Consider the following 56504-nt stretch of genomic DNA (forward strand, 5'->3'; position numbering starts at 1 on the left):
GTCCAGCAGGCCGAAGCGATGGCCGTTTGAGCATGCCACTGCGTTGTTGGTGGGCGGAAAGTTGGCCATCAACACGCACTTGGCAGGATCGATCTGATTGCCTATCAGTTGGATTTGGCCGCCTTGCGGATGGGGCAGATCCAGCACGGCACCGGGCGGCAGCGTGTAGACGCCGTCGGCTACGTTGATGCGCACTAGGGTGCCGGCGCCTATCTGTTTGCCGCGTAGGAAGTCCATTGCCTCCCAGGGAGTGGGAAAGTCTTGGGGTACGCGAGATGGCCATCGCCGTCGCTGTCTGCGCCGCTGAGGATTTCTCGCAGCTTGCCTTCGATCCCGCGTTTGCGCGCGCCGGGAGTTTGAGGCAAGTAGGGCGGCAAATTGACGATGCCGGCGTCGCCGCTTACGCCGATGGTGACGGTTACTTCGGACATGGTGCGGCCTTTCTTCTGGCGTGTTGATCCGGCGCCAGTATCGCGGCCGCGCGCGTCTGGGTTTCAGATGGCGCGGTTCAGTGGCGGCGTCTCAGTCGGCTTCCGCCGCGATCGCTGCCAGCAACGTCTCCGCCAGCGCCTGCCGGCAGATCAACAGGTCCGGCATCTTCACATCCGCCTGGTTGAACACGCAGGGCGAGCCGTCTATCCGCGACGCGTAGAGGCCGGCGGCCAGCGCCACGCCCACCGGCGCGCAGGTGTCCCATTCGTTCATGCCTCCGGCGTGCAGATAGGCGTGGGCCTCGCCGCGCAGCACCGCCATCGCCTTGGCGCCGGCCGAGCCCATCGGCGCCAGCTCGGCGTTCAGCCTGGCGGCGACGCGTTCGGCCAGCGCCGGCGGGCGGCTGCGGCTGGCCAGGATTTTCAGCCGGCCTTCCGGCGCGGCGGCAAGCTGGGGCGCGGGGGTGGAGAACAGCTCGCCGCGGGCAGGCAGGGCCACGGCGGCGGCGGTGGGGGCGCCGTCCACCGCCAGCGCGATGTGCACCGCCCAGTCGTCGCGGTCTGGCTCGCAATATTCGCGGGTGCCGTCCAGCGGGTCGACGATCCAGACCCTGCGCTCGCCCAGGCGGGCGGGATCCGGCGCGGATTCTTCGGACAAAATGCCGTCGTCCGGGCGCGCCGCGCGCAGCAGCTCAAGGATCAAGGCGTTGGATTCGGCGTCGCCGCGCGCGCCCAGCGCCTTGCCGCCCTCCGGGTGGCGGCGGCGCAGGTCCAGCAGCAATCGGGCGGCGGCGGCGGCGGCGTGGGCGGCGAGTTGATGGTCGTCCGGCATGAGTGGCTCCTGGCGTTGATGCCGGAGTGATACACCGTATCGGCGGACGCGGCAATGGCCGGTGTCAGAAGTATTCCACGCCGGGCTGGGGCTTGGCGTCGGCCTGGCGCAGGATGAAGTCCTCCACCTCTGCGGCCGGCAGCGGTTTGCACAGCAGGTAGCCCTGCACCACGTCGACATGGATGCTGGTCAGGAAAGTCAGCTGCTGCTGGGTTTCCACGCCTTCGGCCACCACCTGCAGGCCCATGCGGTGGGCGAGGTAGGCGATGGTGTCGCACAGCGCGCTGCCTTTTTCGTCATTGTTGATGTTGCGGATGAAGGACTGGTCTATCTTCAGCGTGTCCACCGGGAAGCGGGTCAGGTAGGCCAGGGCGGAATGGCCGGTGCCGAAGTCGTCTATCGAGCTGTGTATGCCCATCGCGCGGAATTGCTCCATCATGGTGATGGACTGCTGCGGCGACAGCATGGTGCAGGATTCGGTGATTTCCAGCTCCAGGTGGCGGGCCGCCACGCCGGTTTCCTTCAGCACGTCGGCGACGAATTCCGGCAATTCGTGGTCAGTGAATTGCGCGACGCTCAGGTTCACCGCCATCCGCAGCTCGGCGCCGCCCTTGTCCTGCCACACTTTCAGCTGGCGGCAGGCTTCGCGCAGCACCCAGCGCCCCAGCGGCAGGATCAGGCCCGACTGTTCTGCGATGGGGATGAACTGCATCGGCGAGATCATGCCTTTCTTCGGATGCTGCCAGCGCACCAGCGCCTCGACGCCCACCGCGCGGCCGGTGGACAGCTCGACCTGCGGCTGGTAGTGCAGCACCAGCTCGCCATGGTCTATCGCATGGCGCAGCGATTTTTCCAGTTCGACGCGCTCCCGCATCTGGCGGCCCAGTTCTTCTTCATAGACCTGGATCCTGCGGGTGCCGCGCTGCTTGGCCTGGTACAGGGCCATGTCGGCGCGGGTCAGCAGCTCCTGTCCGTCGGCGCCGTGCGCCGGACCCAGGCTGACGCCTACGCTGGCGGTCAGGCTGAGCATCATTTCGTCCACCGGGAATGGTTCGCTGATCGCATCCAGCACCCGTCCGGCGATGGATTCCGCCTCGGCGGCGTCCGCCACGCTGGCGAGGATGGCCGCGAATTCTATGCCGCCCAGCCGGGCGGCGTGGCCTCGCGTTCCCAGCACTTTTTGCAAGCGCTGCGCGACATGGCGCAGCAGCAGATCGCCGATGCGGTGGCCGTACACGTCGTTGATGAATTTGAAGTCGCCCAGATCCACCAGCAGCACGGCGAAAGGCAGGCGCTCCTCGGCCGTGGAGAACAGCACATTCAACTGTTCCCTAAGGCCGCTTTCATTGTGCAGGCCGGTCAGGGTATCGAAATAGGCGAGGCGGTTGATTTTTTCCTGGGCGGCCACGCGCAAGGAAATGTCGATATAGCTGACGCGGAGCAGGTGGCCGGTTTCGCTGGGCAGCTTGCTCAGTCGGACTTCGCAGGGAATGGTGCTGCCGTCGGGGCGCTGCAGGATGCGCTCGAACGGCGCGATCTCGCCTTGCTGCGCCCGCTCGGCGTGAATGTTGACGCTTTCCGCGACGGGCAGGCCGTCGGGCTGTTCCGCCGCGTACAGCGAGGTTGGACTGGTGCCGACCAGCTCCTGCAGCGTGCGTCCGGTCAATTTCTCCGCTTGCCGGTTGGCGTCGACGAAGCGGCCGCTGTCCAGGTTGTACACCAGGATGGCTTCCGGCGCCTGTTCGATCAGCGCGCGGAAGCGCTGTTCGCTCAGCCGCAACGACTCGGTCTTTTCTTCCACCAGCTTGCTCAGCCGCTTCTTCAGCCGGGCCAGATCGAGGTGGGTGTTGACGCGCGCCAACAGCTCGCTGCGCTCGAAGGGCTTGATGATGAAGTCGACCGCGCCGGCGGCGAAGCCGTCGACCTTGGTCTGCGAGTCGCTGACCGAACTGAGGAACAGAATGGGAATGTCGCGGGTGCGCGGACTCTGCTTGAGCTCGCGGCACACGGCTAAGCCGTCCATGTCCGGCATGCTGAAGTCCAGCAGGATCAGGTCCGGCGGATGTTTTTGCGCCAGATCCAGCGCCTCGGCCCCGCTCTGGGCGGAACTGACCTGATAACCCTGAGTGGACAGCAGGGCCACCAGCATCATCAGCGCGGTCATGGTGTCGTCGACAACCAGAATGTCACCGGGCACCGGCATTCGGTTTCTCCCGCAAATAATTCCACCTCATCCAGTCTAGTCGTTTTCAAATCCATTAGTAGTATTGCTGATTGTCTACACTGCAACATCAGAAGGGCGGCTATCGGGAGAGCGGAGTGAAGCTTACTGTCGGCAAGAACATGGCATTGCTGGTGTTGGCGGCGCTGTTGGGCCTGGCGCTGTTGACCGGTCTGGAGCAATACCTGATGGAGAGGGTTTATGACGGCGCCAACTTCGGCAACGTCAACGCGGTGCCCAGCCTCAAGGTGTTGGGCGGCCTGCGCCGCGCGTTCCAGGAGAGCAGCACGCAGGCGGGGCGGCTTGACTACGACGCGGACAAGGGCGAGCGGCTCAAGATAGAAAAGAAGGTTCAGGAAGCGCGCGACGCGGTCAGCAATGCCATCCGGGCCTATGAGATCGACGGCTGCGCCGGCGGCAACTGCTTCGCCGACGAAACAGACAAGTCGTGGCTGGAGAGGGAAAAGCCGGTCTGGCAGCGCTATCAGGCCAGTCTGGACAAGGTGCTGCAGGCTGGCGGCAACGGCGAGCAGGGCGCGGCCAAGGCTCACCAGCTGCTGCTGGCGCTGGATCCGATCTCCGACCAGATGCTGGAATTGATCGATAAGCATATCGATTACAATATGCAGATCGCCAAGAAATTTTCCGATGAGGCGGTCGTCATCAAGCGCAACGCCATCGCGCTGACGCTGGTGATCTGCGCGGTGATGCTGGTGGCCATCGCGCTGATCGGTTACTGGACCAGCCGCTCCATCCTGGGGCAACTGGGCGGCGAGCCGTCCGAGGCGGCAGGCATCGCGGCGAGGCTGGCGGAGGGCGACCTGGCGAGCGACATCCTCTTGCGGCCCGGCGACGACAGCAGCCTGATGGCCCGGCTGCAAAGCCTGATCGCGTCGCTGGAAGGGCTGGCCAGCCGGGCTTACGCCATCGGCCAGGGCGATCTTAGCCAGGAAGTGAAGCTGGCGTCGGACAAGGACAGGTTGGGCATCGCCATCAACGAGATGATACGGATGCTGCGCGGCGCCCGCGCCGAGGACGAGCGGCGCAACTGGCTGAAGGACGGCTATAGCCAGATCTCCGCCGCGCTGACCGGGGACCTGGCCACCGAGCAGCTGGCGGACGCCGCCATCGGCCTGATCGGCCGCTATCTCGATGCCGGGCGCGGCGTGTTCTACCTGTACCGCGAGGACGAGCTGCGGCTGGACCTGGTCGGCAGCTATATGTACACCGAGCGCAACAACCTGGGCGCCAGCTTCGCGCTGGGCGAGGGCGCGGTGGGCCAGGTGGCGCGCGAGCGCAAGCCCATCATCCTGGAAGTGAGCGGCGATGCCGCCGCCGCGCCCATCGTCACCGGCACCATGCTGGCCTTGCCGCGCTACACCTACACCTATCCCTTGCTGCACGAAAAAGAGCTGGTCGGCGTGATCGAGCTATCCAGCTTCGAGCATTTCGACGAGCGCAAGCTGGAGTTCCTGTCCAACGTCGGCGGCATGCTGGCGTCTTTCCTGTTTGTCGCCGAGCAGCGGGTCCACATCCGCAAGCTGCTGGCCGCCAGCGAGGCGGCGGAAAAGGAAATGCGGGAGCAGAGCGAGCAGTTGCGCGAAAGCAATGCGCGGATGGAAGAGCAGCAGCAGCAACTGCAGCAGCAGTCGGAAGAGCTGCAGCAGAGCAACGCGCAGATGGAAGAGGCGCAGCAGCAACTGCGGCAGCAGACCGAAGAGCTGCAGCAGACCAATGCGCAGATGGAGGAGTCGCAGCAGCAGCTGGAACAGCAGAACCGCGAGCTGGAGGAGTCGAGGCTGTTGCAGGAGGCCAGGGCGAAGCAGCTGGACCTGGCCAGCAAGTACAAGTCGGAGTTTCTCGCCAATATGTCGCACGAGCTGCGCACGCCGCTGAACTCCATCATCCTGCTGTCCAAGATGATGGTGAACAACGAGGACGGGACGGTGAAGGACCAGGCGCTGAAGTGGGCGCAGGTGATCCATCGTTCCGGCGAGGATTTGCTGCGGCTGATCAACGACGTGCTGGACCTGTCCAAGGTGGAGGCCGGCCGGATGGACGTGCACCTGGCCACGTTGAGCAGCCGGGACGTATGCGGCGAGCTGCAAGGCATGTTCGAGCATCTGGCGCGCGACAAGGGGCTGGACTTCGTCGTCGACGACAGCCTGGACAGCGATTTCGTATCCGATCCGGACAAGCTGTCGCAAATCCTGCGCAATCTGCTGACCAATGCGATCAAGTTCACCCGCAGCGGCGGCGTCACGCTCTCCATGAGCCGCCATCCGGACGCGGCGCTGCCGATACGCATCAGCGTGCGCGACAGCGGCATCGGCATTCCGGCGGAAAAGCGAAGCGTGATCTTCGAGGCCTTCCAGCAGGCCGACGGCTCCACCTCGCGCGAATTCGGCGGCACCGGCCTGGGCCTCACCATCAGCCTGCGCTTCGCGCAGATGCTGGGCGGCACCATCGAGCTGCAGAGCGAGCCGGGCGAGGGTAGCGAGTTCATCGTCTGGCTGCCTGAGAGCGGCAGGCCGGAAGCGGCGTCGGCCGGCTCGGTTTCGTTGGAGGTGGCGGACGACAGGGCGGCGCTGCGGCGCGGCGACAAGGCGATACTGCTGATAGACGACGATCCGGTGTTCGGCCAGATGCTGGTGGCGATGAACCGGCGGCTGGGCTACAAAACGCTGCTGGCGCCGACCGGAGCGGAAGGCCTGGAGCTGGCCTCCGAGCACGGGCCGGCGGGCATCCTGCTGGACTTGGGCCTGCCCGACATGGATGGCACCCAGGTGCTGCACGAGATCAAGACGAGGCCGGCGCTGGCGGACATCCCGGTCTACATCGTGTCGGCGCGCGACCGCGACGAAGCGCTGTTGCAGCAGGGCGCCATCGGCTTTCTGCGCAAGCCCGCCAGCGACAAGCTGCTGGCCGCGGCCGAGGCCGAGCTGGTCAAGGCGGTGGGCGGCAAGGGCGGGGGCATCCTGGTGGTGGAGCGCGGCGGCATCAGCCGCGACGAGGTGTCCAAGCTGGTCGGCGATATCGGCGGCGACATCGTGGCGGCGGCGCCGGACGCCGACTGGAAGGCGCTGCTGGAACGGCACCGCAGCCAGCTGGCGGTGCTGGACCTGGGCGAGGCGGAGATCGCGGACAGCGTGGCCGTCGCCGAGGCGCTGCGCGGCGTGGATCCCGACATCTCGCTGGTGTTCTACGCCAGCGGCAAGCCCAGCGAGGAGGACGAGGCGGCGTTGCGGGCCTATTCCGACTGCGTGATCGTCAAGACGCCGCAGGCCGGCCAGCGGCTGCTGGAAAACGTGGAGCGCTTCCTGCAGGACGTGCCCAGGCAGCGGGCCGAGCTGAAGGCCCCGATCGCGCCCGCCGGCAGCAAGCTGCTGGCCGACCGGCACGTGCTGGTGGTGGATGACGATCCGCGCAATCTGTTCGTGATCACCGCGGCGCTGGAGCGGCACGGCGCCAAGCTCAACAGCGCGGTCAACGGCCGGCGGGCGCTGGAATTCCTGCAGCACCAGAGCGTGGATCTGGTGCTGATGGACATCATGATGCCGGAAATGGACGGCTACCAGGCCATCGCCGCCATCCGCGCCAATCCGGCCTGGAAGGACATCCCGGTGGTGGCGATCACGGCGAAGGCGCTGCCGGCCGAGCGCGAGAAGATCCTGGCCACCGGCGCCGACGACTACCTGTCCAAGCCGGTGGATTACGACGTGCTGGTGGCCAAGGTGGCGCAATGGTGCGAGGGACGGGCTAAGTGAGCGTGACGGTGCAGCAGCGCTCCGGCCAGTGCAAGGTCGCCATTCTGGGGCGGCTGGACCGGCAGGAGGACCGCAATGTGGTGTTGGACCTGCTGCGCGCCAATCCGGAGCAGGCGCTGGAGCTGAGCTTTTACGACGCCGATCTGTTGTGCGTGGAGCTGCTGTGCGCGATGGCGGACCGGCTGAACGGGGGCGGCAAGCTGAAGATTGTCGCTTACCATGCCTTGCTGGCGCATGGGCTGACGCGGCTGAATCTGCCGGCGCGGCTGGTCTCCGGCCGGACCGCGCCGGCCGACGCGCGGCCGAATCCGCGGGCGCTGGCGCTGGCCGGGTCCGCGCAAAGCCTGGAGTGCATCCTGCACATCGTCGAGCGGCTGCCGGTGTCCGAGATGGCGGTCTTCGTCGCCCAGCACGTGCAGGAAAACCAGGTGAACCTGCTCGATCAGCTGCTGAAATCGCGCACCGGCTACAGCGTGGAAATGCCGCAGCACATGGCGCCGGTGAAGCCGGGAACGATCTACGTGGCCCCGCCCGGCCATCACATGCGGGTGGGCCATGGCTATGTCTACCTGACCCGCGATCGGCAGATCCAGTTCGCGCGGCCGTCGATCGACGCGCTGTTCGAGTCGCTGGCCGGCGAGTACGGCGCGGAAGCGATGGCCGTGCTGCTGTGCGGCTTCGGCCAGGATGGCACCGACGGCTGCGCCGCGCTGCGCGCCGCCGGCGCCTGCGTGATCATCCAGGACGGCGGCGAATGCGCGCCGGCGCGCGTGATGCCGGACGCGGCGCGCAACGCCGGCCATTACGATTACCTGATGAAGCTGCCGGCGATCGCCAGCGTGGTCGCGGCCGCGGCGGCCGGCGCCGACGCCCAGCCGGAAGGCGAGCTGCTGGAGCTGTTCCTGGCCGCGCTGGTCAGCCATTACGGCTACGACTTCCGCAATTACCAGCGCGACAGCCTGAAGCGCCGCATCCGCAACCTGATGGGGCAGTTCCATATGGGCGGCTTCGCCGACTTCCAGCGCGCGGTGCTGTCCGACGTCGCGCTGTTCGAGCGCCTGTGCGCGGAGCTGCCGGTGGGGGTGACCAGCTTCTTCCGCCATCCTGAGCAGCTGAAGCTGCTGCGCGAGGAGATCCTGCCCTATCTGTCCAGCTTTCCGCTGATCAAGCTGTGGTCGGCCGGATGCTCCAGCGGCGAGGAAGCCTATTCGCTGGCCATCGTGCTGGACGAGCTGGGCCTGCTGGACCGCAGCCACCTGTTCGCCACCGACTTCAATCCATACCTGCTGGCCCAGGGCAGCAGCGCGCTGTTCCCCGCCCAGGCGCTGGACGCCAACCGCGCCAACTACCTGGGCAGCGGCGGCAAGCGGCTGTTCGACGCCTACCTGTCCCGGAACGGCCGCTTCCTGCAGGCCGACGACCATCTGCGCCAGCGCATCCTGTTCTACCGCCATTCGCTGACCGACGAGGGCATCTTCAATGAATTCCAGCTGGTGGTCTGCCGCAATGTGCTGATCTATTTCGACACCGAACTGCAGCGCCAGGTGCTGCGGCGCTTCGCGCAGTCGCTGCATGCCGAGGGCTTCCTGGTGCTGGGGCCGCAGGACGGCCTGAACCGCCTGGCGCTGGACATGGGCTTCGAGCTCTATCGCAGCGGCAGCCATATCTATCGCGTGGGACGGAGCGCCGCGTCATGAGCCGGAAATTCGTGATACTGGTGGTGGACGACAACGGCAACAACCGCGTCACCCTGCAGGCCCTGCTGGGCCGGCTGGACGACTGCGAGGTGCTGGAGGCGGGCTCCGGCGAGGAGGCCCTGCTGATCACGCTGGAGCGGGAGGTCAACCTGATCCTGCTAGACGTGCAGATGCCGGGCATGGACGGCTTCGAAACCGCCAGCCATCTGCAGATGACCGAGCGCACGCGCGGCATTCCCATCGTCTTCGTCACCGCCATTTTCAAGGCCGACGAATTCATCGGCCGCGGCTACGGCCTGGGCGCGGTGGATTACCTGATGAAGCCGCTGGACGACAACCTGCTGCTCAACCGCGTCCGGCTGTACCAGAAGCTGCACGAGCGCGAGACGGCGCTGGAGGTCCGCAGCCAGGCCTTGCTGGATGCCAACGCCCAGCTGACCGAGGCGCGCGACGCGGCGGAGGCGGCCAATCGCGCCAAGAGCGAATTCCTGGCGGTGATGAGCCATGAAATCCGCACGCCGCTCAACGGCGTGATCGGCATGACCGACCTGCTGAGGCGAACCCGGCTGGACGAGCGGCAGCGCCACTACGTCAGCGTGGTGCATCGCTCCGGCGAGAGCCTGCTGGCCATCATCAGCGACATTCTGGACTTTTCCAAGATAGAGGCCGGCAAGTTCGAATTGGACAACCGGCCGTTCTCTCTCAACTTGCTGGTCGAGGAAATCGTCGAACGGCTGGCGCCTGTCGCCTACGGCAAGGGGCTGGAGCTGATGTGCGCGCTGCCGCTGATGCCGGTGGACGTGGTCGGCGACGGCAAGCGCCTGGGCCAGGTGCTGACCAATCTGCTGGGCAACGCGATCAAGTTCACCGAGTCCGGCCAGGTGTTGGCGCGGGTGGACAGCGTGGCGGAGACGGGGATGGCGTTGACGTGCCGGATCAGCGTCCGGGATACCGGCATCGGCATCTCGCCGGAACAGCAGAAGCGGCTGTTCCAGCCTTTTTCCCAGGCCGACAGCTCCACTACCCGGCGCTTTGGCGGCACCGGGCTGGGCCTGGTGATCTCCCAGCGGCTGGTGGGCATGATGGGCGGGAGCATCGAATTGGCGAGCGAACCCGGCGCCGGCGCCGAGTTCCACTTCACGCTGAGCCTGCCGCGAGCCTCGAGCAGCCTGTCGCCGCCGCCTCCGGCCGACGGCGTGGCGCGGATGAGGGTGCTGGTGCTGGACGACAACGTCACCAATCTGGAGATTCTGGAGCAGCAGCTGGCGTCCTGGAAGTGCCACATCCACGCCTTCCATGAGCCCGGGAAGGCGCTGGACTGGCTGGCTGCGGGGCATGAGGCGGATCTGATCGTATCCGACATGATGATGCCGGAGATGGACGGACAGATGTTCCTGAGCCTGGTGCGGGAGAGGCTGGGGACGTCGGCGCCGCCGGCCATCATCCTCAGCTCCGCCGCCGACGACCTCCAGCAGCTGAACGGCGCCGCGCAGCTGGCGCGCCAGGTGCTGACCAAGCCGGTGCGCCGGTCCGAGCTGTACAACGCCTTGCTGCAGCTGGGATCGTCCGTCGCCAGGGCGGCGCAGGCGGAAGGGGGCGGAGACGACCGGCAGCCGAAGTTGAAGGGACGGGTGCTGCTGGTGGAGGACAATCTGGTCAATCAGGAACTGGCGACGGCGATGCTGGGAAATCTGGGTTGCGAGATGGCGCTGGCGCGCAACGGCGAAGAGGCGCTGCGCTTGTGGCAGGACGGCGCGTTCGATCTGGCGCTGATGGACTGCGAGATGCCGGTGATGGACGGCTGGCAGGCCACCGGCGCGATCCGGGAGCGGGAGAGGGAGCGCGGCAGGGACGCGCGCCTGGTCATCGTCGCGCTGACCGCCAACGCCGGCCTGGGCGAGCGGGAGCGCTGCCTGGAGGCCGGCATGGATGATTATCTGGCCAAGCCCTTTACCCAGCAGGAGCTAGGGGCGGCGTTGGCCCGCTGGCTGCCTTTGGGAGACGAGGCGCAAGCCGGACCGGAAGGGGCGGCGGGCGATGCGGAGAGCCCCGATGGAGAATGGCTCGACGCCGGCACGCTGGATGCGATCCGGGGGATCAAGGCGGATTTGCTGCCGCGCATGCTGAGCGCCTGGATGGACGAGGGGCCGCGGTTGCTGATGGACATTCGGCAGGCGGTGGACGCCGGCGATGGCGCCGGCCTGTTCCGCGCGGCCCATGCGCTGAAGAACTGCGCCGGCAGCGTGGGCGCCCAGCCGCTGGCTTCGCTGTGCCTGGCGCTGGAGCAGCAGGGCAAGGGAGAGGATCTGGCGTCGGCCGTGGATCTGCTGCCGGAGCTGGAGCGGACGTTTGGCTGTTCCATAGAGGCGCTGCGCGCGCTGGACGAGGGGAAGGGGCTGGATTGATCCAACGTGAGGAGCGCTGTAGAGAGGTACCGTTAGTGAAAACCCCATTCCTTGCCGAATAAGGCTTTTTCATTTTTGTGCGCTTGCAACAAAGCGGAACTGGCGCAGAGTTCCTGAAAAAATCTGGTTTTTCTGCAAAGTTTTTGAAAAAACTGCCGCAGTGACAGCCGCTGGCAAGCCTGTGCATTGCCTGGGCAGTTGCAGGTGCTTTTCTTCCCTTCTGCCGTTTTGGCGCATAGGCAGTGTGGCAGACATCTCGAGTCGAAGGCCTGCCCGTCAGCCTGCAGGATGGTCGGGAGTTCTGCCAAAGCGGTCGATGATCCACGCCAGGAAAAATGGCCGGTGCTGGCGGCAGGCCCGCCATTGGCGCTTCCTGGATCAGACCGATGGTTTCTCAACTAATCGCATCTGGGGCGATTCAGACATCCCAAGCTGTTTGTAGCTTACCCCAGCGTCACTGGTGCGCAGAGCGATGTCTGATATCGATCTATTGGTAATGTTCGCATTAGTACCTATAACGGTACCAAAACAGCCCCTTGAAGGGCGGATTCCCACGATTGAGCGCGAGGTGGGCGGGGTATGAGACTAAGCATCAAATCTTTGCTGGCGGCAAGCGCGGGGCTGACGATCCTGCTGCTGTCGCTGGTCCTGCTATGCACTTTCCAACTGCAGCAGGCGTTGGGTACGCAGGCGCGGGCGGAGTCGCAGCGCTATCAGAGCTACCTGCTGGCCAATGAGCTGAGGCAAAGCTCAGACGACTTGACCCGGCTGGTCCGCACCTATGCCGAAACCGGCAATCCCATGTACGAGCGGCAATACTGGGCAGTGCTGGCCATCCGCAATGGCCAGCTGCCGCGTCCAGAGCATTACAACCGCATTTACTGGGATTTCATGGCCGTGGATGGCCGCAAGCCGCAGCCTGATAGCGTCGCGGTGCCTCTGCAGACGCTGATGGGCCAGGCCGGCTTCACCGACGACGAGTTTGCCAAGCTCAAGGAAGCGCAGGCTAATTCAGACCGACTGGTGAATACCGAAACGGTGGCGATGAACGCGATGAAGGGGCGCTTTGCCGATGGCAGGGGCGGTTTTGCCCGGCAGGGAGAACCTGATCCGGCGATGGCCAGACGCATCCTGCATGACAGCCAGTACCATCAGGATAAGGCTTCTATCATGCGCCCGGTGGACGCGTTCTACCAGATGATGGAGCAGCGTACTAACCGCGCAGTGAGCCAGGCCCAGTCGCAGGCTGGCTTGTGGCTGGCCATCCTGATTGGCTTGTTGTTCGCCAGTTGCGTGTTGAGTGTGCTGATGTTCCGCACCATTTACCGAAAATTGCACAGGATGCTGGGGGACGAGCCGTTGCATGTGTCAGGCATGATGCGGGCGGTGGCCGAAGGGGATTTGACGGTGAACGCGCGCGAGGGCGGCTACCCAGCCGACAGCATGGCCGGCGCCATTGTCCAGACCATCGCGGGGCTGAATGCCTCCATCGCCAGCAGCCAGAGCAGCGCCGGCCGCCTGTCCACCTTGGCGGCGGAGATCAATAGCACTTCCCAGAGCCTCTCCAGCAATACCGGGGAACAGGCAGCCAACCTGTCGGAAGCGGCGGCCTCGCTGGAGGAAATCTCCTCATCCATCAGTCAGACCAGTGACAACGCGACCTTGACGGAAGACATGGCGGCTAAGGCGGCCGTCGACGCGCAGCAGGGCGGAGATATCGTCCAGCAGACTGTGCAAAGCATGAAGCGGATCGCCGAATGCACCATGGTTATCGACGACATCGCCTATCAGACCAATCTGCTGGCGCTCAATGCCGCTATTGAAGCCGCCCGCGCCGGCGAGCAAGGCAGGGGTTTCGCGGTGGTGGCGCAGGAGGTGCGCAAATTGGCGGAGCGCAGCCAGATGGCCGCGCGCGAAATTTCCAGCGTGGCCAATCTGGGAGTGAACATGGCCGGCCGGGCCGGACAACAGCTTGAAGCCAGCGTGGACTCTAGCCGCCGCACCGCCTATCTGATCCAGGAAATCGCCAGCGCCGCCAAGGAACAAGCCTGCGCGGTCGGGCAGATCAACGCCACGATCCAGCAACTGAGCGCCGCCACGCAGCAGAATGCATGCCTCGTCGAAGAACTGGCAGTCATCTCCGAAAAAGGCAATGACTGCGCGGACGAGATGCAAAGGCTGATGCAGCGTTTCCAGACACGCGCCGATGTCGGCGCGATCATCCAAAGTCCGGCTGCCGCCCATTCGCGTGCTGTCGTTATCGGGACCGGTCCCGCATCCCGTATCTGATTCCGTCGCCGGGATCGGCGGCGGACCCGGATCGCAAGGAGCTTCCTCCATGAACAATTTTCGCGGCAATGTCGTGATCAACGGTCTGCTGGTGCTGATCGTGCTGACCTTCATCGGCGTGGTGTATACCTTCATATCCATGCGGCAGGCGGTTGACTCGATGAGCGCCGCCAGCGACAACCGCTACCATTCCTACTTGCTCGCCTCCGAGCTGCGGCAGAGCTCGGATGATCTTACTCGCCTGGGCCGCACCTACGTCGTCACCGGCGATCCATCCTATGAGCAGCAGTACAACCGGGTACTGGACATCCGCAACGGCAAGGCGCCGCGGCCGCAGGAGTACAACCGCATTTACTGGGACTTTGTCGCCGCGGGCCAGGACAAGCCCAGGCCGGATGGCGAAACCGTGCCGCTGCAAAACCTGATGAAGCAAGCCGGATTCACCGACGACGAGTTTGCCAAGCTCAAGGAAGCGCAGGCCAACTCCGACGGCCTGGTCAACCTTGAAGTGCGAGCGATGAATGCGGTGAAGGGCAAGTTCGCCGACGCGCAGGGCAATTACACCGTCAACGGGCAGCCCGACATGGAACTGGCGCGCAAGCTGGTGCACAGCAAGGAGTACCACCAGTACAAGGCCAAGATCATGAAGCCTATCGACGACTTCTTCGTTCTGCTGGATCAGCGCACCAATACCGCACTGCAACAGGCGCGCGATAGGCTGTCCAATGCGCAGCTGATGTTTCTGGTGACCATCATCCTGCTGGTGGGCGAAATCCTGTTCCTGATTCTGCTGGGCCGGCGCCAATTGAATGCCCAGTTGGGCGGCTCGGTAAGCGAGATCGAGCAGGTGCTGCAGGAAATCGCCTCCGGCAATCTGACGGTGGCGGTGCCCAATGCGCCGGAACACAGCGCGCTGGGCCAGATCGGGGTGATGAACCAGCGGCTGCGCCGATTGATCGGCGAGGTCAACAACAACGCCGGCGAGCTGGTGAGCGCGGTGGGGTCATTGCATCAGACCACCAACCGCATCAGTTCGGACGCCGATCAGGTGAACCAGGCGATCAGCTCCAATGCCGCGACCATCGAGCAGATCACCGTCAGCGTGACCCATGTCGCCGATACCACCTCAGACGCCAACGCCATCATTTCCCAGGCCAATGACAGCGCTGAGCGCGGCCGCCACGCGATGCAGCAGGTATCGGCGGAGGTGGGCAAACTGTCCCAGGCAATGGCGACATTGGGCGATACCCTGCACTCCCTCGGCAAGCATTCCGAGGAGATCAGTTCTATCGTCGGCGTGATCAAGGATATTGCAGACCAAACCAATCTGCTGGCGCTGAACGCGGCCATCGAGGCCGCCCGCGCCGGGGAACAGGGCCGGGGTTTCGCTGTGGTGGCGGACGAGGTGCGCAAGTTGGCCGAGCGCACAGCACAGGCGACGACTGAAATCACCACCATGACCCAGGGCATGCAGCAGCAGACCGCCGGCACCGTCAGCAGTATGCAGCAGGCGCGCAGCACCGTGGATCAGAGCGTGGACCTGGCTCAGAGCGCTGCCAACGAAATCGAGAACATAGGCGGGTTGATGGGGCAGGTGGTAGAAACCTTCGCACAGATCACCCATGCTACCCGAGAGCAGTCCACCGCTGTCGGCAATATCGCCCACACCACAGAGCACATCAACGGCATGACCCGTTCCACGTCGGAAGTGGCGCAGAGCGCTAGCTCCACCCTGGACGAATTGAACCAGCGCGCTAGCAAGCTCAAGAACGTGGTGGAGCGATTTCATATCTGATTTCGGGCAAGCGACTGTGGCTGGGGCTGGTCATCACCAGCATTGTGAGCGCTCGATAGCTACTCTTCACCGGAATGAGTGGTCAGTTATATCGGAATCAGCGCCGAGTGGCGTGAAAAAACCGGAGGGCGCTTTGCTGGCGGGGCGACTGGCGGGGCGTGAATGGAAAACGGCGCAGGCAAAGCCTGCGCCGTCGGCGTCTGGAACGCGAAAACGCTTATTCTTCCGGCACGTTCAAGGCATTGACGCTGTAGCCGGCGTCGACGTAGGTGATCTCGCCGGTGATGCCGGAGGCCAGGTCGGACAGCATGAAGGCGGCGGCGTTGCCCACTTCCTCGGTGGTCACGTTGCGGCGCAGGCAGGCCTGGCTGGAGGCCATGTTCAGCAGCTTGGAGAAGCCGGAGATGCCCGCGGCGGCCAGCGTCTTGATCGGACCGGCGGAGATGCCGTTGACGCGGATGCCTTCCTTGCCCAGGCTGGCGGCCATGAAGCGCACCGACGCTTCCAGGCTGGCCTTGGCCAGGCCCATCACGTTGTAGTTCGGGATCGCCCGCACCGCGCCCAGGTAGGACAACGTCAGCAGCGCGGCCTTGCGGCCCTGCATCATCGGACGCGCGGCCTTGGCCAGCGCCGGGAAGCTGTAGGACGACACGTCGTGAGCGATCTGGAACGCTTCGCGGCTCAGAGAATCCAGGAAGTCGCCTTCCAGCGCTTCGCGCGGGGCGAAGCCGATCGAGTGCACCAGACCGTCCAGGCCGTCCCATTGCTTGGCGAGGTCGGCGAACAGCTGGTTGATCTCGTCGTCGTTCTGCACGTCGCAGCGGTAAACCAGCTTGGAGCCGAAGTCGGCCGCCATTTCGCGGACACGGTCCTCCAGCTTGTCCACCACGTAAGTGAACGCCAGCTCGGCGCCTTCGCGATGACAGGCCTGGGCGATGCCATAGGCGATCGAGCGGTTGGAGATCATGCCGGTGATCAGGATTTTCTTGCCTTGCAGAAAGCCCATTTGGTGTCCTTCACATGTAAACAGCCAGCCATTATACCGAATGCCGGCGATTTGCAGCAGCGTCGTGGAAGCTAAGCGCCGGTTTCGGCAAGGATAACCCCTTGAACGTAGGGGGAACGGAACTTTGTGCCGCAGGTTGCCGCCCGCTCCGCCGCTTGCTACCATCCCGAATTAAGCACACCCAATTTTGACGAGGAAGCCATGAGCGATCTGATCCTGCACGTAACCGACGATTCTTTTGAAAACGATGTCCTGAAGTCCGACAGCCCGGTGCTGGTCGATTACTGGGCCGAATGGTGCGGCCCGTGCAAGATGATCGCCCCGATCCTGGACGAAGTGGCCAAGGAATACGAAGGCAAGCTGAAAATCGCCAAGCTGAACATCGACCAGAACGAGCAGACTCCGCCCAAGTTCGGCATCCGCGGCATCCCGACTCTGATGCTGTTCAAGGACGGTCAAGTCGCCGCCACCAAGGTCGGCGCGCTGTCCAAGAGCCAGCTGACCGCCTTCATTGACAGTCAACTGTAAAGCGTCTATTCTCCACGCACAATCTTTCATGACGGGTGGCATAAACAAGCCGCCCGTTTCGTTTACGCTTCCACACCCCCGATAGGCGCTCCGCCTCATTACTACCGAGTCGACCTCACGACCGCTATGCACTTATCTGATCTCAAACATCTCCACGTATCCGAGCTCGTTGAAATGGCCATTTCCAACGAGATCGACGGCGCCAACCGGTTGCGCAAGCAGGATCTGATCTTTGCGCTTTTGAAGAACCAGGCCAAGAAGGGCGAGAGCATTTTCGGCGAGGGTACGCTGGAAGTATTGCCGGACGGCTTCGGTTTCCTGCGCAGCCCGGATACCTCCTATCTGGCGGGCCCTGACGACATCTATGTCAGCCCCTCGCAGATCCGCCGCTTCAATCTGCATACCGGCGATTCGATCGAGGGCGAGATCCGCACGCCGAAGGATGGCGAGCGCTATTTCGCGCTGGTGAAAGTGGATAAGGTAAACGGCGAGGCGCCGGAGAATTCCAAGCACAAGATTCTGTTCGAGAATCTGACGCCCCTGTTCCCGACCGAGCAGTTCAAGCTGGAGCGCGACATCCGCGCCGAAGAAAACATCACCGGCCGCATCATCGACCTGATCGCGCCCATCGGCCGCGGCCAGCGCGCGCTGCTGGTGGCGCCGCCGAAGTCCGGCAAGACCGTGATGCTGCAGCACATCGCCCACGCCATCACCGCCAACCACCCGGACGCGGTGCTGATCGTGCTGCTGATCGACGAGCGTCCGGAAGAAGTGACGGAAATGCAACGCTCGGTGCGCGGCGAAGTGGTGTCGTCCACCTTCGACGAGCCGGCCACCCGCCACGTGCAGGTCGCCGAGATGGTGATCGAAAAAGCCAAGCGCCTGGTCGAGCACAAGAAGGACGTGGTCATCCTGCTGGACTCTGTCACCCGTCTGGCCCGCGCCTACAACACCGTGGTGCCGGCTTCCGGCAAGGTGCTGACCGGCGGCGTCGACGCCAACGCGCTGCAGCGTCCCAAGCGCTTCTTCGGCGCCGCGCGCAATGTGGAGGAGGGCGGCAGCCTGACCATCATCGCCACCGCGCTGATCGATACCGGTAGCCGCATGGACGATGTGATCTACGAGGAATTCAAGGGCACCGGCAACTGCGAAATCCATTTGGACCGCAAGATGGCTGAAAAGCGCATCTTCCCGGCGATGAACATCAACCGTTCCGGCACCCGCCGCGAAGAGCTGCTGATTCCGCAAGACCAGCTGCAGCGCATCTGGGTGCTGCGCAAGCTGCTGTACCCGATGGACGACCTGGAGGCGATGGAATTCCTGCAGGACAAGATCAAGGCCACCAAGTCGAACCAGGCTTTCTTCGACTCGATGCGCCGCTGAGCGATATCCGCCAGCCAAGATGCCAGACCATGCCGGTCTGGCATTTTTTTTGGTACATTGGAGACATGTCCGCCGCAAGAGCGGACGCCGGGAGACAAAAGGATAACGATATGTGGTCCATGGAGGCAGACGAGGCCGCCGCGATGATCGCCGGACGGCTGAAATCCTACGATTTCACCGGCAGGGTGGCCGATTTGCCCTATCGGGCGGCATCGCCCGGCTTGAAGGCGGCCGCGGTGCTGGTGCCGCTGGTGTGGCACGCGGACGGCGCCACGGTGCTGTTCACCCGCCGCACCGACCACCTGTCCAGCCATCCCGGCCAGGTCAGTTTTCCCGGCGGCAAGCTGGAGAGCGGCGACGCGTCGGCCCAGGCGGCCGCGCTGCGCGAGGCGCGCGAGGAGACCGGCCTGCCGGAATCGTCGGTGCGGGTGCTGGGAAGCTTGCCGGAATACGTGACGGTGACTGGTTATTTGGTCACGCCGGTGGTGGGGCTGCTGCATCCGCCGCTGGCGCTGGCGCCGGCGCCGGACGAGGTGGCCGAGGTATTCGAAGTGCCGCTGCCGCTGCTGCTGGATCGGCAGGCGTACAGCCGCCACGACTATGTCCGCGATGGCGTGGCCGGCCAGTATCTGTCGTTGCAATGGGACCGGCACACCATCTGGGGCGCCACCGCGGCGATGATGTGGATGCTGGCCGACGCGCTGGGCGGCGCGTCTTTCTAACGCCGGATTTGCCGGCTCACGCTTCTTCCTGATCCGACAGCACCACGTTGCGGCCCGACTGTTTGGCGTCGTACAGCAGCTTGTCGGCGCGCGACATCATCAGCGCCGGGCTGTCGCCCGGCCGCCAGTCGGTGACGCCGCCGCTGAAAGTGATGCGTTGCTCGACGAAGGGGAAGGTGGTGTGGGTCAGCGCGATCTGCAGCCGGTTCATCACTTTTTGCGCGTCGCGCAACCGTGTGTAGGGGAAGATCACCATGAACTCTTCGCCGCCGATGCGCGCGTTGATGTCGGTGTTGCGGGTGGTGTCGCGCAGCGCGTTGGCGACGGCCACCAGCACGTCGTCGCCGGCCTGGTGGCCATATTGGTCGTTGAAGCGCTTGAAGTGGTCGATGTCGAACACGGCGATGGCCATGGTCTGGCCGTAGCGCTCGCAGCGGCTGATCTCGTCGCGCAGCACCATGTCGGCGTGGCGGCGGTTGTACAGGCGGGTCAGCGGATCGGTGACCGCCATCTCGGCCAGTTGTTGATTGCTTTCGTGCAACTGTTGTTCCAGCAGCTTGCGGCCTGAGATGTCATACAACGCGATCAGCGCCGACGGCTGGCTGTCGTGTCCTAGCCGGCGCAGCGAGACGATCGCCCACAGCCGGCTCTTGTCCTCCAGCTCCAGCTCCACCTCTTGCTGCAACGCGTCCTCTCCCTCGCGCAGCCATTGCTCCACCGGCTGCAGCTTCAAGGGCAGGTTCAATTCATTGTCGGCGGCCTGCTCGGGATCGCGCGGCGGCAGGCCCAGCATTTCCCGCGCCGGTGAGTTGGCGTGGCGGATGCGGACGGTCTGGGGATTCACCAGCAGCAGCGCCAGCGGCGCGGTGTCCAGGATCAGCCTGGCCTGCTCCTCGCTGGCGCGTATGCGCTCGTTGCCTTGCAGCAGCAACTGGTGCTGGCGCAGATTGGACAGATGCTTGCGCAGCGCCAGCAGGGTCAGCGCGGAGAGGAACAGCCAGCCCGGGATCGCCAGCCAGGCCTTGTCCCAGACGTAGCGGGTGAAGTCGCGCCGCGACAGGCCCACCGCCACCTGGAACGGGTAGTTGCCGGTCTGGCGCATGCTGTACAGCCGCTCGCGGCCGTCGAAGCTGGACGGCGCGTCGAACAGCATCTGCCCGGGGTCGTGGGACAGGATTTCGCGCGGCTGCAGCGGCCGGTAGCTTTGCGGATCATTGCCGCTGGTTTGCGGCCAGCGCGTCACCGTCAGCTGGCGCTGGTCCAGCACCAGGATCTCGCCGTGCTCCCCAACCGTCAGCCGGCTGACCTCGTCCTGGATGAAGTTGTGCTTGATCAGGCCGGTGGCCATGCCGATCAGGTTGCCTTCGCCGTCGTACAGCTTGTTGGCCAGCACGATGCCGCCGTCGGTGGGGCTGTGTATCACCGTGGTGTAGTTGCTTTCCTTGGGGTCGATCCGGTGCAGCCAGCGGCAGAATTCGTTGTGGTGCGGGGGGGAGGCGCTGTCGCGCTTGCTGCTGAACACCGTCTGGCAGGCGGTGTCCACGATTTCGACGCGGCTGAGGTAGGGCGCCAGCTGCAGCAGCTGCAGCAGTTTCTGAGTCAGGTTCTGGCGCGCGCCCGGCTCCAGCGCGCCGCTGCGCAGCAGGCGCTGGATTTCGGGAATCTGGTTGCTGCTCTGCAGGATCAGGCCGGCCTCGTGTATGCCGGAGCTCAGTCTTTCCGCCAGCAACTGGCTGAGGCCGCTCGCTTGCCGGCCGGCCTCGGTTTCCAGCTGGCGGTAGCTGGTGGACAGGTCCACTGCCAGCAACGCGAGGGTCACCAGCAACAATAGCGCGGCGCCCCATTTGGCGTGGCGGGCGGAGCGGGAGCCGAATCTGGGCGGAGTCATGTCCATGAACGGTGAGGGCTATGCTTTGCTTATAGTAGGCATGTCCCCAGTATGACAGCTCTGCCCATGGCTGCGTAGCGCGTTACAGGGTGAAGCGCATGGACAGATCCAGCGCGCGCACGTCCTTGGTCAGCTTGCCCACGGAGATGCGATCGACGCCGGTGGCGGCGATGGCGCGCACGCTGTCGAGGTCGATGCCGCCCGAGGCCTCAAGCTCGGCGCGGCCGGCGCTGATCTCCACCGCGCGGCGCATGTCGTCCAGCGACATATTGTCCAGCAGCACCAGTTTGGCGCCGTGGCTCAGCGCTTCCTCCAGTTGCGGCAGCGACTCCACTTCGATCTGCAGCGTGACGCCCGGCGGCAGGCCGGCCTGCGCCTGGGCCATCGCCTGGGCGACGCCGCCGGCGGCCATGATGTGGTTTTCCTTGATCAGGATGCCGTCGAACAGGCCGATGCGCTGATTGGCGCCGCCGCCTACGGTGACGGCGTACTTTTGCGCCAGGCGCAGGCCGGGTACGGTCTTGCGGGTATCCAGGATGCGGGCGCGATGGCCGGCCGCCGTGTCGACGTAGCGGCGGGTCTCGCTGGCGACGCCGGACAGCAACTGCAGGAAATTGAGCGCGCTGCGCTCGGCGGTGAGCAGCGCGCGGGCCGGGCCGCTGATCCGGCAAAGCTCTCGGCCCGCCTCCACGCGTTCGCCTTCGGCCGCCAGCCATTCCACTGCGCAGCGAGCGTCGACCTGGCGGAAGCACTCGTCGAACCAGGCCTGGCCGCAGATCACCGCGTCTTCGCGGGCGATCACGCGGGCGGCGCCGGTTTTGTCTGCGGCTATCAGCCGGGCGGTCCAGTCGCAGGGACCGATGTCTTCGGCCAGGGCCAGGGATACGTGTTGGGCGATCAGGTGGTGGGCGGGCAGTGGCATGAAGGTCTCCATCCAAAAGCGTATTGTAACGGCAGGAGCCGGAGTTGGCGCGTGCGCCGGCGGCGAAAGTCCGGGAGGGCGCGCGGGCATCTGTTATGCTGAGGCCCGGTTTCTTTAAATTTGAATGTCATGGATTTGTCCGCATTGCTGTTTGCCGGCTGGGCGCCGTGGCTGGCCGGCGCGCTCGCGGCCGCGGCGCTGACTTTCGCCGCGTTCCGGGTGCGATGGCGCATGTTGGATCCGGCGGCGCTGAATGCCTGGATGGGGGCCTGCGTGCTGGATCTGGCGCTATGGCTGCTGCGCGGCGGCCTGCAGCCGGGCTTATCCTTCCATTTGCTGGGAGCGGCGTTGTTCACCTTGCTGATGGGGCCGTGGCTGGCGATGCTGGCATTGGCGGCGGTGCAGTTGGCCTTGGCCGCGGCCGGCCACGCCGACTGGCGGGCGCTGGGGCTGAATTGGCTTTTGACGGCGCTGCCCGCGGTGGCGGTGACCGCCGGCATGCTGGAACTGGCGCGGCGGCGCTTGCCCGCGCATTTCTTCGTCTACATTTTCGTCAACGGCTTCCTGGCCGGCGGGGCCAGCCTGCTGACGGCGGCCTTGTGCGGCGTGCTGGGGCTGGGCCTGGCCGGCGCCTATCCCTGGGACGAGCTGTTGGAGGAAGCATTGCCTTATTACTTCTTGCTGTCGTGGTCGGAAGCCTTCACCACCGGCTTGCTGCTCGCGGTGCTGGTGGTGTACAAGCCGCGCTGGGTGGCGACCTTTGACGACGGGCGCTATCTTGGAGGCAAGCCGGGCCCCGGCTGAGCGGCGTTTGCCGCTGTCAAAACAAGGAGAAGTCGATGCCGTTCGTGCTATGGAGTCTGTTGTTGGCCGCGGTGCTGCCGCTGATCTGGGCCGGCGTGGCCAAGGCCGGGGTGCGTTACGACAACCATCGTCCGCGGGAGTGGGCGGCGCAGCTGGCTGGCCGCCGCCAGCGCGCCAACTGGGCGCAGCAGAATGCCTGGGAGGCGCTGCCCACTTATCTGGCGGCCGTTACGGCCGCCTGGCTGATGAAGGTGCCGGTGGCGGAGATGAACGCCGCCGCGGCCGTGTTCGCGCTGGCGCGCGTCGGACACGGCCTGCTGTACGTGGCGGACCAGGCGGCGCTGCGCTCGCTGGCCTGGCTGATCGGCCTGCTGGCCGTGCTTTACCTGTTCTTGCGCGCCGGCGGCGTGATCGCCTTATAGCCAGCCCTGCGCCTGCAGCGCGGCGCGGACCTGGGGCAGGCCCGCGGTGTGGAAGGCTTGCCAGCCCTGGGCGCGCGCGGCCTCCACGCACTCGATGTTGTCGTCGAAGAAGGCGATGGCTTCGGGCGCGACGCCCAGGGTTTGCTGGACATGGCGGTAGATGGCGGCGTCCGGCTTGCGCAGATGCAGCAGGTGGGAGGCGAAGGTGTGCCGGAAGTGTGGCAGCAGGCCGAATTCGCGGTCTATCTTGTCCCAGTGCAGCGGGTTGTTGTTGCTGAGCGCGGCCAGCGGAAAGCGGCGGGACAGTTCGGCCAGCATTTCCGCTGCGCCGGGGTAGGCGCCGGCCAGCCAGTCGGACAGCTGCCCGAGCATCGCGTCGGCGTCGACGCCCAGCTGCAGGGTGTCGGTCATCGCGGCGGCGAACTCGCGCGGCGCGCATTCGCCCAGATCCAGCTTGGCCACCCAGGGGCTGTCGATCCAGAACAGACGCGCCTGTTCGCGCTCCAGCCGGCCATCCGACAGCCGCACCAGCGGGTCGATGCCGTTCCAGTCCACCAATACGCCGCCCAGATCGAATACCAGAACTTCCGCTTGCTTGCTCATTTGCTCTCCATAGACATTGCGTTGTCGGGGCCGGGCGCTTACAGGATCAGCGGTTCCGGTTCCAGCGCCACGCCGAATTTCTCGCTTACCGAGTTTTGCACCTTGCGCGCCAGCGCATGCATTTGGGCGCCGGTTGCCTGGCCGTGGTTGACCAGCACCAGCGCCTGTTTGTCATGCACGCCGGCGTCGCCGTCGCGATAGCCTTTCAGCCCGCATTGATCTATCAGCCAGCCCGCGGCCAGCTTGACCCGGCCGTCGGCGGCGGGATAGTTGGGCAACTGCGGATGGCGCTCCAGCAGCGCGGCGGCTTGTCCGGCGTCGACGACCGGATTCTTGAAGAAGCTGCCGGCGTTGCCCAGCACGGCGGGATCGGGCAGCTTGCTCTGGCGGATGGCGACCACCGCCCGGCTGACGTCCAGCGGCGTCGGCTGCTCCACGCCGTCGGCCTGCAGCTGTTTCTGGATGTCGCCGTAGCCGGTGCGCAGATCCGCGCGGCGGGACAGCCGGAAACGGACCGCCGTCACCAGCAGCCGGCCGGCGGACTCGCGCTTGAACACGCTGTCGCGGTAGCCGAAGCGGCACTCGGCGTTCGACAGCGTCAGCGCCTCGCCGTTCCGGTCCAGCCGCGCGCACACCACCTCCAGCAGGCGGTCCTTCACCTCGACGCCGTAGGCGCCGATGTTCTGCACCGGACTCGCGCCGACTGTGCCGGGTATCAGACTGAGATTTTCCAGGCCGTACCAGCCTTGGGCCAGCGCGTATTGGACGAAGCCGTGCCAGTTTTCGCCGGCCGCGGCCTCGACAATCACGTCGTCGCCGTCTTCGCCCAGCAGGCGGATGCCGGCCAGCGCCACCTTGATGACCAAGCCGGGATAGTCGCGGGTCAGCAGCAGGTTGCTGCCGCCGCCCAGCCACAGCACCGGGCCTTGGCGGTACAGCGGATGCGCCAGCAGGGCCGGCAGGTCGGCGGCATCGTCCAGCTGGCAAAAGTGGGCGGCGCGGACGGCCATGCCGAAGGTGTTGTAGGAGCGCAGGTCGACATCCGCGCGAAACTGCAGGGTCATAACAGGATTCCTTGATCGCGGCGCAGCCGCTTGCGGCTGGCGCGGGCCAGATAATAGGTCAGAAGCAGGCCGGCCACGGTCAGGCTGATCACCAGCGCGGTCCAGAAGCCGTAGATGCCCATCCGCGGCACGATCCAGTCGGTCAGCCCCAGCAGCATGCCCAGGCCCAGGCCCACCATCCAGAACGAGGTGATGTGGATCAGCATCGGCACGGCGGTAAGCTTGTAGCCGCGCAGCGCGCCGGAGGCGATGGTCTGGGCGGCGTCGGTCAGTTGATAGACGGCGGCGAACAGCAGCAGCGTGGTGCCCATCGCGATCACTCTGGGATCGGTGCTGTACATCCACATGATGGGCTCGCGCAGCATCAGCACCAGCAACATCGCGCCGCCGGCCATCGCCAGCCCCATCAGCATGCCGACGCCGGAAATGAAGCGGGCGGCCTTGTAGTCGCCGGCGCCGGCGTGATGGCCGACCCGCACCGACAGCGCGGTGGCCACGCTTTGCGGCAGCATGTAGATCAGGCTGGAGAAGTTCAGCACCGACTGGTGGGTGGCCACGACCACGGTGCCCAGCTCGGCGATCAGCAGCGCGATGAAAGAGAACAGGCTGACTTCGACGAAGAAGGACAGGCCGATGGGCACGCCCAGCCTCAGGAAGGCGAGGAAGCGGCGCCAATCCGGCGCGGCCAAGCCGGCCAGGATGCGGTTGTCGCGGAAATTGCGGTGCCAGCTGACATAGGCGAGCAGCGCCAGACAGTTGAACCAGAACGCGATGCCGGTGGCCCAGCCGCAGCCGGCGCCGCCCATCTTGGGCATGCCGAACAGGCCGTGGATCAGGATGTAGTTGAGCGGAATGTTCAGCGCCAGCGCCAAGAGGCTGACCACCATGATGGCCTTGGGGTGGCCCAGGCTGGAGGCGTAGGCGTGCAGCGCGCGGTGGATCATCGCCGCCGGCATGCCTACGGCCGCGCCGGTGATGAACAGCATCACCTTGTCGGTGACCTCGGGCGGCAAGTGCAGCCAGTGGCGCAGCGGCGCTTCCAGCGCCAGCATCAGGCCGCCGCCCAGGATGCCGAGGATGAGGCCGAACCACAAACCCTGGGCCGCGTCGTGGCCGAAGGCGCGCTGGTCCCGGGAGCCCAAGTGGTGGGACAGGATGGGATTGAGCGCGGCGACCACGCCCATCAGCGTCACGTAGGCGGTGATGAACACGCTGGCGCCCAGCGACACGGCGGCCAGGTCGTCGGTGCCGACGCGGCCGGCCATCACGGTGTCGACGAAGCTGGTGGCCACCTGGGCGATCTGGGCGATCATCATCGGCAGCGCGAGGCCGGCGATCTGGCGCGCTTCGGCCAGGATTTCGGCGCGCGAGGCGCGGTTGAGTTCGAACAGCATGCGGTCCTGCGGATTTGGGGCAGAAACTGCCGATTATAGCCGCCCCGCCCGCATACTGTCTGCATAAGGACGGCCAAGCCCCGTGGACATGGCGCCACGTTGCGCTACGGAGTATAGACCCAGGCGCTTGGCAGGACGCGCTTAGAACCGCACCGGCGGATCGCGCCGCAGATCGCAGCTGATGATCAGCTCGCCGCCGAAGCGGGTGTTGATCGCCAGCGCGTCGGCCAGGCTGATGTCGCGGACGGTCAGTTGCTGTTCGCAGCGGTCTATCTCATAGCCCTGGTCGCGGGCGAAAGCGGCGAGGTCGTGCAGGGCGCTGTCGTCGCCGGACGGCAGCGGTGTGGCGCTCAGGCTGCCACAGAGGGGGCGAGGTCTTCCCACGGCATCAAAAATCGCAAAAGAGAAATCGGTATAGCTGTCTTGCAGGCAGTCGTACATTTTTGGCTCTCCAGGTTCGGTCGCGCTGCGCGTGCCGGGCCTGGATGGCCGGCGACGCTTTAGCAGGATTTTTCGGCGCCCTGCAAGTTGTCATTAACTCGGCGCCTGAACCGATCCGAAACCGCCTGCGGGAGAGCATGCCCGGCCAGCCATGAAAAAACCCGCTGGCCATTAAGCGCAAGCGGGTTGATCCGGATACGCTTTAGCTGGCATTTATCAAGCGCCCGCAAGCTGTGTCAAATCGGCGCATGAGTATTAGATTATGCCGATGGCAGCTGGCTGTCAACACCGGTTTCCCGGCTAGACCCGTTCCGGCAGCGCGCGGGCCGACGGCGGGATTTCATCCGGTATCGGCAGGCTGGACGGTTCCTCGCGGGGTCTCTTGAGCAGCGTGGACAGCGCCAGGCCGCCCAGGCTGCCGCCCAGAGCCACGTAAAGGATGGCCGGCAGGCCGAAGCGGGTGGCGACGAAACCCGCCAGCGCCGGCGCCGCGCCGCCGCCCAGCACCTCGCCCAGTCCCACCACGATGCCGGTGGCGGCCGGCAGCAGCGCGGCGGGCACCGATTCCCCGGTCAGCGGGCCCACGGTCAGGCAGGTGAGGCTGCAATTGAAGAAGGAAATGCCGAACAGCAGGATGAACAGCAGCCATGGCTGGGCCGGTGCCATCTTGAGCAGCAGCACCAGCGCCGCGCTGGCGGCGAATGACAGCATCACCGCCGGTTTGCGGCCGTAGAGATCGGACAGGCCTGGCACGATCAACTGGCCGATGAAGCCGCCGATGCCGATGGCGGAGATCACCGACGCCATTTCCATCGTCGACAGCCGCAGGTGGTCGGTCAGATAGTTGGGCAGCATCGCGCACAGCACGAACTGGCAGGCCAGGATGCAGAACATCAGCAATACGTTGAGCCGGATATTGCCCAGCCGCAGCAACTGCCGCCACGGCAGCGGGGCGCCGGCGGGCTGGCTGGACGCGGCCGGCAGGTGGCCAAGCTCCGGCCGGTAGTGGCGCTGGATCAGCCAGGCCAGCAGGAAGCCGGGCAGCGCCACCACGGCGAACACGCCGCGCCAGGAGTGCAGCGTTTCCAGCAGCCAGACGGCGATCAGCGGCCCCAGCGCCAGTCCCAGCACCGGAAACAACGCTTGCTGCACGCCCAGATTGAAGCCGCGCCGGTCCGGGTGGGACACCTCGGTGGCGACGGTGATGCCGGCGGGCGTGAACAAGCCTTCGCACACGCCCATCAGCGCGCGCAGCGCCAGCAGGCCGAACAGGCCGTTCGCCAGCGCCGACAGGCCGGACAGCGCCGAAACCAGCAGCAGCGAGCCGACCAGCACCGCTTTGCGTCCCAGGCGGTCCACCATGCGGCCCACGGTCAGCGCGGCCAGGCCCCAGGCCATGGCCAGCGCGGCGGACAGGTTGCCCAGATCCTGATAGTTCATTTGCAGGTCCCGCATGATGACCGGAAACAAGGGCAGGATGATGAAGCGGTCCAGCCCCACCAGGCCGAAGCCCAGCGACAGCAGCGCCACCATGATGGTTTCGTGTCGCCCGGCGCGGGGACCGGGCAGTGTTGGCTTGTTCATCGCGTTTTCCTGAGGCGTCGCCGACGGACGCGCCGATCCGAGGGCCACCCGCATGGGGGAGCCGATGGCCGGCGGCGAGCCGCGGCGGAAGTGGCGAAAGGGAAGGTGACGACGGGAGGGAGCAGGCGCACCGTTTTGGCGCGCCTGTCAGGCGGATGGCCTCAGGCCGCCCACTGGCCCACCGCCATCTCGGCGGTGAAGCCCGGGCCGAAGGCGGCCAGCATGCCGATCGAGCCCTCTTCGGTGTTGGCGGCGAAGCGGCGGCTCAGCACGTCGAACACCACCACGCTGGCGATGTTGCCGGCTTCGGACAGGCTGTTGCGGGAGTGGGCCACCTTCTCGGCCGGCAGCTCCAGCTTGTTGACCAGTTCGTCCAGAATCTTGCGGCCGCCGGTGTGGAACACGAAGAAGTCGTTGTACGAGCACTGCTGGTTGTACACCTGCTGGTTCAGCTCCTCCATCACCGGCGCCACGTCCTTGATCGAGTTCATCACCGCCTTGTCCAGCGTGAAGTGGAAGCCGGTGTCCTTGACGTCGTAGCGGATGAAGTGCTCGCTCTTGGGCAGGAAGAAGGAGCGGGTGCCCTTGATATGGAAGCCTGCGGCGTCGTCGTCGGCGCGCACCACGCAAGCCGACACGGCGTCGCCGAACAGCGCGGACGAGATGAAGGCGTGCAGCTTGGTGTCGTCAGGCTGGTAGCACAGCGACGAGAATTCCAGCGACACGATCAGCACGTGGTTGCGGCCGCCCAGGCTGGCGAAGTCGTGGGCGCGGTTGATGGCGGCGGCGCCGGCCACGCAGCCGAGCTGGGCGATGGGCAGCTGGATCGTCGATTGCGCCATGTTCAGGTCGTTGATCAGGTGGGCGGTCAGCGACGGCATCATGAAGCCGGTGCACGAGGTGACGATCACCATGCGGATGTCTTGCGGCGTCAGGCCGGCGCTTTCCAGCGCCTGCAGCGCGGCCTTGGACGACATCGCCCGCGCCTCGCGCTCGTAGACGATGCTGCGGTGGGTGAAGCCGGTGTGCACCGACAATTCGTCGATCGGCAGCACCAGGTGGCGGGTGTTCACCTCGGTGTTCTGGATCATCCTGCGCGCCAGCGGCAGGCGCGGGTGGTCGCCGTGCAGTTCTTCCAGGTGCTCGATCATTTGGGCCTGGGTGATCTTGTATTGCGGGAACAGCACGGACGGTTGGCAGAGCGTGGACATGGTTCAGACCTTTATATCAGTGAGTGGCTAAGATTCGGGTGGCGTCGTTTTCATCCTGGGCGCCGGGCGGGGCGACGCATCCCGCCCGGTCGCGATCAATCTTCCAGCACGAACTTGTAGGCGTATTGCCAGGCCAGGTTGCTCTCGCGCACATGCTTGCGGAGCACCATGCGCACGCGGGCGCCGATCTTCAGCCGGGACGGGTCGAGCACGTCCACCACTTCGGAGGCGAGGCCGATGCCGTCGTCCAGCTTCAGCATCGCCATGTGGCGCGGCACGGTCTCGCCGTAGCCCATGCCGGCGAGGATGGGGTTGGATGCCTCGGACAGCGCCACGATGACGCCGGCGCGGGCGCAGCGGTAGGTTTCCACGCTCAGCGAGTTGCAGGCGCCGCACACGCTGCGGCGCGGGAAGAAGATTTCGCCGCACGCCTTGCAGCGCGTGCCTTCCAGGCGGTACTTGCCGCCATGCTCGCGCCATTCGCGCAGCATGCTGGCCGTGGTCATGCGGTGGATGTGTTCCGGATACAGGGACATGCTGACGCTCCTTATTCGTTGCCCAGTACGATGACCGAGTTGTGGGCGGCGTAGCCGCCGAGGTTTTGCGAGACCGCGATGCGCGCGTTCTTCACCTGGTTGTCGGATTCGCCGCGCAGCTGGCGGAACAGCTCGGTGATGTGCAGGATGCCGTCGCAGCCGGAGGCGTGGCCGCGGCCGATGTTGCCGCCGTCGGTGTTCAGCGGCGTTTCGCCGTCGATGGCGATGCCACCTTCCAGCACGAAGTGGCCGGCCTGGCCGGGCTTGCAGATGCCCATCGATTCCATCTGGATCAGGCCGGCGCCCAAGAGGTCGTAGACCTGGGCCACGTCGATGTCCTTGGCGCTGATGCCGGCCTTCTTGTAGGCGATCTCGGCGCAGGCGACCGAGTTGGCGGACAGCGCCATGCCGGTGTCGGTGGCCAGGCCCGGGTGGCGCAGCGTCGGATTGTGGTAGCGGGTGCCGAAGTAATGCGACACGCCGGTGTAGGCGCAGCCTTTGATGAACACCGGCTTGTCGGTGTACTTGTGCGCCAGGTGCTCGGCCACCAGGATCGCGCAGCCGCTGGCCTCGCCCCAGGCCAGCATCGAGCCGTGCGCCTCGCTTTTCTTCAGCTCGTCCAGCGAGGGGATGGGCTGGCCGTAGCGGGTGGCGGTCGGCGTGTTGTGGGCGTAGACGCGCATCTGGCGGCCGAAGGCGGCCAGCACGTCGGCTTCGCGGCCGGCGTAGCCGTAGCGGTGGAAGTATTCCGAGGTGGCCAGCGCGAAGGCGTCGGTGTGCGAGATGCCCAGGAAGTAGTCGTACTCGCACTCGGTGCTGGAGCCGATGTATTCGGCGTAGTTGAAATGGTCGGTCATCTTCTCGAAGCCGCCGCACAACACGATGTCGTACTCGCCGGACGCGACCATCTGGTGGCCCATCTGGAACGATACCGAGCTGCTGGTGCAGTTCGAGCTGGTGATGAAGGTGGGGGCGGGGCTGACGCCCAGCGTGTCGGAAATGGTCGGGCCCAGGCCGCCGTATTCCGAGATGCCCTCGCCGTGGTAGCCATAGGCCACGCCCTGGATTTCGCGGGCGTCCATGCCGGCGTTGGCCAAGGCCTGGTAGGACGACTCGACGATCATTTCCTTGAAAGTCTGGCGGACCCGGCTGCTGCCCGGCTTGGGCGTGTAGGCCGCGGCCACGATGGCGACGCGTCGTGCGCTCATGATTATTCTCCTGTTGCTCGATCTCAGAGGTAGGCGGTCAGGGCGTAGTCGGGACGCAGGTACTTGAACTCGTACTTGATCGCGGTGCCGTAATCGATATGGCGCTTGGCGGCCAGTTGCGCGGCCAGCGGCTTGGCGCGGCGCTGGTGTTCGACGATTTCGTCGGTCACGGTCAGCGCGACGGCGTCGCTGCCTGCGCCGAAGCCGTAGGAGGCGAGCAGGATGCGTTGGCCGGGCTTGGCCTGGTCCAGAGCCTGGATCAGGCCCAGCAGCGGGCTGGCCGATCCGGTGTCGCCGACGCTGCCGGCGAACAGCGCCGGCTCCACCTGCTCGGCGGCGAAGCCCAGCTGTCGGCCCAGCGAGCGCGGGGTTGCCGCCACGTTCTGCTGGAACACCGCGTAGTCGAAGTCCGACGGCGAAGACTTCAGTTTGTCCAGCAGGCCGCGCACCGCGCGGCGGGTCTGCTCTTCCAGGCCGATGCCGTTCTTGTCCGAGCCCAAGCCCATGCCGGAGCGGATGTAGCGCTCGCCTTGCGGGCGGATGTTGTCGGCGACGTCGGCGGCGCAGGAGAAGGTGGCGTCGATCTCGGCGATGACCTTGCCGCTGCCCAGCACCAGCGCGGCGGCGCCGGCGCCGGCGTAGGACTCGGTCAGATCGCCCGGCGCGGTGTGGCGGCCGATGGCGTCGGCGGCGACGATCAACGCGTGTTCCGCCATGCCGGCGGAGACCAGCGCCTGCCCGATCTGCAGCGCGGAGGTGCCGGATTTGCCGGCGAACTGGATGTCGGCGCAGTACAGGTCGTAGCCCTGGCCCAGCATTTCCAGAATCACGGCGGCGGAGGCGCGGGATTCGTACGGGTTGGTGCAGGTGCCCAGGTACAGCGCGTCCAGTCTGGGATGTCCGCCGTGCTCCAGCGCGCGCTGCGCGGCCAGCACGCCTAGCGTGATCACGTCCTCGTCGGGTTGCAGCACCGCGCGCTCGCTGACCCCCAGATGGTCGCGCACCAGCGCGGCCTCGGTGTTTTTCCAGACGTCCACGACGTCTTCTATCTTGAGCCGGCAAACCGGGATGGCGCTGCCATAGCTCACTATGCCTGCCTTCTTCATGGCGCTTCCTTTTCGCTAAACGGGTTGTGCGTGGGCGGCCGCAGCCCGCTTGGCGCCGAAGATCTTGGCGTGATGGACGGGCATGCCGCTAAAAAATACGAAACGTACCGTTTCCTTTTTTTAGTTAGCATGCCGTTGGCATTTTGTGTCAATGGTAAATTTCGTGAACTTATAATTTCAGCCGAGCATGAATTATTTTATTAATGAACAAAATAGACTAATTGAAATGTTATTTAAGATGATGGTTTTAATGAATCGATAGCGCGCGGAGGGTATGGAATCCACTTGAATGTCTGTTCTAGGTTGGTTTTTCTTGATGATTCATCAATCGAGACTAAGCAAAGTGAGATTTTTTTGCTGCGTAATTGATGAAAAGTGGACAATTTTTGCTTGGATCGGAAATTTTCGTTGGCGCTTGTATGGTTTTGTTGTTCGAGGACAAGGTTTTTCGATTGGGAATATTGTTGGGCGGCGGGAGTCGAGATTGACAGTTGAATGACAGTAAATTTGTCTGCTTTGGCATTGTTTTTTATATGAGTTTTATCTTTAGAATTAGTTTTCAGTCTGCGGGCCTCGCCGATTCATTGTTGTTTTTTTGCGAAGAAGAGGCGAGCGGCGGCGGCGATGGGTGTCGCAGCGGGCCGGTTAGGTGATATGTTGCCGCTCACGATATTTTTGATCTTGGCGCTCTCGCCTCGCGCGCATGCGCCGATTCCTTTCCTTGTATTGCAAAGGCCAGGATATCGGCGCTGTTGGCACCCATGGTCCGCGGGCATCGTCGTTTCGTTGTAAGCGGGCTCTCTATAACAAAACGAAACGTTTCGTTTTTTCTTTTGATTAAGAAGCCGCCCAGGCCGTCTTGCTATCATGCCCGCGTGGCGATGCCGCACCGAGATCCGCTGGAGAGACGCGCCGCTCGCCGGCGGCACTTCATCATGAATAGAATAGGAGGATGGCTTTCCATGTCGCAGAACACCATCAGAAGCTCGACCGGGGCTGCGCGCAATCCGCAGACGCATCGGGCGATCCTGGATTCGACAATAGAAATCCTCAAGGAAGTCGGCTACTGCGGCATCAGCATCGAATCGGTGGCGCGGCGCGCGGGCGCCAGCAAGCCCACCATCTATCGCTGGTGGCCGAACAAGGCGGCGCTGATCGCCGAGGTGTATGAAAGCGAAAGCGGGCAGGTGAGGCAGTTTCCGGAATGCGGTTCGCTGAGAGAGGACCTGTCCTTCCTGTTGCACAATCTATGGCGGGTGTGGCGCTCTTCGATCTGCGGCGAGGCGTTCCGCAGCGTGATCGCCGAGGCGCAGCTGGACCCGCAGACCCTGATGCAGATGAAGAACGAATTCATGGGCCGCCGGCGAGAGCTGCCGCGCCAACTGCTGGAAAGCGCGGCGCGGCGCGGCGAGCTGGCGTCGGACGCCGATCTGGAGCTGCTGCTGGACATGATATTCGGCTTCTGTTGGTATCGGCTGTTGACCGATCAACTGGACGCCGAGCGCGACATCGACGCTTTCATCGGCATGCTGCTGTCCGGCGCCGCGCGCTGAAAGGCTTTCAATCCGCCGGCTGGCGCAGCTCCTGCTCCACCAGCCGGTAGCCGACGCCGGTTTCGGTGACGATGTGGCGCGGCATCGCCGGATTGTCTTCCAGCTTCTGCCGCAGGTGGCCCATGTAGACGCGCAGATACTGGTTGTGTTCGGAGAATGACGGCCCCCATACCGCCAGCAGCAGCTCGCGGTGAGTGATGACCTTGCCGGCGTTGCGGATCAGCGTGGACAGCAAGCGGTATTCGATGGGCGTCAGATGCACCGGGGTTTCGCCCTTGTGCACCAGGCGGTTGACCAGATCCACTTTGATGTCGCCGAACTGGAAAGTTTGCTGCGCCGCCGCGCTGCCGTGGATGCGGCGGCGCAGCAGCACCCGGATCCGGGCCAGGCATTCGGCGACGCCGAAGGGCTTGGTCAGGTAGTCGTCGGCGCCGGCGTCCAGCGCCGCCACTTTCTCGGTCTCCTGGGTGCGGGCCGACAGCACCAGGATGGGGATGTCGCTCCACTCGCGCAGGCTCTTGATCACGTCTATGCCGTTCATGTCCGGCAGGCCCAGGTCCAGAATGACCAGATCGGGCTTGCGGGTCGCCGCCTCTATCTGTCCCTGCTTGCCGGTTTCGGCCTCGTAGACGGTAAGATTCTCCTCTTCCAGCGCAGCCGACAGGAAGCGGCGGATCGGCTTTTCGTCTTCGATGATCACTACGGAGATGGGTGCGTCGTTCATGTCTTGTCGCTCTTGTGGTTTCAGGCGTCGTCAGGCGGCAGCGCGGGGGGCGCGCCGGCCGGCAGCGTGAAGCAGAAGCGGGCACCGTGCGGACGGACATTGCCGGCTTCTATCGTTCCGCCGTGGTTTTCAATGATGGCGCGGCAGATGGCCAGGCCCAGGCCGACGCCGGGCGTGGTGGATTCCGGCGCGCCGCGCGTGAATTTGTCGAAGGCGCGCTGTTCCATGCTGGCGGGCAGGCCCGGGCCGTCGTCGGTGACGGTGATGCGGACCTTGTCGCCGTCGTGGCGGGCGGCCAGCTCGATGCGCGAGCCGGCCGGCGTGTACTTGCCGGCGTTTTCCAGCAGGTTGACCAGCACGCGCTCGATCAGCACCGCGTCGTACTCCAGCACCGGCAGGTCGCGGCTGAGATCCAGCTCCAGCTTGTGGTGGCGCAGGCTGCGCTCGCAGGCGCGAACGGCGCTGCCGACGACTTCGTCCAGCAGCTGCCACTCCTTGTTGAGTTTGACGCCGGACTGCAGCTTGGCCATGTCCAGCAGATTGGTCACCAGCTTGGTCATCCGCAGCGCTTCGTCCTGGATGGACTGGGCGATCTCGGCTTGCTGGCCCGGCGGCAGGGTGGGTGCGTTCAGCATATTGGCCATGCCCAGCATATTGGTCAGCGGCGTGCGCAGGTCGTGGGACACCACCGACAGCACGCTGTTGCGCAGCCGCTCCGACTCCATCGCCACGATGGCGTCTTGGGCCACTTCCACGTAATGCACCCGCTCCAGCGCCAGCGCGATCTGGGCGGCGCAGGTCTCCAGCAGCCGCTGCTGCTCCGGCAGGAAGGGGTGGACGGTTTCCTCCGGCAACAGCGCGATGACGCCGCGCACCCGCATCGGCGCTTTCAGCGGCACATAGAGCGCGGCGTTGGACGGCAGCGTGTTGGTGCCGAGGCCGGCCGGCTGCTGGTTGTCGAACACCCACTGCGCGACGCCGGCGTCGGCGTCGTTGCCGCTGTCGGTGGCGGCGCGCAGGCGGTCCTCGCTGTCCGGGATGAACAGCATCACCTTGGCGCGGAACAGCGGCTCCAGCCGGCCGACCGCGGTTTCGATGATTTGCGAGGCGGTCAGCGCGCCGGCCAGTTCGCGGCCCAGGTCGTACAGCGCGCGGGTGCGGCGCTCGCGGTAGGTGGCGATGGTGGCTTCGAAGCGGAAGCGGGCGGTCAGCTGGCTGATGATCAGCGCCACCACCAGCATCACGATGAAGGTCAGCAGGTACTGGGTGTCGGACACCGCGAACGACAGCTGCGGCGGCACGAAGAAGAAATCGAACGCCGCCACCGACAGGAAGGACGCCAGCACGCCGGGGCCGCGGCCGTAGCGGGTGGCGATCAGCACCACCGCCAGCAGGTGCACCATGATCACGTTGGACAGCGCGAAGTAGGGCACCAGCAGGTGGTTGAGCTCGGTGGTGGCGAAGCAGATGGCGGCGGCGGCCAGGTAGCCGCGCGCGGCGTTGCCGGACTCGCTGTCGCTGAACAGCAGGCTGGGCACGCGCTTGCCGCGCTTGTCCGCGTCCTCCTCCAGCTCATGCGCCACCACGTAGACGTCGACATCGCCGGACAGGCGGCTGAGTTCGGCGACCAGCGAGCCTTCCCACCGCCGGGCGATCCAGCCGCGGCTGGATTTGCCCACCACCAGCTTGGATACGTTGCGGGTGCGGGCGTAGGCCTGCAAGGTGGCGGCCAGCGAACTGCCGCCCAGCACCGTGGTTTCGGCGCCCAGCTCCTGCGCCAGCCTCAGCCCCTTCAATATCCGCGCGCGCTGCTCTTCCGGCAGCCGCTGCAGCTTGGGCGTCTCCACGTAAACGGCGATCCAGTCGGCGTCCAGATTGGCGGCCAGCCGCTTGGCGCTGCGCACCAGCTTTTCCGTGCCGGGCCCGGGGCCGACGCAGACCAGCAGCCGCTCGCGCGCGTGCCAGACCGGCTTGATCGACTGGTCGGCGCGATAGGCGCGCATCTGCGCGTCGACGCGGTCGGCGGTGCGGCGCAGGGCCAGCTCGCGCAGCGCAAGCAAATTGCCCTTGCGGAAGAAATTCTTCACCGCGCGCTCGGCCTGCTGCGGCAGATAGACCTTGCCGGCGGCGAGGCGGGACAACAGCTCGTCCGGCGGCAGGTCCACCAGCGAGACTTCATCGGCCATGTCGAACACATGGTCGGGCAGCGTTTCCCTGACGATGATGCCGGTGATCTGGCCGACCACATCGTTAAGGCTCTCAAGGTGCTGCACATTGAGAGTGGTGTAGACATCGATGCCGGCGGCGAGCAGCTCCTCCACGTCCTGCCAGCGCTTGGGGTGGCGCGAGCCGGGGGCGTTGGAGTGGGCGAACTCGTCGATCAGGATCAGTTGCGGATTGACGGCGAGCGCCGCGTCGATGTCGAATTCCGACAGCGCGCGGCCCTTGTACTCGATCCGGCTGGGCGGCAGCACTTCCAGGCCGTCCAACTGGGCCGCGGTTTCCTTGCGGCCGTGGGTTTCCACCACGCCGACCAGCACCTTGACCCCTTCCTGTTGCTTGACCCGCGCGGCGGCCAGCATGGAGAAGGTCTTGCCGACGCCGGCGCAGGCGCCGAAGAAAATCTTCAGCCGTCCGCGCTGAGCCTCCAGCTCTTCTCGCTTCAGTTCATCCAGCAGGGCATCCGGGTCGGGGCGCTGATCGGTCATGCGGGTTTAAGCTTTCTTGGAGAGTTCGTCCAGCGCCAGATTCAGCTCCAGCACGTTGACGCGCGGCTCGCCCAGCAAGCCGAAGGTTTCGCCGACGACGCGGCCGTCGACCAGCTTGCGCACCGCGTCTGCCGGCAGTTTACGCGCGGCGGCCACGCGGTCAACCTGGTAATAGGCGGAGGCCAGCGAGATTTCCGGGTCCAGGCCGCTGGCCGACGCGGTCACCAGGTCCACCGGCACCGGGCCGGTCTGGGTCGGGTGCGCCTTGCGGATCGCTTCCACATTGCCTTTCACCGCGGCCAGCTGCGCCGGATTGGTCGGGCCCAGGTTGGCGCCGCCGGAGTTGCCGGCGTTGTACGGCATCGGGCTGGTGGCCGACGGGCGGCCCCAGAAGTATTGCTCGCCGGCGAAGCTCTGGCCGATCAGCCGCGAGCCCACCACTTTGCCGTCTCTCTCGATCAGGCTGCCGTTGGCCTGCGCCGGGAACGCCGCCTGGGCGATGCCGGTGGTGGCGAGCGGGTAGGCGAGGCCGGTGATCAGCGACAGGCCGCCGAAGATCACCAGCAGGGGACGAATGACTTTCATGATAATCCTTTCCATTCTATTGGCGCGGAGCGCGCCGCGTCGCCGGGCTCCCGGCATGCCGGGAGCCGCGGCCGCCGCTTACACCAGGCCCATCGCGCCCAGCAGCATGTCGATCAGCTTGATGCCGGCGAAGGGCACCAGCAGGCCGCCCAGGCCGTAGACCAGCAGGTTGCCGCGCAGCAGTTCGGCCGCGCTTCGGGCATGGTATTTCACGCCTTTCAGCGCCAGCGGAATCAGCGCCACGATGATGACGGCGTTGAAGATCACCGCCGACATGATGGCCGAGGCCGGGCTGTTCAGGCCCATCACGTTCAGCGCGTTCAGCTGCGGATAGGTGCTGGCGAACGCCGCCGGGATGATGGCGAAGTACTTGGCCACGTCGTTGGCGATGGAGAAGGTGGTCAGGGAGCCCCGCGTCATCAGCATTTGCTTGCCGATTTCGACGATCTCGATCAGCTTGGTGGGATTGGAGTCCAGATCCACCATATTGCCGGCTTCCTTGGCCGCCTGGGTGCCGGTGTTCATCGCCACCGCCACGTCGGCCTGGGCCAGCGCCGGCGCGTCGTTGGTGCCGTCGCCGGTCATCGCCACCAGCTTGCCTTCGGCCTGATGGCTGCGGATCAGCTTGAGCTTGGCTTCCGGCGTGGCCTCGGCCAGGTAGTCGTCCACGCCGGCTTCGGCGGCGATGGCGGCGGCGGTAAGCGGGTTGTCGCCGGTGATCATCACCGTCTTGATGCCCATCTGGCGCAGCTCGGCGAAGCGTTCCTTGATGCCGCCCTTGACGATGTCCTTCAGCTCGATCACGCCCAGCGCGCGGTTGCCTTCCGCCACCAACAGCGGGGTGGAGCCGCGGCGGGCCACGTCCTCGGCGTTTTTCGCCAGCGCGTCGGGGAACTGCCCGCCTTGTTCGGCGATGTGGCGGCGGATCGCGTCGATGGCGCCCTTGCGGATCTGGCGGCCGTCGTAGTCGATGCCGGACATCCGGGTTTGCGCGGTGAACGGGATGAACACGGCTTCATGGCTGGCCAGCTGGCGTTCGCGCAGGTTGAACTTCTGCTTGGCCAGCACCACCACGCTGCGGCCTTCCGGCGTTTCGTCGGCCAGGGAGGCCAGCTGGGCGGCGTCGGCCAGGTCTTTCTCGGACACGCCCGGCGCCGGGATGAAGGCCGATGCCTGGCGGTTGCCCAGCGTGATGGTGCCGGTCTTGTCCAGCAGCAGCACGTCCACGTCGCCGGCGGCTTCCACCGCGCGGCCTGAGGTGGCGATCACGTTGGCGCCCATCATGCGGCTCATGCCGGCCACGCCGATGGCGGACAGCAGGCCGCCGATGGTGGTCGGAATCAGGCAGACCAGCAGCGCCACCAGGGTGGTGATGCTGATCGGCGTGCCGGCCTTGGCCGCGTCCACGCTGAACAGCGAAAACGGCAGCAGCGTCACGGTGACGATCAGGAACACGATGGTCAGCGCCACCAGCAAGATGGTCAGCGCGATCTCGTTCGGCGTCTTCTGGCGCTTGGCGCCTTCCACCATCGCGATCATGCGGTCGAGGAAGGTTTCGCCCGGATTGGCGGTGATCTTCACCACGATCCAGTCGGACAGCACGCGGGTGCCGCCGGTGACCGAGGAGAAGTCGCCGCCGGACTCGCGGATCACCGGCGCCGATTCGCCGGTGATGGCCGATTCGTCCACCGAGGCCACGCCTTCGATCACGTCGCCGTCAACCGGGATGACGTCGCCGGCTTCCACCAGCACGTAGTCGCCCTTGCGCAGGCTGGCGCCGTCGACGATGCTCTTGGCGGCGCCGTGATTGCCGCCGGCCAGTTTCTTGGCCACCACGTTCTTCTTGGCGGAGCGCAGGCTGGCGGCCTGGGCCTTGCTGCGGCCCTCGGCCAGCGCCTCGGCGAAGTTGGCGAACAGCACGGTGAACCACAGCCACAGCGCCACGGCCAGGATGAAGCCGGACGGAGCCTCGCCATGGCCGACCAGCGACTGGATCCACAGCGCCGTGGTCAGGATGCTGCCGGCGTACACCACGAACATCACCGGGTTGCGCCACTGGGTGCGAGGCGACAGTTTCCTGAACGAGTCGACGATGGCGGGCTTCATCAGCGCCGGATCGAGCAGCGACTTGCTGGCGCTCTTGTGGCTGGCGGCGGGGGCCGCCAGCGGCTTGGAATGATTGTTGTCGTTCATATCGAGTTTCCTTGACTGACGCGCTTAGCGGGCGGCGAGCATTTGCAGGTGCTCGACCACCGGGCCCAGCGCCAGGGCCGGAACATAGTTGAGGGCGCCCACCAGCAGCACGGTGCCGATCAACAGCGTCACGAACAGCGGGCCGTGGGTAGGCAGGGTGCCGCCGGTGACGGCCAGGCGCTTCTTGGCGGCCAGCGAGCCGGCGATCGCCAGGATGGGCACGATCATGAAGAAGCGGCCGAAGAACATCGCGAGGCCGGTCATGATGTTGTAGAACGGCGTGTTGGCGGACAGGCCGGCGAAGGCGCTGCCGTTGTTGTTGGCGGCCGAGGTGAACGCGTACAGGATCTCGCTGAAGCCGTGCGCGGCCGGGTTGGCGATGCCGGCTTTGCCCGCGGCCAGGCTGACGGCGATCGCGGTCAGCGCCAGCACCAGAGTCGGCGTCACCAGGATGGTGATCGCGGTCATCTTCATCTCGTAGGTTTCGATCTTCTTGCCCAGGTATTCCGGCGTGCGGCCCACCATCAGGCCGGCGATGAACACCGCCAGGATCGCGAAGATCAGCATGCCGTACAGGCCGGAGCCGACGCCGCCGAACACCACTTCGCCCAGCTGCATCAGGAACATCGGCACCAGGCCGCCGATGGGCGTCAGCGAATCGTGCATCGCGTTGACCGCGCCGCAGGAGGCGGAGGTGGTCACGGCGACGAACAGCGAGGTGTCGATGATGCCGAAGCGTGTTTCCTTGCCTTCCATATTGCCGCCGGATTGCAGCTGGCTTGCGCGCTGGTCTATGCCCAGCGAGCTGTATTGCGGCACGCCGGCTTGCTCGGCGCTGGTTTCCACCACCACCGCGGTGGCGAACATGATGGTCATCGCGGCGAGGATGGCCCAGCCCTGGCGGCGGTCGCCGACCATGCGGCCGAACAGGAAGCACAGCGCGGCCGGGATCAGGAAGATGGCGATGTCCTGCAGGAAGTTGACCAGCGGCGTCGGATTTTCATACGGGTGGGCGGAGTTGGCGTTGAAGAAGCCGCCGCCGTTGGTGCCCAGCATCTTGATCGCTTCCTGCGAGGCCACCGGGCCCATTGGCAGCGTCTGCGTCTGGCTGGTCTTGTCGTCCATCGCCGGCTTGCCGTCCTTGCCCAGCACCGGATTGCCCTTGGCGTCCACTTTGGGTTGCTGGTATTTGACGGTTTCGACGGTATGCGCGTCCTTGTAGGCGGACAGGTTCTGGATGACGCCCTGCTGGGAGAAGACCAGCGCGAATACCACGGCCAGCGGAAGCAGCACGTACAGCGTCATCCGGGTGACGTCCACCCAGAAGTTGCCGATCTTGGCGCTGCTGTGGCGGGCGAAGCCGCGGATCAGCGCGATCACCACGGCGGCGCCGGTGGCGGCGGACACGAAGTTCTGCACCGTCAGTCCCAGCATCTGGGTCAGATAGCTCATCGTGGTTTCGCCGCCGTAGCCTTGCCAGTTGGTGTTGGTGACGAAGGAAACAGCGGTGTTGAACGAGGAGTCCGGCGATACCGCGGCCATCGCCTGCGGATTGAATGGCAGCATGCCCTGCAGCCGTTGCAGCGCGTAGACGGCGGCCACGCCCAGCACGTTGAACAGGATCAGCGCCACCGCGTAGCCGCGCCAGCCCATCTCTTCATCCTGCTTGATGCCGGCCAGGCGGTAGAAGGCGCGCTCCAGCGGCGCGAAGAAGCGGACCGGCCCGACATTTTCCCCCTGCATGACGCGCGTCATGTAAGCGCCCAGCGGCCAGGCCAGCGCGATCAACACAACCAGGAACAAGCCCAGTTGCAGCATGGCGGGTGTGCTCATGATTAGAAATTCTCCGGTTTGACCAATGCGTAGATCAGGTAGACGAACAGTCCCAGCGCCAGCAAGGCGCTGATCAGGTACCAGGCAGTCATTGCTTGCCTCCCAAACGGTCGCAGGCTGCGATCAAGAGCCAAGTCAGCGCGCCGAACAGCGCGATGAGGCCCAGGTAGAGCAGATCCATAACGAAAATCTCCATACGTAATGTGCGATGTGGAAGGTAATCAAACCGGCGTCAAAAACATGATAAAAGCGCGCTAACGGACATAAAGAAAATATAAAAATTATCTTTATCGGCAATTTTTTGATTGATTAATTAGCGGTTTGGCTATTTTGGGGGATTTTCTTTAGCTGGAGAGCCTGGATGCCGGCGAGTTTGAAGGCTTTGTCCGTCGGGATCAACGGGCAGTTAGGGCGGGAGAGGGGGTGTAAAGAAAAACAGGAGACGCTCAGCCTTGGGCGAGGGGAAGGCTGCGGGGGCCAGGGGCCCCGGGCATAGGGTCAGAACAGATCGTCGCAGCGATCGGCCAGGAAACGGGCGTCGTCGCGGTCGTGCGCGCGCTGGCGAACCTTCTGTTGGCGGGATCGTTCCTCGTCGCTCAGCTGGGGCTTGGCTACTGCGTAGAGAAAGCTTTCATGTTGGTCACGGGCTTGTTTTCTGCGAACGCTCAGGGGGATACGAGAAATCATCCTGCACCTTTCGATCTCGAAACGTGGGCTTCTCAGGGGTGCCTGGCGGCTGGCGTGCTGTTGGGTGTCGCAAGCGGTCAGGCTGCGCCCTGACAGTATCAAGTTGACGCGATTTGCCTGGTTTGTAAAGCACTTGGGTGTAAATCGGGAAGGGGTTGTGGCGTTCCTTGTCGTTTTGTTCATATCGAAACATAGTCGAACCGTGTTACGCCGGCTTGACGCTGCGATGAAACCTGCATGGAAGCATGGGTTAGTGTTGTTGATCATAAAGTTGTAGCTAATAGGTCTAAATTGTTATAAGCAAAGCGCGTAGCATCAACGACATCTTGCAGCATGAATGGGGGCTCCCATGGATTTGGGATATACGATGGCGGGGCTGGCCGTCGGTTTCATCGTCGGTTTGACCGGGGTGGGCGGCGGCTCCCTGATGACGCCCATCCTGCTGTGGTTCGGCATCTCGCCGGCAACCGCCGTCGGCACCGATCTGCTGTATGCCGCGGTGACCAAGGCCGGCGGCGTGGTGGTGCATCACAAGCAGCGCCACATAGATTGGCGCATCGCCTGGCATCTGTCCTTGGGCAGCGTGCCCGCGGCGCTGCTGACGCTGGGCCTGTTGTCCTGGCTGCACGTGCCGGCCCAGGTGATGGACGCGCTGTTCCGCTTCGTGCTGGGACTGGCGCTGCTGCTGACGGCTTTCGCCATCCTGTTCAAGCCCTGGCTGCTGAAGGTCGGCGGCCATCATGCGGCCAAGCTGGGCGCCGATGGCCGCTGGTGGCCGACGGCGCTGGTCGGCGTGGTGCTGGGCGTGCTGGTGACGCTAAGCTCGATCGGCGCCGGCGCGCTGGGCACATTGGCCCTGTTCATGCTGTATCCGGCCTTGCCCACTTCGCGGCTGGTCGGCACCGAGATCGCCCACGCGGTGCCGTTGACGCTGGTGGCCGGCCTGGGCCATGCCGGCATGGGTCATCTGGACTGGGTGCTGCTGTTGAAGCTGCTCAGCGGTTCCTTGCCGGGCATCTGGCTGGGCAGCCGCTTGGCCGGCCGCCTGTCCGACCACTGGCTGCGGCCGGCGCTGGCGGTGATGTTGGCGTTGGCGGGCGGCAAGCTGGTGCTTTAGCTTTTTTGCGCCGCGGACAAAAGCCTCGATTGCGTTGCGCCTCCTTGTCGTACCATGTGTACCGCCTGCGGCGGCGCGCCTTGGTTAGGGACTTTTGTCAGCGGCGCTTGCGTTTGAGGCGGCCGGTTCCTGCGACTGGCCTATTTCCTATGGATGGTTGTAGCGCTTCAACAGCGCGGCGTAGCGGCCATCCTGCTTGATTTTGTCCAGCGCCGCCTGCAGCCGCGCGGCGTATTCCGGCTTGCTGTCTTTTTGCAATGCGAAATAGAAGCGGGTGCGGTCGTCCAGCGCCAGCACCGGTTCCAGCTGTTCCGGATTTTGTCCTTGCTGGCGAGCGGCGTAGCGCTGAAACAGGCCAACGCCGGCGCTGAATTGCACGCGGCGCGCGTACAGCAGTCTGGCGGACTGGGCCTCGTCGTTGGTCAGCACCAGATTGTCGCTGGCGGCGAGGCCCTTTTCCTCCAGTATCTTCTCTCCCGGCGTGTCGCGAGCCACCGCGATCTTGGCCCGCCGGATTTCGTCTGGCGATGGCGGCGGGGCATGCGGTCCGGCCAGCCGGAATACCTCGATCGGCAGCGGCAGCGCCGGGCCTATCCATTTGAACCATGCCTCGCGTTCCGGCGTCCTGACCGTCAGATAGAGCAGGGTATTGGGCGTTTGCTGCGCTTCCCTCAGCGCCCGGCTCCACGGCTTGACTTCAATCACGGCGCGCAAGCCGCTGTCGCGCAGCATCATCTGCAGCAATTCGTTGGAGAAACCCTTGTGTTCGCCTCCCTCCTCATAGCTGAGAGGGGGCAGGGATTCGGTCAGCGCGAGCAGATCGGGAGGCGGCGCCTCCGCGTGGGAGGGCAGGGCCAGGAGTTGGCAGAGCAGGGAGATGACGGCGACGCGCATGGATGTCTCCGGTGCGGCAGCATGTTTTCATTTCCCACTATAAGCGCGGCGGACAAAAAAAGAGCCCCGGGGGTGCCGGGGCATCAAAGCAAACAACAAAGGAGAAGCCATAAGAAGCATGGTTATATTAGTAATTTATGATTTCATGTGCTTTGATTTGAAACAAACTTACAGATTTTGTTGGTTTGGATAATTGAGACTATTACAAGATGCTCAGGCTGCCGCCAGCGTCTTGCTCAGTTCGATGCGCTCGTCGTCGATGCCGGCCGGGTAAGGCTGGATCGCGCTCTGGCTGTAGCCCAGCCGCTGGTAGAAGCGCAGGTTGTCGGGCAGCCGGCGGCGAGTGGACAGTTTCAGCCTTTGCACGCCTTGCAGGCTGAGTTGCTGCTCCGCGTGGCTCATCAGCGCCGATCCCAGGCCATGGCCTTGCCAATCGGGGTGGGTGCAGACGCGTTTGACTTCGGCGCAGCCGTCGTCGGGCGGCAGCACCAGCAGGCAGGAGACCGGTAGCCCTTGCCGCTCGGCGACGAAAATCTGGCTGCCGCTGGCCAGGTGGCCGGTCAGGCTGCCTATGGTTTCGTCCAGTGCGGTGGGACGGCTGGGCAATATCTCTTGCAATGGCGTGAAGGCCTGCTGCAACAGCAGGCGGATGGCGGGAAGGTCGTCCCAGCCGGCAAGGCGGAATGCGGTATCGCTCATGACGTGTTCCTGAGGATGGGCCGCCGTCGAGTGTAACCAGAAATTATGAACATATGAAAAACGGCCACATGGAATCCATGCGGCCGTTTGTTCTGCGCAACAAGAGGCGGTTTACAGCTTGCCCGCCACCCAGGCTTGCACGCCTTTCAGCGCGGCGTCCAGGTTTTCCGGCTGGGTGCCGCCGGCCTGTGCCATGTCCGGACGGCCGCCGCCTTTGCCGCCCACTTGCTGGGCGACGAAGTTGACCAACTCGCCGGCTTTCAGCTTGCCGGTCAGGTCGGCGGTGACGCCGGCCACCAGTGCCACTTTGCCATCGCCCTTGGCGGCCAGCACGATGGCGGCGGAGCCCAGCTTGTCCTTCAGCTTGTCCAGCGTTTCGCGCAGCGCAGTGTTGTCGGCGCCCGGCAGCTCGACCGCCAGCACCTTGACGCCGTTCACGTCGGCGGCGGCGTCGGACAGGCTGTCGCCGGCGGAGGCCGCCAGCTGGCCTTTCAACTTGGCCAGCTCCTTCTCCAGCGACTTCACGTTGTCCTGCAGCGCGGTGATCTTGGCGACCACCTCGTCGCTGGTCTGCGCCTTCAGCGCGCCGGCGGCTTCCTTGATCAGCGCGTCCTGGGCCTGGATGTAGGCCAGCGCGCCTTCTCCGGTGACAGCCTCGATCCGGCGCACGCCGGCGGCCACGCCGCCTTCGACCACGATCTTGAACAGGCCGATGTCGCCGGTGCGCTTGACGTGGGTGCCGCCGCACAGCTCGGCGGAGAAGTCACCCATGGTCAACACGCGCACTTCGTCGCCGTACTTCTCGCCGAACAGCATCATCGCGCCGGACTTCTGCGCGGCTTCCATGCTCATCAGCTCGGCCTTGACCTCGTAGTTGGCGGCGATCACGTGGTTGACCACGCGTTCGAGCTCGGCGATCTGCGCGGCGGTGACGGCTTCGCCGTGGGCGAAGTCGAAGCGGGTGCGCTCCGGATTCACCAGCGAGCCCTTCTGCACCACGTGGCCGCCCAGCACATGGCGCAGCGCCGCGTGCAGCAGGTGGGTGGCGGAGTGGTTGCGGGCGCTGGCCTGGCGCTGGTGCAGGTCGATGGTGGCGGTGACGGCGTCGCCCACCTTCAGCGCGCCGCGGGCGAGCTTGCCCTTGTGGCCGAAGGCCGCGCCTTGGATTTTCTGGGTGTCGGCCACGTCGAACAGCGCGGCGATGCCGCCGGCGGCGGAGATTTCGCCGACGTCGCCCACCTGGCCGCCGCCTTCGGCGTAGAAGGCGGTGTGGTCGAGGACCACGATGCCCTCATCGCCGGCGGACAGGCTGTCGACCGGTTCGGTGCCCTTGTACAGCGCCAGGATCTTGGCGTCGACGCTGCTCTTGTCGTAGCCGTGGAAGCGGGTGTCGTCGCCGTTGTAGGCGATCTTGCCGCTCATCTTGAAGTTGGAGCCGGCGCGGCCGCGCTCGCGCTGCGCTTCCATCGCGCGCTCGAAGCCTTCCAGGTCGGCATGGATGCCGCGCTCGCGGCAGATGTCGGCGGTCAGGTCCACCGGGAAGCCGAAGGTGTCGTACAGCTTGAAGATGGTGTCGCCGTCCAGAGCGGCCTTGCCGCCTTCCAGCGCGGAGTCCACCAGGCCCATGCCGATTTCCAGCGTCTCGGCGAACTTGATCTCCTCGGCGCGCAGCGCGTCTTCGATATGCGCCTGCTTCTCGCGCAGGTCCGGATAGGCTTCGCCCATCTCGGCGACCAGGTCGGCGACGATCTTGTGGAAGAACAGGCCCTTCTGGCCCAGCTTGTAGCCGTGGCGGATCGCGCGGCGGGCGATGCGGCGCAGCACGTAGCCGCGGCCCTCGTTGGACGGCAGGATGCCGTCGGCCACCATGAAGGAGCAGGCGCGGATGTGATCGGCGATCACTTTCAGCGACGGCACGTCCTGGCTGTATTCCACGCCGGTTTCGCGGGCGGCGGCGCGCACCAGACAGGCCAGCGCGTCGGTTTCATAGTTGGACTTCACGTGCTGCAGCACGGTGGACAGGCGCTCCAGACCCATGCCGGTGTCGACCGACGGCTTGGGCAGCGGGTGCAGCGTGCCGGCGTCGTCGCGGTTGAACTGCATGAAGACGTTGTTCCAGATCTCCATGAAGCGGTCGCCGTCTTCGTCCGGGCTGCCCGGAGGGCCGCCGGCGACGGACGGGCCGTGGTCGAAGAAGATCTCGGTGCACGGGCCGCAGGGGCCGGTGTCGCCCATGGTCCAGAAGTTGTCGGACGCGTACGGCGCGCCCTTGTTGTCGCCGATGCGGACGATCTTGTCGGCCGGCACGCCGACGGTGTTGTGCCAGATGTCGTAGGCTTCGTCGTCCGACGCGTACACCGTCACCATCAGCTTGTCCTTCGGCAGAGCCAGCCATTGCTCGCCGGTCAGGAATTCCCAGGCGAAGGTGATGGCGTCGCGCTTGAAGTAATCGCCGAAGCTGAAGTTGCCCAGCATTTCGAAGAAGGTGTGGTGGCGCGCGGTGTAGCCGACGTTTTCCAGGTCGTTGTGCTTGCCGCCCGCGCGCAGGCATTTCTGGCTGGTGGTGGCGCGGGTGTAGTCGCGCTTTTCAAAACCCAGGAACACGTCCTTGAACTGCACCATGCCGGCGACGGTGAACATCAGCGTCGGGTCGTTGCCGGGGATCAGGCTGCTGGAGGGAACTACCTGGTGGCCTTTGGAGGCGAAGAAATCCAGGAATTTCTTGCGAATTTCAGAGGTTTTCATGATTTTCGGTCAATTTTCAAAATCTGGTCCGGGCGCCGTGCCAGGACGAATCCATCGATTGTGTCAAGCCGGGGCCTGGCTGGCAAGCGCTTCGCAGCGCCGCTTCAGCGCCTGGTTCATCTGCAGGAAGCCTTGGCGGGCGCGCTCCAGCAGTCCGTCGCCGATCAGCGGCAGCAAGAGGCCGGAGAAATCCTCGCCGTGATGCAGGCGGGTGCCGCCGCCATCCAGCGCTTCCAGCCGGAAGCGATGCTCGCCGTCCAATAGGCCGGCAACGAGCAATTTGCCGCGCCAGGCCATCAGGCTGCCGGCGGCGAATTCGCTCAGCCGCGGCCGAAAAGTCAGGCGGCGTCCGCCCGGCGGATGGAGAGTGGCCACCAGCCGGGCACCGGCTTCGTGGCGGCCATGCAGGCCGACGATGAACGGGTTCCATTCCGGGTAGCGCCGCCAGTCGGTCAGCACCTGCCACACCCGTTCCGGGCTGGCGGCGATGTCGATTTCGGTGGCGATGCTGCGCGTTGCCATGGCTCAGTCCTCGTAGAAGTCGTCGTCTCCGCCGCCCGCCAATACCTGGCGGATCACGTCGGCGGGAAAGCCGCGCTGCGCCAGGAAGCGGTACTGCTTGGCCTTTTCCGCGGCGTCGGCCGGCAGCCGGCCAAATTTCTTGCGCCACTGCGCGCGCGCGCTGGCGAGATCGTCCTGGCCGGACAGCGCCTCGCGTATGGTTTCGCTGTCCACGCCGCGCTGGCGCATTTCCTGCGCGAGGCGGCGGCTGCCGAACTTGGCCCCTTTGCTGCTGGCGAACTGGCGGGCGAAGCGGTCGTCCGATTGCCAGTCGGCGGCGGCCAACTCGTCCAGCGCCGCGTTCAGCTCATCCTCGCTGTCGGCAAAAGGCGCGAGCCGCCGAACCAGTTCCTGCCGGGTGTATTCCCGGCGGGACAGCAGTTCGGCGGCTCGCGCCTTCAGGCTTTTGCCTTCCGCCGCCATCAGGCGTCGAAGGCGTCGTCGGCGAACTCTTCGTCGCCCTGGGCTTCGTTGATCTCGATCTTGATGCCCACCGCTTCGCGGATCTTGCGCTCGATTTCCTCGGCTATGGCCGGGTTGGCCTTCAGCCATTCGCGGGTGTTGTCCTTGCCCTGGCCGATCTTCTGGCCGTTGTAGGCGTACCAGGCGCCGGACTTGTCGACGAAGCCGTGCTTGACGCCCAGCTCGATGATTTCGCCCTGGCGCGAGATGCCCTCGCCGTACAGGATTTCGAAATCGGCCTGGCGGAACGGCGGGGAAACCTTGTTCTTGACCACTTTGACGCGGGTGTCGTTGCCGATCACTTCCTCGCCCTTCTTGATGCCGCCGGTGCGGCGGATGTCCAGGCGCACGGAGGCGTAGAACTTCAGCGCGTTGCCGCCGGTGGTGGTTTCCGGGTTGCCGAACATCACGCCGATCTTCATGCGGATCTGGTTGATGAAGATCACCAGGGTGTTGGTGCGCTTGATGTTGCCGGTCAGCTTGCGCAGCGCCTGGCTCATCAGGCGGGCCTGCAGGCCGACGTGGCTGTCGCCCATCTCGCCTTCGATTTCCGCCTTGGGCACCAAGGCGGCCACCGAGTCGATCACGATCAGATCGACGCCGCTGGAGCGCACCAGCATGTCGCAGATTTCCAGCGCCTGCTCGCCGGTGTCCGGCTGCGAGATCAGCAGGTCGTCGACCTTGACGCCCAGCTTTTGCGCATATTGCGGGTCCAGCGCGTTTTCCGCGTCGATGTAGGCGCAGGTGCCGCCCAATTTTTGCATCTCGGCCACTGCTTGCAGACACAGGGTGGTCTTGCCGGACGATTCCGGGCCGTAGATTTCGACCACGCGGCCGCGCGGCAGGCCGCCGACGCCCAGCGCCAGGTCCAGAGTCAGCGAGCCGGTGGAGACCACCTGCAGGTTTTCGTTGATCTGGTTGTCGCTCATGCGCATGATCGAACCCTTGCCGAACTGCTTTTCAATCTGGGAGAGGGCGGCGGCCAGCGCCTTGCTCTTGTCTTCGGAAGCCATGCTGTCTCCAATGGGGTAGTCGGACCAATGATGGGGGCGATTATCGCAGAAAACCAGAGGGCTAACAGCTGCTTGGGGAGGGCGGTTTTCGTGCCATGGTCGTAAAGCCGCGCCACGCCCCCTTTTGGCGCGGTGCAGGATGTGTACAATGGGGACATGATGAACGAACGCGCCCAACATTTGCTGAAGGCGCTGATCGAACGGTACATCGCCGACGGTCAGCCGGTGGCCTCCAAGACTCTGTCGCTGCTGCCCGGGGTGGAGCTGTCGTCGGCCACGGTGCGCAATGTGCTGGCCGATCTGGAAAACATGGGCCTGATCGCCTCGCCGCACACTTCGGCGGGGCGGATTCCCACCGCGCGCGGCTATCGCTTGTTCGTCGACCGGCTGTTGACGATACGGCCGCTGGACGAGCTGTCGCGTAACGAGCTGGAGGCCAATCTGCAGCCGGACAGCCCGCAGCGCATCGCCCAGGCGGCGTCGTCGCTGTTGTCCGAGCTGACCAGCTTCGCCGGCGTGGTGCTGACGCCGCAGCGCAGCGACGTCGCCTTCCGCCAGATCGAATTCCTGCGCCTGTCCGAACGGCGGGTGCTGATGATACTGGTGACGCTGGACGGCGACGTGCAGAACCACCTGTTGAACACCGAGCGCGACTATACGCCGTCCGAACTGGTGGAGGCCGGCAACTTCATCAACCAGCATTACGCCGGACAAGGCCTGAGCGCCGTCACGTCGCGGGTGGAGGGCGAGCTGCGGCAGCTGCAGGGCGACATCGCCGAGCTGATGGCCGCCGCGGTGAGGCTGGGCCAGCAGACTCTGGCCAAGCGCAACGAGGACGTGGTGGTCAGCGGCGGCTCGCGGCTGCTGCAGGTGCACGACCTGTCCGACGACCTGTCGCGGCTGCGGGAGCTGTTCGGCGTGTTCGAGCGCAAGACCGAACTCCTGAAGCTGCTGGCGCAGGGCAGGGAGGCGCAGGGGGTGAACATTTTCATCGGCGAGGAGTCTGGAGTCATAACGCTGGACGAATGCTCGGTGGTGACCGCGCCCTACTGCATCAACGGCCAAGTGGTGGGCACGCTGGGCGTGGTCGGCCCCACCCGCATGGCCTACGAGCGGGTGATTCCCATCGTCGACATCACCGCCCGCCTGGTCAGCAACGCGCTGTCCTTCCGCGAATGAACTCAAGCCATATCGAAAAAGAAAGCAGAATCATGAAATCGATGTTGAAACTGGCCATAGCCGCCGCTCTGGCCGGCGCGGCCTTTACCGCTCCGCAAGCCCAGGCCGACGCCGCCTTTCTGGCGCGCCCCGACGTGCAGCGCTACATCGACGAGCAGGTGGCCACAGGCCAGTTCAACCGCCCCGAGCTGGAGGCGGTGTTCGCCAATGTGGAGCTGAAGCCCAACATCATCCGCATCCTCGACAAGCCGTCCACCTCGCGGCCGTGGTACCAGTTCCGCGCGTCCACCGTCAACGACAAGCTGATCGTCGACGGAACCGCGTTCTGGCAAGGCAATGCCGACGCCCTGGCGCGCGCCGAGCGGGAGTACGGCGTGGCGCCGGAGGTGATCGTCGCCATCCTGGGCGTGGAAACCCATTACGGCCGCAACACTGGCAGCTTCCGGCTGGTGGACTCGCTGTCCACCATAGGCTTCGACTACCCGCGCCGCGCCGAGTACTTCCGCGGCGAGCTGACCCAGTTCCTGCTGCTGGCCAAGGAAGAGGGCAAGGACCCGCTGACGCTGAAGGGCTCCTACGCCGGCGCGATGGGCCTGCCGCAATTCATGCCGTCCAGCTACCGCAAGTGGGCGGTGGATTTCGACGGCAGCGGCCACCGCGACATCTGGAGCAACCCGCACGACGCCATCGGCAGCGTCGCCCATTACTTCCAGCTGCACGGCTGGAGGCGCGGCGACGACATCGTGGCGCCGGCCAGCGTGGCGCCGGAGGCTCAGGTCGACAAGTTGCTGGCCGACAAATTCAACCTGCGCTACACGGTGGGCGATCTGCGCAAGATGGGCGTGGCGCCGCAAACGCCGCTGGCCGACAACGTGCCGGCGGTGCTGTTCTCGCTGGAAACCGCACCCGGCGTCACCGAATACTGGCTGGGCCTGAACAATTTCTACGCGATCACCCGCTACAATCGCAGCACGCTGTACGCCAAGGCGGTGCAGGAGATAGCCGGACAGCTGCGGCAGCGCTACTACGCGTCGCTGGCGCAGCGGCCGGACCCGGCCTCCGCCGCGCAGTAAGACGCGGGCTTTCGCAACAAGACGCCGGCGCCGCCTGGGAGGCCGCGCCGGTGAAACCTGTCGCCTTGCGCGGCAATTGCCATTAAAATCCGCCCCCATGAGCTATCAAGTCCTTGCCCGCAAGTGGCGCCCCAAACGCTTCGCCGACCTGGTCGGCCAGGAGCACGTGGTGCGCGCCCTCTCCAACGCCCTGAAAGAGCAGCGGCTTCACCACGCCTACCTGCTGACCGGCACCCGGGGCGTAGGCAAGACCACCATCGCCCGGATTCTGGCCAAGAGCCTGAACTGCGAGACCGGCACCACGGCCGAGCCCTGCGGCGAGTGCCAGGCCTGCCGCCAGATCGACACCGGCCGCTTCGTCGACCTCCTGGAGATCGACGCCGCGTCCAACACTGGCATCGACAACATCCGCGAAGTGCTGGAAAACGCCCAGTACGCGCCGACGATGGGCCGTTTCAAGGTCTACATCATCGACGAAGTGCACATGCTGTCGAAGAGCGCGTTCAACGCGATGCTGAAGACGCTGGAAGAGCCGCCGGGCCACGTCAAGTTCATCCTGGCCACCACCGATCCGCAGAAGGTGCCGGTGACTGTGCTGTCCCGCTGCCTGCAGTTTTCCTTGCGCAATATGACGCCGCAGCAGGTGTCGACCCACCTGGCCCACATGCTGGACGTCGAGGGCATCCAGTACGAGGCGCCGGCCTTGGCGCTGCTGGGCCGCGCCGCCTCCGGCTCGATGCGCGACGCGCAGTCGCTGCTGGATCAGGCCATCGCCTACGGACTGGGCGAGGTCAAGGAAGACGGCGTGCGCGCGATGCTGGGCGCGGTGGATCGCCGCTACCTGTTCACCTTGCTGCAGGCGCTGGCTGCTGCCGACGGCCCGGCGCTGATGGCCGAGGCCGACCGCCTGGCCGAGCGCGGCGTCAGTTTCGATTCCGCGCTGTCCGAACTGGCGGTGCTGCTGCAGCAACTGGCGCTGGCGCAGACGGTGCCGACGGCGCTGGCAGCCGACGAGCCCGAGCGCGACACCTTGTTCGCTTTGGCCGACGCCATCGCGCCGCAGGACGTGCAGCTGTACTATCAAATCGCCATCCACGGCCGCAAAGACCTGGCGCTGGCGCCGGACGAGCACGCCGGCTTCAATATGGCGCTGCTGCGGATGCTGGCCTTCCACCCGGTCAACGCGCCGGCGGAGAGCGCCGCTCCCGCGCGCCCGGCCGCTCCGTCCCAGCCGCGCCCGGCGCCGGCCTCCGCGTCGGCGGCGTCGGTCGCCAGCGCCTCGGTGCCGGCGGAGCGGGGCATGTCGCCGGCCGCCCGCGCGCTGCAGGCAGCCGGTCTCGGCGGGCAGCCGCAAGGCAAGCCTCGCGCGGCGGAGCCCGCCCCGGCCGCCGAGCCGGAACCCGAGCCCGCGCCCCGGCCTCAGCCGGCTGCGAAGGCGCAGCCAAAGCCTGAGGCTATGCCGGAATCGCGCCCACCGCCGACTCCAAGCCAAGCTGTGCCCAAGCCGGAGCCTGTGATTCAGGAGGCGGAGGACGAGCGCGACGAGGAGGAGATCGTCGACGCGCCGTGGTCCGACGACGACGCGATGCCGGCCTACATGCAGCAACCGCCGCTGGAGGACGAGCCGTCCAGTTACAGCTTCGACGGCGACTGGCAGCGGCTGGTGGCGGATCTGGGCGTCAAGCTCGGCGCCGCGCGGATGCTGGCGCACAACGCCGTGCTGAAGAGTTGGAGCCAGGACCGCCTGGAGCTGGCGGTGCCCGAGAGCTTCCGCCACATGAGCGGACGCGATTATCAGGAAAAACTCAAAGCCGCGCTGGCCGAACGCTTCGGCCACGCGGTGGATCTCGCGGTGACGGTGGAGGAGCTGGGGATGGAAACCCCGGCGATGACCGACGCCCGGCTGCGCCAGGAGCAGCTGGCCGTCGCCCGCGAGTGCATGCAAAACGATCCGGTGGTGCAGCAGATGGTGCGCGAATTCGGCGCCACGCTGCTCATCGAGACCATTCAACCCGTACAGGAGTGACCGCGATGTTCGGTAAAGCTGGTATCGCCGGCCTGATGAAACAGGCCCAGCAAATGCAGGAAAACATGAAGAAGGCCCAGGAAGAGCTGGCCCTGGTGGAAGTGGAAGGCCAGTCCGGCGCCGGCATGGTCAAGGTCACCATGACCTGCTCCCACGACGTCAAGCGCGTCGCCATCGACGACAGCGTGCTCGACGACAAGGAGATGCTGGAAGACCTGATCGCCGCCGCGTTCAACGACGCGGTGCGCAAGGTCGAGTCCACCACCCAGGAGCGGATGTCCGGCTTCACCAACGGCCTGAACCTTCCGGCCGGGATGAAGCTCCCGTTCTGATCCCAGGGCCCGGCGACGGGCCTTTTTTGTGGGAGCCGCCGTGTTCGGGCACTTCACCTTGCGCAGCCGTCTGCCGCGTCCGCCGGAGGCGGTGTGGGCCGACGCGGTCAGCCGGCGCGGCATCAACGACGAGTTCTTTCCGTGGCTGCGCATGCGGCTGCCGCCGGGCGAGCTGCCCGCGCGCCTGGATCAGCCGGCGCGCATAGGCCGCTGCTGGATGCTGTTGCTGGGCTGCCTGCCGGTGGAGTATGACGAGCTGACGCTGCTGCGCCTCGAGCCCGGCGCCTTCGACGAGCGCTCGAGCATGCTGGGGCAGCGCGTCTGGTGGCATCGCCGCCGCGTGAGGGCGGCGGCCGGCGGCTGCGAGGTGGTGGACCGGGTGGCGTTCCAGCCGCGTTGCGCGTGGATGCTGCCGGTGTGCCGGCCCTTGTTCCGGCTGGTGTTCGCCTGGCGCCATTATCGGCTGCGCCGGCGCTACCGCTGATTTTGATGATTTCCGATCGCGGCCGTCTGGCCGCTTTTTCCAGGTTGATGCCGTGTCGATGAAGAATCCTCCCGCGCTGGAGCAATTGATCTCCGCGTTGAAAGTGTTGCCGGGCGTGGGGCCGAAAACCGCGCAGCGGATGGCGTTCCATCTGCTGCAGCGGGACAAGCAGGGCGCCGACAAGCTGGCGCGCGCGCTGGACCGGGCGCTGACCCAGCTCACTCATTGCCAGCGCTGCAATACCTTCAGCGAGGCCGAGCTGTGCGCCATTTGCGCCGACGAGGCGCGCCGCCAGGACCAGTTGTGTATCGTCGAGATGCCGGCCGACCTGATGATGCTGGAGCAGGCCAAGTGCTTCGAAGGCCTGTATTTCGTGCTGATGGGGCGGATATCGCCGCTGGACAATATCGGCCCCAAGGACCTGCATCTGGACAAGCTGCTGACGCGGGCGCTGGACGGGCGGGTGAGCGAGATCGTGATCGCCACCAACTTCACCGCCGAGGGCGAGGTGACTTCCCACATGCTCAGCGAGCTGTTCAAGGAGCGCGGCCTGTCGGTCACGCGCATCGCGCGCGGCATGCCGGTGGGCGGCGAGCTGGAGTATGTCGACTTGGGCACGCTGGCGCAGGCGGTGTACGAACGCCGCGGCGTGTAAGCGGGCATTGTCTTGTCATGGCCGCTTCGCTAGAATCGGCGCTTCCCACGCCGATTTCATCCTCAGGAGTCCTGTCGAAATGAACAAGTGATGCCCGGATGCCTCCGCATCCCCGATTCGTTCCGCCGTCCGGCGCGTGCGAGCGTGCGCATTGCCTGTTTTCGACAATCCGTTCCGAATCCTTCCCGTCCCTTGAGCCTGATGGGAGGCGACTTTCGCGCAGCGCGCGCGTCGGCATTGATTTCCCTTCCCTCAATGGAGGACAAGATGCCCGATGCCGTTCAACAATACGATGTTTTTCATTATAACCAGGCCGCCTGGGACCGCCAGGCGCGCGCCGATTGCGAATGGTCGCGGCCGGTGGACGCAGCCGCCATCGCTGAGGCCCGGCTGGGCCGCGCGCTGGCAAGATTGACGCCGGGGCCTTTGCCAGCGGGATGGCTGGACGATGCGCGCGGCCTGGACGTCCTGTGCCTGGCCGGAGGCGGCGGCCAGCAGGCGCCGCTGCTGGCCGCCGCGGGCGCGCGGACGACGGTGCTGGACGCGTCGGCCGAACAGCTGGCGCGCGACCGCGAGGTGGCCGAGCGCGAGAGCCTGGCGCTGCGGCTGGAGCAGGGCGACATGCGCGATCTGTCGCGCTTCGCCGACGCGAGCTTCGATTGCGTGTTCCATCCGATCTCCAATCTCTATGTGCCGGATGTGGCGCCGGTGTGGCGCGAGTG

General features: G+C 65.4%; 49 protein-coding genes (2 of these 49 running past the window's edge). 20 read left to right on the forward strand and 29 right to left on the reverse strand.

The features are described 5' to 3' along the window. Positions 1 to 237: the start of a hypothetical protein gene (locus tag BKX93_RS21045; RefSeq protein WP_070981238.1), read on the reverse strand. The gene continues 978 nt to the left of window position 1, outside the view; the window shows 237 of its 1215 coding nt (coding positions 1-237); it begins with the start codon at positions 235 to 237; its stop codon lies beyond the left edge, outside the window. A 38-nt stretch (positions 238 to 275) separates the two neighbouring features. On the opposite strand from BKX93_RS21045, the gene BKX93_RS21050 reads away from it, so the two are divergent. Next, positions 276 to 458 (forward strand): hypothetical protein, encoded by a 183-nt coding sequence (locus tag BKX93_RS21050; protein WP_145929361.1) that lies wholly within the window; start codon positions 276 to 278, stop codon positions 456 to 458. Positions 459 to 522: 64 nt separating this feature from the next. Here the strand turns inward: BKX93_RS21050 and BKX93_RS21055 are convergent, their stop codons facing one another. Further along, on the reverse strand, positions 523 to 1263 hold the full coding sequence (locus BKX93_RS21055) for a 3'(2'),5'-bisphosphate nucleotidase CysQ (protein WP_070981241.1): 741 nt from the start codon (positions 1261 to 1263) through the stop codon (positions 523 to 525). A gap of 64 nt (positions 1264 to 1327) precedes the next feature. After that, on the reverse strand, positions 1328 to 3466 hold the full coding sequence (locus BKX93_RS21060; protein ID WP_046159173.1) for a putative bifunctional diguanylate cyclase/phosphodiesterase: 2139 nt from the start codon (positions 3464 to 3466) through the stop codon (positions 1328 to 1330). Positions 3467 to 3582: 116 nt separating this feature from the next. Between BKX93_RS21060 and BKX93_RS21065 the strand changes: the two genes are divergently transcribed. Genes BKX93_RS21065 through BKX93_RS21075 form a run of 3 tightly spaced genes read left to right on the forward strand, consistent with a single transcriptional unit; the run spans position 3583 to position 11353 of the window. Next, on the forward strand, positions 3583 to 7251 hold the full coding sequence (locus BKX93_RS21065; protein WP_145929362.1) for a response regulator: 3669 nt from the start codon (positions 3583 to 3585) through the stop codon (positions 7249 to 7251). Further along, positions 7248 to 8948 carry a chemotaxis protein CheB gene (locus BKX93_RS24230; RefSeq protein WP_052717450.1) on the forward strand — a complete coding sequence of 567 codons (1701 nt, stop codon included), beginning with the start codon at positions 7248 to 7250 and terminating at the stop codon, positions 8946 to 8948. The genes BKX93_RS21065 and BKX93_RS24230 overlap by 4 nt, the downstream gene beginning before the upstream one ends. Beyond that, the gene (locus tag BKX93_RS21075; RefSeq protein WP_070981245.1) at positions 8945 to 11353 is read left to right on the forward strand and encodes a response regulator; all 2409 of its coding nucleotides are present in this window, start codon (positions 8945 to 8947) and stop codon (positions 11351 to 11353) included. The genes BKX93_RS24230 and BKX93_RS21075 overlap by 4 nt, the downstream gene beginning before the upstream one ends. A gap of 69 nt (positions 11354 to 11422) precedes the next feature. Here the strand turns inward: BKX93_RS21075 and BKX93_RS24930 are convergent, their stop codons facing one another. Then, positions 11423 to 11608 carry a hypothetical protein gene (locus BKX93_RS24930; RefSeq protein WP_145929363.1) on the reverse strand — a complete coding sequence of 62 codons (186 nt, stop codon included), beginning with the start codon at positions 11606 to 11608 and terminating at the stop codon, positions 11423 to 11425. A 324-nt stretch (positions 11609 to 11932) separates the two neighbouring features. Here BKX93_RS24930 and BKX93_RS25920 point away from each other — a divergent pair, with 324 nt between their 5' ends. Together BKX93_RS25920 and BKX93_RS24945 are read left to right on the forward strand one after the other, a co-directional pair. Then, positions 11933 to 13642, forward strand: a complete 1710-nt coding sequence (locus BKX93_RS25920) for a methyl-accepting chemotaxis protein (RefSeq protein WP_070981247.1) — start codon at positions 11933 to 11935, stop codon at positions 13640 to 13642. 49 nt (positions 13643 to 13691) lie between these two features. Continuing rightward, positions 13692 to 15437, forward strand: coding sequence for a methyl-accepting chemotaxis protein (locus BKX93_RS24945; RefSeq protein WP_070981249.1), 1746 nt, complete (start codon positions 13692 to 13694; stop codon positions 15435 to 15437). A gap of 217 nt (positions 15438 to 15654) precedes the next feature. Here the strand turns inward: BKX93_RS24945 and fabI are convergent, their stop codons facing one another. Further along, entirely contained in the window at positions 15655 to 16443 is a 789-nt protein-coding gene (gene fabI, locus BKX93_RS21090; RefSeq protein WP_021476379.1) for an enoyl-ACP reductase FabI, read from the reverse strand. 201 nt (positions 16444 to 16644) lie between these two features. Between fabI and trxA the strand changes: the two genes are divergently transcribed. The 3 genes from trxA to BKX93_RS21105 all read left to right on the forward strand — a co-directional run bounded on the left by trxA (position 16645) and on the right by BKX93_RS21105 (position 19076). Then, positions 16645 to 16971 carry a thioredoxin TrxA gene (gene trxA, locus BKX93_RS21095; RefSeq protein ID WP_046158204.1) on the forward strand — a complete coding sequence of 109 codons (327 nt, stop codon included), beginning with the start codon at positions 16645 to 16647 and terminating at the stop codon, positions 16969 to 16971. 126 nt (positions 16972 to 17097) lie between these two features. Next, entirely contained in the window at positions 17098 to 18354 is a 1257-nt protein-coding gene (gene rho / locus BKX93_RS21100) for a transcription termination factor Rho (protein ID WP_021476377.1), read from the forward strand. A gap of 110 nt (positions 18355 to 18464) precedes the next feature. Then, positions 18465 to 19076, forward strand: coding sequence for a CoA pyrophosphatase (locus BKX93_RS21105; RefSeq protein ID WP_070981251.1), 612 nt, complete (start codon positions 18465 to 18467; stop codon positions 19074 to 19076). 16 nt (positions 19077 to 19092) lie between these two features. Here BKX93_RS21105 and BKX93_RS21110 read toward each other — a convergent pair whose 3' ends face one another. Together BKX93_RS21110 and nadC are read right to left on the reverse strand one after the other, a co-directional pair. Beyond that, positions 19093 to 20964: a sensor domain-containing diguanylate cyclase gene (locus tag BKX93_RS21110; RefSeq protein WP_186009457.1), complete on the reverse strand. Its 1872-nt coding sequence runs from the start codon at positions 20962 to 20964 to the stop codon at positions 19093 to 19095. An 82-nt stretch (positions 20965 to 21046) separates the two neighbouring features. Next, on the reverse strand, positions 21047 to 21886 hold the full coding sequence (gene nadC, locus BKX93_RS21115) for a carboxylating nicotinate-nucleotide diphosphorylase (protein WP_070981254.1): 840 nt from the start codon (positions 21884 to 21886) through the stop codon (positions 21047 to 21049). A gap of 129 nt (positions 21887 to 22015) precedes the next feature. Here nadC and BKX93_RS21120 point away from each other — a divergent pair, with 129 nt between their 5' ends. Beyond that, positions 22016 to 22690 (forward strand): energy-coupling factor ABC transporter permease, encoded by a 675-nt coding sequence (locus BKX93_RS21120; protein WP_070981256.1) that lies wholly within the window; start codon positions 22016 to 22018, stop codon positions 22688 to 22690. A gap of 35 nt (positions 22691 to 22725) precedes the next feature. Beyond that, positions 22726 to 23112, forward strand: a complete 387-nt coding sequence (locus tag BKX93_RS21125) for an MAPEG family protein (RefSeq protein WP_046158200.1) — start codon at positions 22726 to 22728, stop codon at positions 23110 to 23112. Here BKX93_RS21125 and BKX93_RS21130 read toward each other — a convergent pair. The 9 genes from BKX93_RS21130 to BKX93_RS21170 form a co-directional block, all read right to left on the reverse strand. Next, positions 23107 to 23715 (reverse strand): HAD family hydrolase, encoded by a 609-nt coding sequence (locus BKX93_RS21130; RefSeq protein ID WP_052729376.1) that lies wholly within the window; start codon positions 23713 to 23715, stop codon positions 23107 to 23109. The two genes, BKX93_RS21125 and BKX93_RS21130, sit on opposite strands and share 6 nt — an antisense overlap. 38 nt (positions 23716 to 23753) lie before the next feature. Beyond that, complete coding sequence (gene murB, locus BKX93_RS21135) at positions 23754 to 24779, reverse strand: UDP-N-acetylmuramate dehydrogenase (RefSeq protein WP_070981257.1); 1026 nt, start codon at positions 24777 to 24779, stop codon at positions 23754 to 23756. After that, positions 24776 to 26173 (reverse strand): MATE family efflux transporter, encoded by a 1398-nt coding sequence (locus BKX93_RS21140; protein WP_046167325.1) that lies wholly within the window; start codon positions 26171 to 26173, stop codon positions 24776 to 24778. The genes murB and BKX93_RS21140 overlap by 4 nt, the downstream gene beginning before the upstream one ends. Before the next feature lie 141 nt (positions 26174 to 26314). Beyond that, the gene (locus tag BKX93_RS21145; protein WP_021476368.1) at positions 26315 to 26614 is read right to left on the reverse strand and encodes a hypothetical protein; all 300 of its coding nucleotides are present in this window, start codon (positions 26612 to 26614) and stop codon (positions 26315 to 26317) included. A gap of 300 nt (positions 26615 to 26914) precedes the next feature. Continuing rightward, positions 26915 to 28198: an MFS transporter gene (locus BKX93_RS21150; RefSeq protein ID WP_070981259.1), complete on the reverse strand. Its 1284-nt coding sequence runs from the start codon at positions 28196 to 28198 to the stop codon at positions 26915 to 26917. A 161-nt stretch (positions 28199 to 28359) separates the two neighbouring features. After that, on the reverse strand, positions 28360 to 29409 hold the full coding sequence (locus BKX93_RS21155; protein WP_021476366.1) for a type III polyketide synthase: 1050 nt from the start codon (positions 29407 to 29409) through the stop codon (positions 28360 to 28362). 95 nt (positions 29410 to 29504) lie between these two features. After that, on the reverse strand, positions 29505 to 29945 hold the full coding sequence (locus BKX93_RS21160) for a Zn-ribbon domain-containing OB-fold protein (protein WP_046158195.1): 441 nt from the start codon (positions 29943 to 29945) through the stop codon (positions 29505 to 29507). Between the two features lie 11 nt (positions 29946 to 29956). Beyond that, positions 29957 to 31153: a thiolase family protein gene (locus tag BKX93_RS21165; RefSeq protein WP_046158194.1), complete on the reverse strand. Its 1197-nt coding sequence runs from the start codon at positions 31151 to 31153 to the stop codon at positions 29957 to 29959. 23 nt (positions 31154 to 31176) lie between these two features. Continuing rightward, positions 31177 to 32259, reverse strand: a complete 1083-nt coding sequence (locus tag BKX93_RS21170; protein WP_070981261.1) for a hydroxymethylglutaryl-CoA synthase — start codon at positions 32257 to 32259, stop codon at positions 31177 to 31179. 962 nt (positions 32260 to 33221) lie between these two features. Here BKX93_RS21170 and BKX93_RS21175 point away from each other — a divergent pair. Continuing rightward, positions 33222 to 33812 (forward strand): TetR/AcrR family transcriptional regulator, encoded by a 591-nt coding sequence (locus BKX93_RS21175; protein ID WP_046167328.1) that lies wholly within the window; start codon positions 33222 to 33224, stop codon positions 33810 to 33812. A 7-nt stretch (positions 33813 to 33819) separates the two neighbouring features. Here BKX93_RS21175 and kdpE read toward each other — a convergent pair whose 3' ends face one another. The 7 genes from kdpE to BKX93_RS24950 all read right to left on the reverse strand — a co-directional run bounded on the left by kdpE (position 33820) and on the right by BKX93_RS24950 (position 42542). Continuing rightward, a complete protein-coding gene (gene kdpE, locus BKX93_RS21180) occupies positions 33820 to 34536 on the reverse strand; it encodes a two-component system response regulator KdpE (protein ID WP_021476360.1) in 717 nt (238 codons plus the stop codon). Between the two features lie 20 nt (positions 34537 to 34556). After that, on the reverse strand, positions 34557 to 37244 hold the full coding sequence (locus tag BKX93_RS21185; RefSeq protein WP_046167329.1) for a sensor histidine kinase: 2688 nt from the start codon (positions 37242 to 37244) through the stop codon (positions 34557 to 34559). A 6-nt stretch (positions 37245 to 37250) separates the two neighbouring features. Further along, entirely contained in the window at positions 37251 to 37829 is a 579-nt protein-coding gene (kdpC, locus tag BKX93_RS21190) for a potassium-transporting ATPase subunit KdpC (RefSeq protein WP_046167330.1), read from the reverse strand. 78 nt (positions 37830 to 37907) lie between these two features. Beyond that, positions 37908 to 40022, reverse strand: coding sequence for a potassium-transporting ATPase subunit KdpB (gene kdpB, locus BKX93_RS21195; protein WP_046158189.1), 2115 nt, complete (start codon positions 40020 to 40022; stop codon positions 37908 to 37910). 24 nt (positions 40023 to 40046) lie between these two features. After that, entirely contained in the window at positions 40047 to 41855 is a 1809-nt protein-coding gene (gene kdpA / locus BKX93_RS21200) for a potassium-transporting ATPase subunit KdpA (RefSeq protein ID WP_070981263.1), read from the reverse strand. 2 nt (positions 41856 to 41857) lie between these two features. After that, the gene (gene kdpF / locus BKX93_RS21205) at positions 41858 to 41947 is read right to left on the reverse strand and encodes a K(+)-transporting ATPase subunit F (protein WP_021476355.1); all 90 of its coding nucleotides are present in this window, start codon (positions 41945 to 41947) and stop codon (positions 41858 to 41860) included. Positions 41948 to 42353: 406 nt separating this feature from the next. Continuing rightward, positions 42354 to 42542 (reverse strand): hypothetical protein, encoded by a 189-nt coding sequence (locus tag BKX93_RS24950; protein WP_011135152.1) that lies wholly within the window; start codon positions 42540 to 42542, stop codon positions 42354 to 42356. A 349-nt stretch (positions 42543 to 42891) separates the two neighbouring features. On the opposite strand from BKX93_RS24950, the gene BKX93_RS21220 reads away from it, so the two are divergent. After that, the gene (locus BKX93_RS21220; protein WP_046158186.1) at positions 42892 to 43659 is read left to right on the forward strand and encodes a sulfite exporter TauE/SafE family protein; all 768 of its coding nucleotides are present in this window, start codon (positions 42892 to 42894) and stop codon (positions 43657 to 43659) included. Positions 43660 to 43806: 147 nt separating this feature from the next. Here the strand turns inward: BKX93_RS21220 and BKX93_RS21225 are convergent, their stop codons facing one another. The 6 genes from BKX93_RS21225 to recA all read right to left on the reverse strand — a co-directional run bounded on the left by BKX93_RS21225 (position 43807) and on the right by recA (position 50033). Next, positions 43807 to 44553, reverse strand: coding sequence for a substrate-binding periplasmic protein (locus BKX93_RS21225; protein ID WP_052729375.1), 747 nt, complete (start codon positions 44551 to 44553; stop codon positions 43807 to 43809). 213 nt (positions 44554 to 44766) lie between these two features. After that, on the reverse strand, positions 44767 to 45252 hold the full coding sequence (locus BKX93_RS21230) for a GNAT family N-acetyltransferase (RefSeq protein WP_046167332.1): 486 nt from the start codon (positions 45250 to 45252) through the stop codon (positions 44767 to 44769). 111 nt (positions 45253 to 45363) lie between these two features. Then, positions 45364 to 47997 (reverse strand): alanine--tRNA ligase, encoded by a 2634-nt coding sequence (gene alaS / locus BKX93_RS21235; RefSeq protein ID WP_046158185.1) that lies wholly within the window; start codon positions 47995 to 47997, stop codon positions 45364 to 45366. Between the two features lie 63 nt (positions 47998 to 48060). Next, positions 48061 to 48519: an SRPBCC domain-containing protein gene (locus tag BKX93_RS21240; protein WP_046158184.1), complete on the reverse strand. Its 459-nt coding sequence runs from the start codon at positions 48517 to 48519 to the stop codon at positions 48061 to 48063. A gap of 3 nt (positions 48520 to 48522) precedes the next feature. Next, on the reverse strand, positions 48523 to 48981 hold the full coding sequence (gene recX, locus BKX93_RS21245) for a recombination regulator RecX (RefSeq protein WP_046158183.1): 459 nt from the start codon (positions 48979 to 48981) through the stop codon (positions 48523 to 48525). Next, positions 48981 to 50033 carry a recombinase RecA gene (gene recA, locus BKX93_RS21250; RefSeq protein ID WP_021476347.1) on the reverse strand — a complete coding sequence of 351 codons (1053 nt, stop codon included), beginning with the start codon at positions 50031 to 50033 and terminating at the stop codon, positions 48981 to 48983. The genes recX and recA overlap by 1 nt, the downstream gene beginning before the upstream one ends. Before the next feature lie 156 nt (positions 50034 to 50189). Here recA and hrcA point away from each other — a divergent pair, with 156 nt between their 5' ends. The 7 genes from hrcA to BKX93_RS21285 form a co-directional block, all read left to right on the forward strand. Further along, positions 50190 to 51212 (forward strand): heat-inducible transcriptional repressor HrcA, encoded by a 1023-nt coding sequence (gene hrcA, locus BKX93_RS21255; protein ID WP_046158182.1) that lies wholly within the window; start codon positions 50190 to 50192, stop codon positions 51210 to 51212. Positions 51213 to 51244: 32 nt separating this feature from the next. Beyond that, complete coding sequence (gene mltB / locus BKX93_RS21260) at positions 51245 to 52285, forward strand: lytic murein transglycosylase B (protein ID WP_186009458.1); 1041 nt, start codon at positions 51245 to 51247, stop codon at positions 52283 to 52285. Positions 52286 to 52382: 97 nt separating this feature from the next. Next, positions 52383 to 54311 carry a DNA polymerase III subunit gamma/tau gene (gene dnaX, locus BKX93_RS21265; protein WP_070981267.1) on the forward strand — a complete coding sequence of 643 codons (1929 nt, stop codon included), beginning with the start codon at positions 52383 to 52385 and terminating at the stop codon, positions 54309 to 54311. Between the two features lie 5 nt (positions 54312 to 54316). Then, the gene (locus BKX93_RS21270) at positions 54317 to 54643 is read left to right on the forward strand and encodes a YbaB/EbfC family nucleoid-associated protein (protein ID WP_046168254.1); all 327 of its coding nucleotides are present in this window, start codon (positions 54317 to 54319) and stop codon (positions 54641 to 54643) included. A gap of 40 nt (positions 54644 to 54683) precedes the next feature. Continuing rightward, positions 54684 to 55127: a hypothetical protein gene (locus BKX93_RS21275; RefSeq protein ID WP_083340625.1), complete on the forward strand. Its 444-nt coding sequence runs from the start codon at positions 54684 to 54686 to the stop codon at positions 55125 to 55127. A gap of 58 nt (positions 55128 to 55185) precedes the next feature. Continuing rightward, positions 55186 to 55782, forward strand: a complete 597-nt coding sequence (gene recR, locus BKX93_RS21280) for a recombination mediator RecR (protein ID WP_046157512.1) — start codon at positions 55186 to 55188, stop codon at positions 55780 to 55782. 267 nt (positions 55783 to 56049) lie between these two features. Next, positions 56050 to 56504, forward strand: the 5' portion of a protein-coding gene (locus BKX93_RS21285; RefSeq protein WP_070981935.1) for a class I SAM-dependent methyltransferase. It continues 346 nt past the right edge of the window; only the first 455 of its 801 coding nucleotides appear in the window; the start codon lies at positions 56050 to 56052; its stop codon lies off the right edge, out of view.

Origin of the sequence: Chromobacterium vaccinii (assembly GCF_001855275.1) — a bacterium.
Lineage (GTDB): Bacteria > Pseudomonadota > Gammaproteobacteria > Burkholderiales > Chromobacteriaceae > Chromobacterium > Chromobacterium vaccinii.

Bases quoted from the DNA above. Each gene is read 5' to 3' on its own strand.
- BKX93_RS21050 (WP_145929361.1), top strand. From the start codon at position 276: ATGGCCATCGCCGTCGCTGTCTGCGCCGCTGAGGATTTCTCGCAGCTT.
- BKX93_RS21055 (WP_070981241.1), bottom strand. From the start codon at position 1,263: ATGCCGGACGACCATCAACTCGCCGCCCACGCCGCCGCCGCCGCCGCC.
- BKX93_RS21060 (WP_046159173.1), bottom strand. From the start codon at position 3,466: ATGCCGGTGCCCGGTGACATTCTGGTTGTCGACGACACCATGACCGCG.
- BKX93_RS21075 (WP_070981245.1), top strand. From the start codon at position 8,945: ATGAGCCGGAAATTCGTGATACTGGTGGTGGACGACAACGGCAACAAC.
- BKX93_RS24930 (WP_145929363.1), bottom strand. From the start codon at position 11,608: ATGTCTGCCACACTGCCTATGCGCCAAAACGGCAGAAGGGAAGAAAAG.
- BKX93_RS25920 (WP_070981247.1), top strand. From the start codon at position 11,933: ATGAGACTAAGCATCAAATCTTTGCTGGCGGCAAGCGCGGGGCTGACG.
- BKX93_RS24945 (WP_070981249.1), top strand. From the start codon at position 13,692: ATGAACAATTTTCGCGGCAATGTCGTGATCAACGGTCTGCTGGTGCTG.
- fabI (WP_021476379.1), bottom strand. From the start codon at position 16,443: ATGGGCTTTCTGCAAGGCAAGAAAATCCTGATCACCGGCATGATCTCC.
- trxA (WP_046158204.1), top strand. From the start codon at position 16,645: ATGAGCGATCTGATCCTGCACGTAACCGACGATTCTTTTGAAAACGAT.
- rho (WP_021476377.1), top strand. From the start codon at position 17,098: ATGCACTTATCTGATCTCAAACATCTCCACGTATCCGAGCTCGTTGAA.
- BKX93_RS21105 (WP_070981251.1), top strand. From the start codon at position 18,465: ATGTGGTCCATGGAGGCAGACGAGGCCGCCGCGATGATCGCCGGACGG.
- BKX93_RS21110 (WP_186009457.1), bottom strand. From the start codon at position 20,964: ATGACTCCGCCCAGATTCGGCTCCCGCTCCGCCCGCCACGCCAAATGG.
- nadC (WP_070981254.1), bottom strand. From the start codon at position 21,886: ATGCCACTGCCCGCCCACCACCTGATCGCCCAACACGTATCCCTGGCC.
- BKX93_RS21120 (WP_070981256.1), top strand. From the start codon at position 22,016: ATGGATTTGTCCGCATTGCTGTTTGCCGGCTGGGCGCCGTGGCTGGCC.
- BKX93_RS21125 (WP_046158200.1), top strand. From the start codon at position 22,726: ATGCCGTTCGTGCTATGGAGTCTGTTGTTGGCCGCGGTGCTGCCGCTG.
- BKX93_RS21130 (WP_052729376.1), bottom strand. From the start codon at position 23,715: ATGAGCAAGCAAGCGGAAGTTCTGGTATTCGATCTGGGCGGCGTATTG.
- murB (WP_070981257.1), bottom strand. From the start codon at position 24,779: ATGACCCTGCAGTTTCGCGCGGATGTCGACCTGCGCTCCTACAACACC.
- BKX93_RS21140 (WP_046167325.1), bottom strand. From the start codon at position 26,173: ATGCTGTTCGAACTCAACCGCGCCTCGCGCGCCGAAATCCTGGCCGAA.
- BKX93_RS21145 (WP_021476368.1), bottom strand. From the start codon at position 26,614: ATGTACGACTGCCTGCAAGACAGCTATACCGATTTCTCTTTTGCGATT.
- BKX93_RS21150 (WP_070981259.1), bottom strand. From the start codon at position 28,198: ATGAACAAGCCAACACTGCCCGGTCCCCGCGCCGGGCGACACGAAACC.
- BKX93_RS21155 (WP_021476366.1), bottom strand. From the start codon at position 29,409: ATGTCCACGCTCTGCCAACCGTCCGTGCTGTTCCCGCAATACAAGATC.
- BKX93_RS21160 (WP_046158195.1), bottom strand. From the start codon at position 29,945: ATGTCCCTGTATCCGGAACACATCCACCGCATGACCACGGCCAGCATG.
- BKX93_RS21165 (WP_046158194.1), bottom strand. From the start codon at position 31,153: ATGAGCGCACGACGCGTCGCCATCGTGGCCGCGGCCTACACGCCCAAG.
- BKX93_RS21170 (WP_070981261.1), bottom strand. From the start codon at position 32,259: ATGAAGAAGGCAGGCATAGTGAGCTATGGCAGCGCCATCCCGGTTTGC.
- BKX93_RS21175 (WP_046167328.1), top strand. From the start codon at position 33,222: ATGTCGCAGAACACCATCAGAAGCTCGACCGGGGCTGCGCGCAATCCG.
- kdpE (WP_021476360.1), bottom strand. From the start codon at position 34,536: ATGAACGACGCACCCATCTCCGTAGTGATCATCGAAGACGAAAAGCCG.
- BKX93_RS21185 (WP_046167329.1), bottom strand. From the start codon at position 37,244: ATGACCGATCAGCGCCCCGACCCGGATGCCCTGCTGGATGAACTGAAG.
- kdpC (WP_046167330.1), bottom strand. From the start codon at position 37,829: ATGAAAGTCATTCGTCCCCTGCTGGTGATCTTCGGCGGCCTGTCGCTG.
- kdpB (WP_046158189.1), bottom strand. From the start codon at position 40,022: ATGAACGACAACAATCATTCCAAGCCGCTGGCGGCCCCCGCCGCCAGC.
- kdpA (WP_070981263.1), bottom strand. From the start codon at position 41,855: ATGAGCACACCCGCCATGCTGCAACTGGGCTTGTTCCTGGTTGTGTTG.
- kdpF (WP_021476355.1), bottom strand. From the start codon at position 41,947: ATGACTGCCTGGTACCTGATCAGCGCCTTGCTGGCGCTGGGACTGTTC.
- BKX93_RS24950 (WP_011135152.1), bottom strand. From the start codon at position 42,542: ATGATTTCTCGTATCCCCCTGAGCGTTCGCAGAAAACAAGCCCGTGAC.
- BKX93_RS21220 (WP_046158186.1), top strand. From the start codon at position 42,892: ATGGATTTGGGATATACGATGGCGGGGCTGGCCGTCGGTTTCATCGTC.
- BKX93_RS21225 (WP_052729375.1), bottom strand. From the start codon at position 44,553: ATGCGCGTCGCCGTCATCTCCCTGCTCTGCCAACTCCTGGCCCTGCCC.
- BKX93_RS21230 (WP_046167332.1), bottom strand. From the start codon at position 45,252: ATGAGCGATACCGCATTCCGCCTTGCCGGCTGGGACGACCTTCCCGCC.
- alaS (WP_046158185.1), bottom strand. From the start codon at position 47,997: ATGAAAACCTCTGAAATTCGCAAGAAATTCCTGGATTTCTTCGCCTCC.
- BKX93_RS21240 (WP_046158184.1), bottom strand. From the start codon at position 48,519: ATGGCAACGCGCAGCATCGCCACCGAAATCGACATCGCCGCCAGCCCG.
- recX (WP_046158183.1), bottom strand. From the start codon at position 48,981: ATGGCGGCGGAAGGCAAAAGCCTGAAGGCGCGAGCCGCCGAACTGCTG.
- recA (WP_021476347.1), bottom strand. From the start codon at position 50,033: ATGGCTTCCGAAGACAAGAGCAAGGCGCTGGCCGCCGCCCTCTCCCAG.
- hrcA (WP_046158182.1), top strand. From the start codon at position 50,190: ATGATGAACGAACGCGCCCAACATTTGCTGAAGGCGCTGATCGAACGG.
- mltB (WP_186009458.1), top strand. From the start codon at position 51,245: ATGAAATCGATGTTGAAACTGGCCATAGCCGCCGCTCTGGCCGGCGCG.
- dnaX (WP_070981267.1), top strand. From the start codon at position 52,383: ATGAGCTATCAAGTCCTTGCCCGCAAGTGGCGCCCCAAACGCTTCGCC.
- BKX93_RS21270 (WP_046168254.1), top strand. From the start codon at position 54,317: ATGTTCGGTAAAGCTGGTATCGCCGGCCTGATGAAACAGGCCCAGCAA.
- recR (WP_046157512.1), top strand. From the start codon at position 55,186: ATGAAGAATCCTCCCGCGCTGGAGCAATTGATCTCCGCGTTGAAAGTG.